This window comes from Streptomyces sp. NPDC008317, assembly GCF_042955955.1.
GTDB lineage: Bacteria > Actinomycetota > Actinomycetes > Streptomycetales > Streptomycetaceae > Actinacidiphila.
Genome location: NZ_JBIBFQ010000011.1, coordinates 68,472 through 126,142 on the forward strand (window position 1 = coordinate 68,472; position 57,671 = coordinate 126,142).

Consider the following 57,671-nt stretch of genomic DNA (forward strand, 5'->3'; position numbering starts at 1 on the left):
GGGGGGGGTCGGCGGCGTGGGGCGGGGGTGGGTAGGTCGTGTGTTTGTTCCGTCCCGCCGGGGCGGCGCCGTTTTTTTTTGTGGCGGGGGGGGGGGGGGCGCGCGGGCCCCCCCCCCCCCCACCGCCCTTTTCCGGCCCTTCCGGTCCCTCACGCGATTGCCTCCCCCGCACAGGGACGATCTCCGGCGTCAACGCCACTACGATGGCGCGGTGTTGGTGAAGTGGATGCGCTGCGGGGTTGTGGATCAGGCGGGGTTCGACCGGGGGCAGCGCAGGTGGGCGGCGCTCAAGGACCAGCCCGGCTTCCGAGGGCAGGGCGGCGGCTGGAGCCGTGCCCAGCCCGGAATGGCGCATCTCTTCGCCTTCTGGGACAGCCGGCGGTCCTACGACGCCTTCATGGCCGGGCCGCACGACGGGATCGCCGCGTCGCAGGGCGACACCTACGAGATGCTCGCGGTGAATCTCTTCGAGCACCGGCTGGACGTCAAGGTCGGCTTCGAACCGACCTTCGCCGACGTCGACGTCCTGCGCGTCGCCCTGTGCAAAGTGCGGCCGGACCGTGTCGACCACTTCACATCGATGCAGCAATGGGTGTGGAATCCCGCCATGGCGGGTTCTCCCGGCATGCTGCGCGGCGTCTTCGGCCAGGGTCCGGGAAACGACTTCCTGGTGCTGTCCATGTGGAATTCGGCGACGGAGCGCGGTAAATACCGCGAGGGAGCGGTGACGCGGCTGTCGGAGCGCGCCGAACTCGACACCGATGTGGTGTCCGTGGCGGGTGACGTGGTGGATGTGGTGCAGGCGTGGACGGTCTGAGAGCGGATGGCTCGGGTGACACGGGTGGTGCCGACCGCGCGCCGGATATAGGCGGCGCTGTCACGGGTGGGGTGGAAGCCACCGCTGTGACAGCAGTGGCGGCCGACGATACGCAAGCCCCTTCCCCGCACCAGGTGCGGCTTTTCGGGGCCGCTTATCGGATGCTCGGATCGGCGTGCGCGGCGGACGAGGTCGTACGGCACGCGCTCACCCGTACGGCCGACACCGGTGCGGGCGACGCGCTGCCCGAACTGGTCCGCGAGGTCTTCGGCGCGATACGGGCCGTGCCCGAGCAGGCGGCGCGGCACCGGCGTGAAGCGCACGCGGGCTCCTGGCTGCCGGAACCGGTGCTCACCGAGGGCGGCGCGATGGGCGCCCTGGGCGCTCTGGAGACGGTCGAGAGCCGGGAATCGGTGTCCATGGCGCGGCTGGTCGCGCTGGAACGCCTGTCGTCGGCCGAGCGGGCCGCGTACGTCCTGCGGGAGACCTTCGGCTACGGGTCGGCGGAAACCGCCGTCGTCCTCGGACTGCCCGAAGTGCAGTGCCGCGCCCTGCGGCGCCGGGCACGGCAACGGGTGCGGGAGTCCGCCACCGGCGTTGACCTGCCCTGGCCGCAGCGGCGGCAGCTGGCCGAGGACCTGATGCGGGCCGCTTCGCACGCGGACCAGCAGGCGCTGGCGGAACTGCTCGCCGACGACGTGGTGGCCTGGTCGGACGGCGGCGGTGTCCCCGGGGCGGCCCGGCGTCCCGCCCTTGGAGCCGCCAAAGTGGCCCGCTTTCTGGCCGGACTGATCAGCCAGGCACCGGCGGGAACGCGCGGCCGGGTCGTCGAGATCAACGGCGACGCGGCGGTGCTGGCGACGACCGGGGATGTCGTGGTGGCCGTCGTGGCGCCGGAGTTCGGGCCGCAGGGGCTGGTCGGCATCCGCACGGTGGCCGATCCGGGACGACTGGTGTTCCTCAACCGACAGTGGGTGCGGCGGGGGTTGCGGCGCTGACCGGTGCCTGCTCTTTCGCCTGCGCGCTCACCTGCTCGTTCGCCGATGAGGCCGCGCCTGTGCTCGCGTCTACGCTTGTGGTCGCCCGTGCCCCGGTGGGTCCGTCCGGCCTCAGCAGCTTCGCCAGGGCGCTGGTGATCTGTTCCCCCAGGCTCGCGTCCACCGGCGCGTGATGGCTGATCAGCCGGTACCACATGGCGCCGAAGGCGAAGTCGACCGCGAGGTCCAGCGTCCGGTCCTCCCCGGCCAGTTCACCGCGCTCCACCCCACGGGCCAGGAGCGCGCGGAGCGCCTGCCGCCGGGGCCCGATCACCGTGGACTGGAGCCGCTGTGAGAGGTCCGGGTCGTGCTGGGCATCGGCCATCAGTCCGACCAGGGCCTTGCCGGTGAGTTTGCGGGTGAGCACGAAGGTGGCGTCGAGCAGCGTACGGACGTCGCGCAGCGTGTCGCCGCTGTCGGGGTCCAGGTGCTCCGCCTTGCGCAGACCCAGGTCGCGCAGGGCGTCGAGCAGGACGTCCTGCTTGGCGGGCCACCAGCGGTACACGGTCTGGCGGCCGACCCCCGCGTTCTCCGCGATGCCCTTCATGGTCAGGGCCTGATAACCGCCGTCCTGGCAGAGCCGCAGGGCCGCGTCGAGCACGGCGCGGCGGGCGGTCTCACTGCGGGGTCTGCCCCGCGCGGGTGTCTCGTCCACGAATCCACTTTACAAGGCATGGTGTCTCGCATACTCTTAACGAGTCAGCATGTCTCGTAAATGGAGCTCGCAATGAACGAACGCGTTGTCGGCGGCCGGGGGGAGCACCCCGAGGGCAAGGCCGACTCCCGGCGGACGATCCTGATCACCGGTTCCACTGACGGCCTGGGTCGCTGGCTCGCCATACGCCTCGCGACCGACGGAGCCCGTGTGCTGATCCATGGCCGCGACGGCCGCCGGGCCGAGGAGGTTCGCGACGCCATACGGGAGGCGACGGGTGAGGACCGCGCGGAGGTGCTGCTCGCCGACGTCTCCGATCTCGGGCAGGTCGACCGGCTTGCCGACGAGGTGCTGGCCCGTGCCGACCGGCTGGACGTGCTGGTCAACAACGCGGGAATCGGGACCGCCTCGCCGGGCGGAGCGCGGGAGGCGGACGAGCACGGCGTGGAGCGGCGGTTCGCGGTGAACTACCTGGCGGGGTACCGGCTCACGCACCGGCTCCTGCCCTTGCTGACGGCGTCGGCGCCGTCCCGCATCGTCAACGTCGCCTCCGCGGGTCAGCAGGCGATCGACTTCGGCGACCCGATGCTGACCAAGGACTACGACGGCGGGCGGGCGTACACGCAGAGCAAGCTCGCACAGGTCATGTTCACCTTCGACCTGGCCGAGGCGTTGAAAGGCACCGGTGTGACGGTGAACGCGCTGCATCCGGCCACGTACATGGACACCACCATGGTCAGAGAGGGAGGCATAGCGCCGTGGAGCTCGGTGGAGGAGGGCGGGGAGGCGACCTTGCGGCTCATCGAAGGCACCGATGTCGGCACCGGCCGGTACTACAACGGCACCCGGGAAGCCAGGGCCGACCGGCAGGCGTACGACGGGGACGCCCGACGTCGGCTGCGGGAGCTGTCGGAGGAGCTGACGGCGCGACTGTGAGGCGGATGACCCCCGGATCAGCGCGCCGGAGCGACAGTCGCGCAATAGGCTGATCGTCATGGGACGCCCTCGCCGCATTGTGCTCATCCGGCACGGCGAGTCCCAGGGAAACAGGGACGACACCATTTACGAGCGGGTGCCGGACCACGCCCTGGAACTCACCGCCACCGGCCTTCAACAGGCGAGGGAGGCGGGAGCGGGCTTGCGTGAGCTGTTCGGCGAGGAACGGGTCCAGGCATTCGTCTCTCCGTACCGCCGCACCTGGCACACCTTCCGGGCACTGGGGCTCGACCCCCGGCTGACCCGGGCCAAGGAGGAGCCGCGCCTGCGGGAACAGGACTGGGGAAACTGGCAGGACGTCGAGGACATCCAGCGGCAGCGCAAAGCCCGCGACGCCTACGGCCACTTCTTCTACCGCTTCGCGATGGGGGAGAGCGGCGCGGACGTCTACGACCGGGTCGGGGCCTTCCTGGAGACGCTGTACCGCGCCTTCGACAAGGAGGACTTCCCGCCGAACGTGCTGGTGGTCACCCACGGGCTGACGATGCGGTTGTTCTGCATGCGCTGGTTCCACTGGACGGTGGAGGAGTTCGAGGCGCTGTCCAACCCCGACAACGCCGAGACCCGCACACTCCTGCTCGGCCCCTCCGGCGGTTATACCCTGGACCGGCCGTTCGCGAGGTGGCGGACGCCCGGCCCGCCTGGCGGCGGGGAGTGGTGAAGTCGGCCGGTGACTTTGGGCACACGGAGATTGACCGGGATTGAACACGATGTCAGAGTTTCCGACGCCATGACCCCTCACACCACTGAAACCGACCGCGCCGCGCGCGCCGTGGCCAGCCTCCGCGGGCTGGCCGTGGGCGACGCCCTGGGCTCCCAGTTCTTCGTCCCCGCCAACTACCCGGCACTTCAGAACGGCCAACTGCCACCCGGCACCTGGGGGTGGACGGACGACACGGAGATGGCCTGCTCGGTGGTCTCGGTGCTGATCAAGCACGGACGCGTCGACCAGGACGCCCTGGCCCACTCCTTCGCCGAGCACCACGACTTCGACCGCGGCTACGGCCCGGCTGTCAACCGGATGCTGCGGCTGATCCGCCAGGAAGGCGGCGACTGGCGGGAACTCGCGGCCGGCCTGTTCAACGGGCAGGGCTCGTGGGGCAATGGCGCCGCGATGCGGGTCGCGCCCCTTGGTGCCTGGTACGCGGGTGACGCCGTCCAGGCCACCCACCAGGCGGAGATCTCCGCCTACACGACGCATCAGCACCGTGAGGCGGTCGTCGGGGCCATGGCGGTCGCCGCCGCGGCGGCCCTCGTCGCCGACCCCACGGGACCCCAGGCCCCGTCCGATCTCCTCGGCGCGGTTCTCGACCTCGTACCGCGCAGCGCGGTGCACGCGGGCATCCGACGGGCCAGGGACATGCTCGACTACGCGGACGTCGCCACGGTGGCCGCCGTGCTGGGCTGCGGGCGGCGCACCAGCGCCCATGACACCGTGCCCTTCGCCCTGTGGGCGGCGGCCCGCCATCTCGACGACTACGAGCAGGCGTTCTGGACCACCGCCAGGGCCGGTGGAGACGTAGACACGACCTGCGCGATCGTCGGCGGCATCGTCGCGTCCCGGCCGGGCGGCCAACCGCCGGGCGACTGGCGGGAGCGGACCGAAGTCCTCCCGGACTGGGCGTTGTCCGACTGACCGACCGCCGTGGGACGGCGTGAAGCAGCGGGGTAGGCTTGGTACTGCCATGCCGTACGAACCACCCACCCACAGCGTCGAACGCTCCCTTCGTGCCACCCTCGGGGCGCGGACCGTGGCGGGTGTGGACGAAGTCGGCCGCGGCGCCTGGGCCGGACCCGTCACCGTGTGCGCCGCTGTCACCGGACTGCGTCGCGCGCCCGAGGGGTTGACCGACTCCAAGCTGATCACCCCCAAGCGCCGGGCCCGACTGGCCGCCGTCCTCGGCGACTGGGTCACCTCCTACGCCCTCGGGCACGCCTCACCCGAGGAGATCGACGACCTCGGGATGACGGCCGCGCTCCGGCTGGCGGCTGTACGGGCGTTGGAGGGACTGCCGGAACGGCCGGACGCGGTGATCCTCGACGGCAAGCACAATTACCTCGGCGGTTCCTGGAAGGTCAGGACCGTGATCAAGGGCGACCAGTCCTGCGTCGCGGTCGCCGCCGCGTCCGTCATCGCCAAAGTGCAGCGGGACACGGCGATGGCCGAACTCGGCGCGGACTACACGCCGTTCGCCTTCGCCGACAACGCCGGATATCCGTCGCCTGTTCACCGTGCGGCCCTGGAGGAGTTGGGGCCCACCGCGCAGCACCGGATGTCGTGGTCGTATCTGGACGCGCTGCCCCGCTGGCAGCACCTCAAGAAGGTCCGTCAGCCGGTCGAGTCAGGGGAACAACTCGGTTTCGATTTCTGATCCACACGCCACCCCCCGCTGCGCATTCGTGCGGCATTTGATAGACATCAACTCATGCCTCTCATCCCCGAGGAGCCTCAGATTCACGAGAGCGTCCCGGGTCCCCGTACAGCTCCGGCCACCGGCCGCAGTGCGTCGACCCCCCGTCCTGTCCCCGGTCCGCCGCGGCCCGCAGCGCCGCGTCCCGCGCCGCCGAGGGAAGCCGCCGCAGGCGTCGGTCCGGGCCGTCACGGCCCCGCCCGTCCCATCGGTACCCCTGGTCCCGCCGCACCCTCCGGCCCGGTGACCCCGGCCGCGACGGCGGTTCCTCCCACCGTGCCGCAGCAGCGCGCCCAAGAGCCCGCCGCCGCCCAGATCCAACTCATCCCCGCGCCGACCGACGGTGCGCTCGACGCCGCCGACGAGACGGTCGACCTGCTGCTTGACACGGGTCGGGCACCCGGCGAGATCCTGGTCTTCACCACCGGTGACCAGCACCCGTGGGCGGCGCACGAACTCACCTTCGGCGAAGCGTCCTACTGGGCGCAGTACGACGCGGCCGACGACGTCTTCTACGCAGACATCTCCGCCGAGCGCACCACCGGGCGACCGGTCGTGGTCGTCGCCGTCAACGGCGGCAGCGACGACACGCTGCCGAGGGCGCTGGCGGGCGCACTGGCCAACGCGGGCGTCCTGCTGATCGTCTGCGGCGACCCGGCCAGGGTCAATTCCCTGCTGGGCGCCAGCGCCTGACCGTCAGCGCGCGGCCGCGCGGCGAAGAGCCTGCGTCGTCCCACCGGGGATGCCGTGCGCCGCGTCGCCCGGCCGCCGCGACCACGAAGCGGCGTTCGGTGTGCGGCCGACGCGATTCTCGCCGATCACATTCCAGCCGTCGGCGGTCAGGGTGACGTACGACCCGGAGCGAAGGCCGTGCAGGGTGCAGGCGTCACGCAGCCCCCACATCCACGCCCCGTCCTCCTCGGTCCAGCCGGGACCACCGTCCCGGCAGACCATCAGGACAGCGGTGCGTACCGGTTTGCGCAGTCGCAGATCGTGCGGGATGACGCGGCGCAGGTGCGAGAGCAGCGCATTGCGCCGCTCCCAGCCGTCGACCACCCCGCTGCGGGCGGTGAAGGAGGCGCTGGCCCGGATCCGGCCGTCCGGGTCGTACACCGCGATCACCGCGGTTGACGGGGACGGCAGGTGCCGGGCGTGCAGGTCCTTGATCACGTCACGCGGATTGGCCAGCAAAGGTACGCCGATGCCTGCCCATTCGGCCGGCTCCAGAGTGCGCGACGCGAGGGAAGTTGCGGCGGAGGACGTCTCCGGAACGAAGCCGATGGTCACGGTCCTCCTTTCATGGATGCACCCGTAGACCGGGCGCGGGCGCACGCCGGTCAGATGGCTCGATGAGCCGATAGGGGATCCGGCATCAATTCTCGCTCCCGTATTGCCCCGCGGCAACGGGCAATTGAAGCCGCCGACCGGTATGGACCTGTCCGCCGCTTAGATCCTGTCCCGTCCGGCGCCTCGCCACGCACATTCACCCCTGAACGGCCAGGACCAGCGGGAAGACAGCCGTCGCACCGGCCCGCCGCAGCAGCCTGGCCAGGACCGCCAGTGTCCAGCCCGTGTCGGAGAGATCGTCGACCAGCAGCACGGGACCGGGATTCGCCTGAAGGGCCGCGGCCAACTCCTGCGGTACGACGAAAGCCCCGTGCAGGGCGCGTACCCGCTGTGCGCTGTTACTGCGCGGTACGCCGCCCGGGTCTCCCTGATCCGCGTACTCGACCCGGCCGAGCAGGGGCATTCTGCCGACCTCGGCGATACGGGTGCTGAGCGATTCCACCAGCACGCCGTGGCGGCGAGAGGCGACACCGACCACGCCGACCGGGCGTGCGGGGGCGTCCGGCGCGCCGCTGGCCCAACCGCCGGGCCCCTTGGCCCAGTCGGCGAGCACCTGGATCACGGCGTCCACCACTTCCGGCGAAACCGGCTGGTCGACGGCTCCTTCGGCGAACAGCGGCCGCAGCCGGTTGCCCCACCCGATGTCGGACAGACGGCCCAACGCCCGCCCGGTGGACGCCTGTTCCGTCGCCGGAATACGACCCTTGAGCGCGACCCCGATCGCCTCGAGACCGGTCGGCCACATCTTGCGTGCTTCCAGCTCGACTCCGGGGCGCCCGAGCGCCGCGCGTGCCGCGTCCAGCGCGGCGTTCGACACCTCCAGCGGGAAGCGCGCGCCCGCGCAGTTGTCGCAGCGTCCGCAGGGCGCGGCCTGCTCGTCGTCCAACTGCCGGCGCAGGAACTCCATCCGGCATCCGGTGGTGGTCGCGTAGTCCCGCATGGCCTGCTGCTCGGTCTCGCGCTGGCGGGCCACCCACGCGTACCGTTCGGTGTCGTACGCCCACGGCTGCCCGGTCGCGGTCCAGCCGCCGCGCACCCGGTGCACCGCGCCGTCGACGTCCAGCACCTTCAGCATGATCTCCAGGCGGGAGCGGCGCAGATCGACGCGTGTTTCCAGCGCGGGGATGGACACCGGGCGGTCGGAGGCCGCGAGCACTTCCAGGGTGCGGCGCACCTGCTCCTCGGGCGGGAAGGCGAGCGACGCGAAATAGCGCCAGATCGACTCGTCCTCGCGCCCGGGCAGGAGCAGGACCTCGGCGTGGTCGACGCCGCGTCCGGCGCGGCCCACCTGCTGGTAGTAGGCGATCGGCGACGAGGGCGATCCGACGTGCACGACGAATCCGAGATCGGGCTTGTCGAAGCCCATGCCCAGGGCCGAGGTGGCCACGAGTGCCTTGACACGGTTGGCGAGCAGATCCGCCTCGGCCGCCTGCCGGTCCGCGTTCTCCGTCTTCCCCGAGTAGGAGGCGACGGGGAAGCCGCGCTGCCGCAGGAACGCGGTGATCTCGTCGGCCGCCGCCACGGTGAGGGTGTAGATGATGCCGGAGCCCGGAAGCGTTTCGAGGTGGTCGGCGAGCCAGGCCAGCCGGTGGGCGGCGTCGGGCAGTCGCAGCACGCCGAGCGACAGGCTCTCGCGGTCCAGCGGCCCGCGCAGGATGAGGGCGCCTTCCTGATCGGCCCCGGTGGCGCCGGTGCCGAGCTGCTCCGCGACATCGGCGGTCACGCGGGCGTTGGCGGTGGCCGTGGTCGCCAGCACGGGTACGCCGGGCGGCAGATCGGCGAGCATCGTCCTCAGCCGTCGGTAGTCCGGGCGGAAGTCGTGACCCCAGTCCGAGATGCAGTGCGCCTCGTCGACGACGAGCAGGCCGGTGGTGGCGGCGAGCTTGGGCAGCACCTGATCGCGGAAGTCCGGGTTGTTGAGGCGTTCCGGGCTGACGAGCAGGACATCCACCTCGCCCGCCGCGACCTCCGCCTCGATCTCGCCCCATTCCTCGGTGTTGGACGAGTTGATCGTGCGGGCCCGGATGCCCGCGCGTGCGGCGGCTTCCACCTGGTTGCGCATGAGGGCCAGCAGCGGCGAGACGATGACCGTCGGGCCGCTGCCCCGCTCGCGCAGCAGAGCCGTGGCCACGAAGTACACGGCCGACTTCCCCCAGCCGGTGCGCTGGACGACCAGCGTTCTGCGGCCGTGCGCGACCAGCGACTCGACGGCGAGCCACTGGTCCTCGCGGAGCCGTGCGGTGCCCGGCTCGGCGCCGACGAGTCGGCTCAGTACGGTGTCGGCCGCGGAGCGCAGCGCGGTGGGGGTCTCGGTCATGCCCCCATGCAACCTGATCGCACCGACATCGCGCCAACCCCGCTCCGTGGCCTGTGGATAACTCCACCGAAAGTTATCCACAGGTTTTTGGGGGGTCTGGTGTGATTCGCGCGATTACGGCATCGTCGATCTCATGACACAGAGCAACGAGATTCAGCACGGAGAGTCATCATCCGAAGCGGCCGACGTCAAAGTCACCTTGCGCGGGCCCGCCGACCTGGCCGACGCATTGCCGTACTTGATGGGTTTTCATCCCAATGACTCCGTCGTGCTCGTCGCACTGCACGGCGAGCACGGCCGCTTCGGCGGCCGACTGCGACTGGGCCTGCCGGAGGACCCGAGTGAGTGGCCGGAGACCGCCGACCAACTCGCCGACTGCCTCGTGAGGAACAGCACCCGTCGCGGTGGGCGACCCGACGCCATCGTGCTGTTCCTGTGCCGGGACCCGCGTGAAGGAGAGCGCGCGTCGGCCGTGATGGAAAGGCTGAGGCCGCTCGCCCAGCGGATCCGGGTGGCCTGCGGGGCGCTGGACGTGCCCGTCGTCGAGGCGTTGTGCGTCTCGGCCGGCCGTTGGTGGTCCTACTGCCGCCCCGCGGAGACCGTCCCGGCGGAGGGAACGGTCCTGGCTCCGCCCGGCCGGTCCACGATGGCGGCGGCCAGCGCCTACGCGGGAATCCCGGCGCCGGGTTCGCTGCGGGACATGGAAGCCAGGCTGAAGCCGTCCGAGGCGCGGAATCGTGATCACGAGATCGCCCTCGACGCGGCCTGCGCCGAATTGGTGCCCCGCATGCTCGACGACGGTGACTGCGAGAGCGTCCGGCAGCGAACACTCGCCCTGGCCCGTGCGGCACTTGAGAAGTTCCGCTCCGCGCCCCGGATCGACGATCCCGCACGTGCGGACCGGCGGGACGACCGGCTCCTCGCCGACAACGAGGGTGCGGCGGTCATCCTCGGCCTCCAGGACCGCACGGCACGCGACCGCGCCGCCGAATGGATGGAGCCCGAGCGGGCGGACGCCGCCCTTCGACTGTGGCGGGCGCTCGCCCGGCGCTGCGCAGGACCGTACGCGGACCATGCCGCGGCCCCGCTCGCCCTGGCGGGCTGGGTCGCCTGGTCCTCGGGCGACGAGGCCGAGGCGCGGGTCGCCCTCGGCCTCGCGCTGGACCTCGAACCCCACTACACCTTCGCGCGGTTGCTCCACCACTCCGTCAACGAGGGTCTGGACCCTGAGCTGTTGCGGCGGAGCCTGCGGCAGGAGCGGCGGCAGCGCGTGATCGCCTCGACTACAGCTCGCCGCGGGCCAGTCGGATCAGCCGGTCGAGGACCCGGCCGCCACTCACCCGGAGACCGTCGTGTTCGAACTCGTCGGTGACCCAGGTCCGCAGCCCGCGCACCGCACGCGCGGTGGCCAGCGAGTGGGCGGTGTCGACGTACATGTCGTCGTGGTAGATCGCCGCCGCCACCGGAATCTCATTGGCCGCCAACTGGCGGGTGTCATAGAGGTCCGGCCACTTCTCGCGGCGCGCGACAAGCTCCGCCGTCTCGCGCAGTGGTGCGAGCGCCGGATCGGACGTGAACATCCACGGATGGATGCTCTCTCCCGTGAACAGCACGGGAGCGTCCCCTGCCAGCGCGCGCTCGGCGTCGAACCGCGGGAATTCACCACGGACGGCCTCGGCGGCCCAGCCGGTGCCGTGAGGAGAGACGGACCCCTGTCCGTAGACCGACTCGTGCAGCACCGCGTAAAGGGGATTCGCGGCGAAGGACAGATGCTGCTGGACCTGGGAGAGAAAGGAGTCGGAGAAGACGGGACCGGAGGGACCCGTCACGAACGCGTACTCCAGCAGGTAGTGCAGGGTGTGCGAACCGGTGCCGGTGCCGAGCATGAGACCGAGGGACTGGAACGCCTCAGGTGTGAGGCGGCCTCCGCCGGGCAGCGACACCGCCTCGTCGCGCAGGCGGCGGACGATGGTGCGCACCGTCTCGACGTCTTCGGGGTAACGGGCGTAGTGACCGGCGTTCTTGCGCTCGATGCGGGGATAGGCGGCGCGGTAGACGGCCTCGGCGGTCACATCAAGACCCGGCAGGCCGCCCGTGACGAACACCTCCCGCAGACCTTCGGGCGCCGACGACAGATAGGTGACCGCGCAGAAGCCGCCGAAACTCTGGCCCAGCACGCTCCAGCACGCGTCCTCTCCGAGGAGCTGACGCCTGATGAATTCGCAGTCCCGGACAATCGAGTCGGCCCTGAAGTACGACAGGTAGTGCGCCTGGGCGGCGGCGTCGCCACGGGTGGGCAGCGTCTGGCGGGTGGCGGGCGTGGAGCGCCCGGTGCCACGCTGGTCGAGCAGCAGCACCCGGAAGTCGTCGAGCGCGCGCGGCAGCCAGCCGTCCCGTCCCAGCGGGCGCGGCGAGCCGAAGCCCGGACCGCCCTGGAGATACAGCAGCCAAGGCAACGACTCGCGCTCCCGGCCCGCCGCCACGACCTCGCGGGCGTAGACCTCGATCCGCTCCCCGTCCGGGGAGGAGTGATCGAGCGGTACGGCAAACGTGTGGTCGGTGATGACGGTGCCTGGCTGGCGGTGGACGGTCATGGAGTCTCTTTTCGGGGGTGCGGGCCGTGCGGGGAGCCGGGCCTCCCGTTCAGGAACGGTAGACGGGCCGTGACCTGTGCGCTCGGCGGGGCGTTCACCCGGCGTGCAGCACTCTCCCGGAAGACGAATCCCGTACGAGCGGGCGGCGGCTCCGGCCGTCGCCCGGGCCGCACGCGCGGCGAAGGACGGAGCCCGGTGAGCACGCCGCCGGTCGTCGCACCGCGCCGGGCGGCACCCGGCCCGGTACCCGTCCACGACGCCGTCATCTGCGTGGCGGCGCCGGCCCTCGCGGTGTCCGCACAGCACGGGCAGATGCGCGGCGACGGTCTGGACGGCTTCTACCGCGACGGCAGGCGACTGCTGAGCCGCTGCGAGCTGACGGTCGCGGGAGCCGAACCGGTGACCGTGCAGGCCAGGCTGCTCGACGCGGGACGGGCACGTTTCCTGGCGGTCGTCCGGACACCCGGCGACCGTGGCCCCGACCCGGTCGTCACGGTGGAGCGCGTCAGGACCGCCGAGGGCGGTGAGCGGATCACGTTCGCCAACGCGGGGCCGGTACGGGTGGCGCTGCCCGTCGAGATCGCGTTCGGCACGGATCTCGCGGCGCTCTCCGCGGTGGCCGCAGGGCAGGCCGGGGCGGATCTGACGGCCGGCGTCAGCGGCTCGGGGCTGCGCTGGTCGAGCGGCGGGGAATCGGCGCGGGTCACCGCGACTCCCGCGCCGGACGCGGCGCTGGGCGCGTCGGGACTGCTGAGGTGGGACCTGGAGGTGGCGCCGGGAGCGGCACGGACGATCGAGCTGCGAGTGGAGCCGGCACCGGCGGCCACGGCGGCGGGCAGCGCGCGGGCACCGGTCGGCGACAGACCGCCGCCGATGTGGGCCGACGCGCGGCTGGAGGGCGACGACCCCAGAGCCGGTGTCCTGCTGGACGCCTCGCTCGGGGACGCACAGGCCCTGCTGCTCCGCGCGCCGGAACATCCCGCCGACCTCTACGTCGCGGCCGGGGCGCCCTGGCGGATGGGGCTGGCGCCCGTGGACGCGTTGTGGGCGGCGCGGATGCTGCTGCCGTTCGGCACGCGGCTGGCGGCGGGCACGCTCCGCATGCTGGCCAGGTTGCAGGACCCCGCGACGGGCCGTGTGCCCGGAGTGCCGCGGCACTCCGGACCGCACCTGCCGCCGTTGGACTCGGGCGTGGAGGCGACGCTGCTCTTCGTGACCGTGCTGGCCGAGGCCCGACGCTGGGGGCTTCCGGCTCGCGAGGTGGAGCCGTTGCTCCCGGCGGCGGAGCGGTGCCTCGGCTGGATGCGGGCGGCGACGACGGATTCCGGCCTGGTCGTGGACCCGTCGGCGGAGGGTCCGGTGCGGGCGGAGGTACAGGCGTACGCGTATCGCGCGGCGGTGCTGGGTGCGGATCTGCTCGACGCCCACGAACGGAGTGGGGCGGACGGCTGGCGGGAGTACGCGGCGGCGCTGCGGGCGGGCTTCCGGCGGGGATTCTGGCTGGAGGATCCGGGCGGTGGGCGGCCCGCGCTGGCGCTGGCCCCCGGGGGAAGACCGGTGCCAGTGCTGTCCTCGTCGCTCGCGCACCTCCTCGACACCGGGCTGCTCGGCGAAGGGGCGCTCGCTCCCGGGTTGTTGGACAAGGGGCAGACGGAACAGCTCGGCAAGCTGTTCGCCGCGCCGGACATGAACTCCGGGTGGGGTCTGCGGACGATGTCGGCGAAGACGCCCGGCTTCAGCCCCTTCGGCCACCGCGGAGGCGCGGTGCGCGTCCATGAGACGGCGCTCGCCGTGTCCGGACTCGCCGCGGCGGGGCTGGAGCAGGAGGCGTCCGCGTTGGTGGGCGGGGTGCTGGACGCTGCGGCGGAGTTCGGACTGCGGATGCCGGAGATATACGGGGGCGAGCAGCGTTCTGCGGGCGGTGCGCCGTGCCCGCACCCCATGGCGTGCCGTCCGGCGGCGGTCGCGGCGGCCGGGGCCGTCCATCTGCTGACGGCGCTCGCCGGGGTGCGGCCGGACGCGCCGGGCGGCACGGTGGCGGTCCGGCCGATCAGCGCCGCGCCGCTGGGAGCCGTGCATCTGACGGGGTTGCGGGTCGCGGAGCAGCCGTTCTCCATTCGGGTCAGCCGTCTGGGGATGGCCATGATCGAGGAGGCGGCGCCGGGACTGCGCCTCGGGACCTGACCATGGGCGGGGACCGAGCGGAGAGGGACGGGAAAACGTATCGATCCGATAGGGATCAGGCTCCCGATCCGGCTGATTATCGTCAGGCAGACGACTATGATCGCGCCATGTCGCCCTACGACCCGTCGGCTTTCCCGCCCTTCGCCGTCACCGTCGACCTGGTCGTGCTGACCGTGCGACATCACGCGCTGTGCGCACTGTCGGTAAGGCGCGGCGAGCCGCCCTTCCAGGGGCGGTGGGCGCTGCCCGGCGGATTCGTCCGCGAGGACGAGGATCTTTCCCAGGCCGCGGCGCGGGAACTGGCCGAGGAGACGGGGCTCCGGGCGCAGAGCGGCGCTCATCTGGAGCAGCTCGCCACCTACGGGGATCCGCAGCGCGATCCGCGGATGCGCGTGGTCAGCGTCGCCCATCTGGTGCTCGCGCCCGACCTGCCCGCGCCTCGGGCGGGCGGTGACGCCCGCAGCGCGCGCTGGGCGCCGGTCGGGACGTTGCTGGGCGAAGGGGGACAGGAGCACGCGGGGGAGACGGCGCCGCTCGCGTTCGACCATGCCCGGATCCTGGGGGACGGGGTCGAGCGCGCGCGGTCGAAGATCGAGTACTCGTCGCTGGCCACCGCCTTCTGCCCGCCCGAATTCACGGTGGGGGAGCTGCGGCGGGTGTACGAGGCGGTGTGGGGTGTCGCGCTCGACCCGCGCAATTTCCACCGCAAGGTGACCGGCACGGTCGGTTTCCTCGTGCCGACCGGGGGGACGACGACCCGTCAGGGCGGCCGTCCCGCGCAGTTGTTCAGGGCGGGCGGGGCCGCACTGCTCAATCCGCCGATGCTGCGGCCCGAGGTGTAGAACCGGCTCTTTCCGCAAAACGCCCATTTGCGGAGCTATGGTGCAAGGGTGATCCAGGCCATCGGGTTGACCAGCATGCCCCGCCGCAACGCCCCGCCCGCCGTCACCGACCTCACGTTCGACATCAGGGCCGGTGAAGTCACCGGCCTGCTCGGTCCCGCCGGATCGGGAAAGTCCACGGCGCTGCGCCTGCTGCTCGGGCTGGAGGGCGGACGCGGCGCCACCCTCGTCGACGGCCGGCCGCTGCGCGACCTCCCCCACCCCGCCCGCGTCGTCGGCGCCCTCCTGGGTGACGTGCCCGGACATCCCGGACGCACCGCCCGAAGCCACCTCCGCATGCTCTGCGCCGCCTTCGGACTGCCCGCCACCCGCGCCGACGAGGTGCTCGACCAGGTCGGCCTCGCCGAGGTCGCCGAACAGCGGCTCGGCACGTACTCGCTGGGCATGGACCGCCGTCTCGGTTTCGCCGCGGCCCTGCTCGCCGACCCCCGCGCGCTGATCCTGGACGACCCGGTGCGCGAACTCCCGGCCCGCGAAGCCGCCTGGGTGCACGCGCTCGTACGACGGCATGTCGCCGCCGGGGGCGCGGTCCTGCTCACCGGCCGTGATACCAAAGCCCTCGCCCGTACCGCCGACCACGTGATCGCGATCGACAAGGGGCGCCTGGTCGCGGACCAGTCGGCCGCGCACTTCGCCCGCACGAGGATGCGCCCGTACGTGGCCGTCCGCTCGCCCTACGCCGAGCGCCTGGCCACGCTGCTCACCGAGGACGGCGCCGAGGTGATCGCCGCGACCGGCAGCCGTATCGCCATCTACGGCACCAACTCTGCCGCGGTGGGGGAGACCGCCTACCGCCACGGCATCCTGCTGCACCACCTCGCCGACGAGAGCGGAAACGGCGTCACAACCCCGGACGTCACCCCCGAGGCAGAAGGCGGCGTGGCGGCCGCCGTACCGCCCGCCCTGCCGCAGCCGCGGCGGCGTCCGGCACGGCAGCACGGCCCGGTCCGGCCGCTGCGGTACGAACTGCGGCGCGCCTTCGGGGTCCTCACGCCGTGGCCGATCGCCGGAGCGGCGCTGGTCGGCTCGGTGCTCGGCACGGTCCTGATGGCACGCACCGGGGCTGTGTCCGTACCGCCGTTGCGGTTGATCTCCGGATGGGCGGTCCGGCTGCCGCTGCCCGCGGCGGCCGTGGGCGCGGGCGTGCTGGGCGCACTCGCCTACGGGCAGGAGTTCCGCTACCCCGCCCTCGCGCCGGGGTACGGCCCCGAGCCGCGGGTCCTGCGGCTGCTCGGCGCCAAACTCGCCGTGAGCGGAATCTGCGCGCTGCTGCTCGCCGCGTTCGCCGCCGTCGCCGACACCCTGGCGCTGCGGCTGACCCTCGGCCCGGGAAAGGCGCCGGATCTGACGACGCTTCCTGCCGCGCTCGGCGGGTGGGCGGCGCTCGCTGTCGGCTGCGCCTGGGCGGGGGTGCTCGCGGCGGGCGTGTTCCGTACCACCGCGCTCGGTGTGGCCGCCGTCCTCGCCGTACCGCTGCTGGTCGCTCCGGCCGTACGGGGACTGTTCGGTGGGCCGGTGGCACGACAACTCGCCGACGCGGGCGGAGCGTTGTGGTCGGTGGTCAGCGGGGTCTCGCAGGGCGGCGGCGGAACGGTCGAGGGACTGCTGCGCTTCGCCGCCCAACCGGTGGTCTCCGCGCTGTCGTTGTCACTCACCGTGCTGGTCTGCGCCTATCTGGCAACCGCGTTGCGCGGACGGCGACGCTGGCGCCGCCCAACTGCCCCACGCGTCAGCCGAACTGCGCCGCTTACCAGCAAGAAGGGATGATTCATCGCCATAAAACGTCAATTATGAGGTGATGAGCGCTCACCCTTTCGTGTGCTTTTCAGCAAAGCCCTCAAGGCGCGCATCGGCATCGCCGACAAAGGATGCGTGAGTACCCTTGCGCACACCATGATGACCGCGGCTCGTTCTGCCGACTCCGGAATCGCCGGATCGGGCGAGCTGGACCGCTATTCGTACGCCGAAGCCCCTGGCACCGACCGACCTGGACTGACGTCCTGGGAGGGCATGGAGCCGGATATGAACCGGATGGGCCGCCGGGCCGGCGGCAGCCGTGGCCGGGGACTGCACGGACAACTCGTCCAGCAGCTTGGGCAGATGATCGTCTCCGGCGATCTGGGCGCCGACCGCCCGCTGGTCCCCGAGGAGATCGGCCAGCGCTTCGAGGTCTCCCGCACCGTGGTGCGCGAGTCCCTGCGCGTGCTGGAGGCCAAGGGCCTGGTCAGCGCCCGGCCCAACGTCGGAACCCGGGTCCGCCCGGTGAGCGACTGGAATCTGCTCGACCCCGACATCATCGAATGGCGCGCCTTCGGGCCGCAGCGCGACGACCAGCGCCGCGAACTGCTCGAACTGCGCTGGACGATCGAGCCGCTGGCCGCCCGGCTCGCCGCGGGCCACGGCCGCGAGGACGTACAGCAGCGCCTCGCCGACATGGCGGAGATCATGGCGCACGCCGCCGCGCAGGGCGACGCGCTGACCTTCTCCAGGGCCGACGCCGAATTCCACGCCCTGCTCCTCCAGGTCGCGGGCAACCGGATGCTGGAGCACCTGTCGGGGATCGTCTCCTCCGCGCTGCACGTGTCCGGCGGCCCGGTGACCGGCTGCGACCGCCCCGGCGACACCTCGGTCGGCCTGCACCAGCGGATCGTCGAAGCGCTCGCCGAGAGCGACGGCGGCACGGCGGAGGCGGCGATGCGCCAGCTCCTCACCGTCCTGCCCGAGCAGCCCGAGTCCGCTCCCGCCGACCACGTCGTCCCCGGTCCGCGCGAGCAGCACTGACCGTGTCGCCCTCCGCCGCGGACCCCGGAACACCTGGGGTCGGCGGCGGTCCCATGTGGTCCCCCGTGGCTCTCCCGGCCGCTCTCCCGCGCCCTCGCACGGCCGGACGGGTCATGTGTCCGGATTTATGACCGATCTGCACGATTTAGGGTGTGACTCGGGCCACGTAGGGTGGGCGTAACGCTTGGCGAGGCAGCGCGATGACTTAAGAGGTGGCCACGGCACAAGGAATATTCAGCGACGATTTTGACGCTGAGTGGCTGTGCGGTTCCACCGAGTCGTTCCCATCGTTCCGAGAGGTTGTTCGTGTCGGCCAGCACATCCCGTACGCTCCCGTCCGAGATCGCCGAGTCCGAGTCTCTGATGGCGCTCATCGAGCAGGGTAAGGCCCAGGGGCAGATCGCCGGCGACGACGTGCGTCGGGCGTTCGAAGCGGACCAGATTCCGGCAACCCAGTGGAAGAACGTTCTGCGCAGCCTCAACCAGGTCCTCGACGAGGAGGGTGTGACGCTGATGGTGACTGCCGCTGAGGCGCCCAAGCGCACCCGTAAGAGCGTCGCAGCCAAGAGCCCGGCGAAGCGTACTGCCACCAAGACGGTCGCCTCCAGGGCGACCCCTGTCAAGAAGACCGCTGCGCCCAAGGCCGCCGCCCCGGAGGCGGAGGCCGAGGCCGAGACCACGGTGGAGCCATCGGTGGAGGCGGAGAGCCCAGCAAGGAAGGCGCCGGCGAAGAAGGCCGCCGTCAAGAAGACCGTTGCCAAGAAGGCCCCCGCCAAGAAGGTGGCGGCCAAGAAGACCGCCGCAGGCGAGGACGAGGCCGTCGACGCGGAGGAGACGGTCGAGGAGGCCGCCGCGGGCAAGGGCGGCGAGGAGGAGACCGAGAAGTCGGAGTCCGAGAGCTTCGTGCTCTCCGACGACGACGAGGACGACGCGCCCGCACAGCAGGTCGCCGTCGCCGGTGCCACCGCCGACCCGGTCAAGGACTACCTCAAGCAGATCGGCAAGGTCCCGCTACTCAACGCCGAGCAGGAGGTCGAGCTGGCCAAGCGCATCGAGGCCGGTCTCTTCGCCGAGGACAAGCTGGCCGCGGCCGACAAGCTCGCCCCCAAGCTCAAGCGCGAGCTGGAGATCATCGCCGAGGACGGCCGCTGGGCCAAGAACCACCTGCTGGAGGCCAACCTCCGCCTCGTGGTCTCGCTGGCCAAGCGCTACACCGGTCGCGGCATGCTCTTCCTGGACCTGATCCAGGAGGGCAACCTGGGTCTGATCCGCGCGGTCGAGAAGTTCGACTACACCAAGGGCTTCAAGTTCTCCACCTATGCCACCTGGTGGATCCGGCAGGCGATCACCCGCGCGATGGCCGACCAGGCCCGCACCATCCGTATCCCGGTGCACATGGTCGAGGTCATCAACAAGCTGGCCCGCGTACAGCGCCAGATGCTCCAGGACCTGGGCCGCGAGCCCACCCCGGAGGAGCTGGCCAAGGAACTCGACATGACCCCCGAGAAGGTCATCGAGGTCCAGAAGTACGGCCGCGAGCCGATCTCCCTGCACACCCCGCTGGGCGAGGACGGCGACAGCGAGTTCGGCGACCTCATCGAGGACTCCGAGGCGGTCGTGCCGGCCGACGCGGTCAGCTTCACGCTGCTGCAGGAACAGCTCCACTCGGTGCTCGACACCCTCTCCGAGCGGGAGGCGGGCGTGGTCTCCATGCGCTTCGGCCTCACGGACGGGCAGCCGAAGACGCTGGACGAGATCGGCAAGGTCTACGGGGTCACGCGCGAGCGGATCCGGCAGATCGAGTCCAAGACGATGTCCAAGCTGCGTCACCCGTCGCGGTCCCAGGTACTGCGCGACTACCTGGACTGACCCGGCCGGGCTGACCCGACGTCATTTCCGCGGAGTTCTCCGGAGTCCTTCGGGCCTCCGGAGAACTCCGCGGACGTCTTTCGGGCGACACGGCCTCTTTGCGGATGCGGCCTCCGGCCCTATCGATCACTCTGGGTGTCCAGAGTGCTCCACAGGGTCAGGAGGCCGCATGCGTTTCCCCTTCCGTGCCGTGACCGGTCGTCGTCGTGCTGTGATCGGCGGTTTCGCGGCGGCGCTGTTGCCGACGCTGGCCGTCCCGCTGGCCGCGCCCGCGACCCCGGCCGCCGCCAACGGCGTCGTGATCGGTGGCAACCCGGCCAGCACGGACAGCACGCCATGGGTGATGGCCCTGGCCAGCCGCAAGCGCTTCGGCTCCGGCAGGTCCGGCCAGTTCTGCGGCGCGGTGGCCGTCGGGCCTCGTACGGTGATCACCGCGGCCCACTGCTTCGGCCGTGAGGCGCTCGGAGCGAGCGACTGGCACCAACTGCCCGACCTGCGTGTGATCGCCGGTCGTACGGACCTCAGCGGCGGTCGTGGGCAGGAACTGGGCCTGTCGCAGGTGTGGGTCAACCCCGGCTTCGACTCGACGACGAACTCCGGCGACATCGCGGTCATCACGCTGGCGACAGCGCTGCCGAAGGGCGCGACGATCCCGATCGCGGACTCCTCCGACGAGCAGGACTACCGGGCGGGCACTCAGGCGCAGGTCTACGGGTGGGGTGACACGACCGGCCGCGGCACGTACTCGAACACGCTGCGTTCCGCGACGGTCACGGTTTTCGCGGACACGGTGTGCGCGCAGGCGTATCCGGGGAGTTTCGACGGCACTTATGTGCGCGCCTCGATGATGTGCGCGGGTGCCAAGGGCGGGGGCCGGGACGCCTGTCAGGGCGACAGCGGCGGCCCGCTGGTCGTGGGGGACCGGGTCGTCGGTCTGGTCTCGTGGGGCAGTGGCTGCGCGGAGGCGGCCTATCCAGGGGTCTACACGCGCGTCTCGGCGATGGCCTCACTGGTGGCGGCGCACAGTAGCTGAGCGCTGGCGCAGCGCGGTCGAAGGCTGGCAGAACCAGCTGAGCTGCGGCGGGCCGCGGTTGAACGGAAGACGGCGGGCGGACACCCCCTGGAGGGGTCTGTCCGCCCGCCGACTCGAATTCGTCGCTGATGCGAAGTGTCAGCGCTCGTCTTCTCCCGCCGTTGCCGGGGTGTCGGTCAGCCGTCCGGTCTCGTCCTGTATTTCCGAAGCGATCTTCTTGAGCTCCGGCTCGAACTTGCGTCCATGGTGTCCGCAGAAGAGCAGCTCACCACCGCTGATGAGGACAACGCGCAGGTATGCCTGAGCGCCGCAACGGTCGCAGCGGTCTGCCGCTGTCAGCGGACTCGCGGGGGTCAGAACAGTAGTCACGTCGCCTCTTCTCTAGCTCGACGAGCTGTCGTACCAGGGTCAACATCCAACCAGGCCGAAAACGTTCCCGCTCTCAGCTTTTCCTCGAAAACCGACCTCGGGGTGACTGGATGTTACCGATTGGCGGCGAATAGGAGTCAGTTGCGTCAGATGTCGCTTATGGAGCTGTTGTCCGGACTTGCTCCCGGCTGGCTTGCCGGTTGTTGCTGAGGACGTGCCCGGAGCCTAAATGGTTCATGCCTCTTTGGGAACGTGACATGTGTATCACTCGCGCGGGTTATCGAACACGTGCTCGAAGAGGGCTAGCATGGAAGCCGGGACGAGGGCCGTGTTGAGGCCCGGATACCGGGTCGCGGCGCTGTCACCCCTCCCGGCATCGGTACCCTCTCACCGACACGGCTGAAAAAAACTTCAGAACATTCCTGATCGAGGAGCTGCCCGCGTGACCGCCGAAACATCCGTGCCGTCCTCTGCGCTGCTGACGGGTGCAGATCGCGACGGCTCCAACTACACCGCGCGGCACCTGCTCGTCCTCGAAGGGCTGGAAGCGGTTCGCAAGCGGCCCGGTATGTACATCGGGTCAACAGACAGTCGCGGTCTGATGCACTGCGTCTGGGAGATCATCGACAACTCCGTCGACGAGGCGCTCGGCGGTCACGGCGACCGCATCGAGGTCATCCTGCACGAGGACGGCTCGGTCGAGGTCCGGGACAACGGCCGCGGCATCCCGGTGGACGTGGAGCCCAAGACGGGCCTGTCCGGCGTCGAGGTCGTCATGACCAAGCTGCACGCCGGCGGGAAGTTCGGCGGCGGCTCGTACGCGGCCTCCGGCGGTCTGCACGGCGTCGGCGCGTCCGTGGTGAACGCGCTGTCGGCCCGGCTGGACGTCGAGGTCGACCGCAACGGCGCCACGCACGCCATCAGCTTCCGTCGCGGGGTCCCCGGGATCTTCACCGAATCCGGCGCCGAGGCGCCCTTCGACCCCGCCAGCGGGCTCACCAAGGCCAAGCGGGTCCCCAAGACCCGCACCGGCACCCGCGTGCGTTACTGGGCCGACCGGCAGATCTTCCTCAAGGACGCCAAGCTCTCCCTGGACCACCTGCACCAGCGCGCCCGCCAGACCGCCTTCCTGGTGCCCGGCCTGACCATCGTGGTGCGCGACGAGCGCGGCATCGAGACCGACAAGCCCGTCGAGGAGGTCTTTCACTTCGACGGCGGCATCAGCGAATTCTGCGAGTTCCTCGCCCCCGACAAGCCGATCTGCGACGTCCTGCGCCTGTCCGGCAGCGGCACCTTCAAGGAGACCGTGCCCGTCCTCGACGACCGCGGCCACATGACCCCCACCGAGGTCACCCGCGAGCTGGGCGTCGACATCGCGCTGCGCTGGGGCACCGGCTACGAGACGACCGCCAGGTCCTTCGTGAACATCATCGCCACCCCCAAGGGCGGCACCCATGTGACCGGATTCGAGCGCTCCGTCACCAAGACGATGAACGAGGTGCTGCGCTCGGCCAAACTGCTGCGCGTCGCCGAGGACGACATCGTCAAGGACGACGCCATGGAGGGCCTGACGTCGGTGATCACCGTGCGTCTGGCCGAGCCGCAGTTCGAGGGCCAGACCAAGGAAGTGCTCGGCACCTCCGCCGCCAACCGCATCGTGGCCAATGTCGTCGCCACCGAACTGCGCGAGTTCCTGACCTCCACCAAGCGGGACGCCAAGGCCCAGGCGCGCGCCGTCCTGGAGAAGACCGTCGCCGCCGCCAGGACCCGCATCGCGGCCCGGCAGCACAAAGAGGCGCAGCGCAGGAAGACCGCGCTGGAGACCTCCTCGCTCCCCGCCAAGCTGGCCGACTGCCGCAGCGACGCCGTCGACCGCAGCGAACTGTTCATCGTCGAGGGCGACTCGGCACTCGGCACCGCCAAACTGGCCCGCAACTCCGAGTTCCAGGCGCTGCTGCCGATCCGCGGCAAGATCCTCAACGTCCAGAAGTCGTCCATCTCGGACATGCTCAAGAACGCCGAGTGCGGCGCGATCATCCAGGTCATAGGAGCCGGGTCCGGCCGCACCTTCGACATCGACCAGGCCCGCTACGGCAAGGTCATCTTCCTGGCCGACGCCGACGTCGACGGCGCCCACATCCGCTGCCTCCTGCTCACCCTTTTCCAGCGCTATATGCGCCCGATGGTCGAACAGGGCCGGGTCTTCTCCGCCGTCCCCCCGCTCCACCGCATCGAACTCGTCCAGCCCAAGAAGGGCCAGGACAAGTACGTCTACACCTACTCGGACAACGAGCTGCGCCAGACCCTCCTCGACCTCCAGCGCCGCAACGTCCGCTACAAGGACAGCATCCAGCGCTACAAGGGCCTCGGTGAGATGGACGCGAACCAGTTGGCCGAAACCACCATGGACCCCCGCCACCGCACCCTGCGCCGCATCAACATCAGCGACCTCGAATCCGCCGAGCAGGCCTTCGACCTCCTGATGGGCAACGAGGTCGCCCCCCGCAAGGAGTTCATCACCAACTCCGCCACGACCCTGGACCGGTCGCGGATCGACGTGTGAGGCACGGCGGAGCAGAGGGCGGGCGCAGGGCTCCCCTCCGCGTTCCGCACGTTGTCCGCAGGCGAACTGATGTCAGTTCGGGGGAGTGGTTACGCCGCCGTCTCGGCCTCTATGTGACCCCCGTCCAGGCGGTCCGCCTAGGCCTCGTCGACGGGAGCCTGTGCCCCGCTCGTCGAAGTCGGGCCACAAGTGGGTACGGGTGTTGGCCGTCATGGCCGCGTTGGCGTGGCCGAGGTGCTCGAAGAGTCTGAAAGCCCTGCTGGTCGCGCTCCACGTGCACCATGACTTTCGTGCGGTTGGCGTCGGCCCGTGGAAGGCGACGACGCCCGGCGCTGCGCCTCGCCTGCGACGGTCGTTTCGGTGACCCGCTCGTCGGATATCTGCGCGTCGAAGTCGCGCTTGACCCCACCACTCAAGCTGCCCGATGGCTGAGGGTGTGGCGCGCTACTCGATGCGCCCAACGCCGTCCATGAACTGCGGGAGCTCTTCGAAGCTGGGTCACTGGTCGTCCGCCACGCACACACGCAGGCACCTGGACCTCGACCGGTTCGTCCATGGTGTGCATCAAATTCGTGTTGCAACTAAAGCGCCTGAATTCGCGAATACTGAGCACTCGGCGCCCCGAACCTGGGCGTTCGTCGCGTGTCGGTTGGCGATCATCGCCTGGCCCTACCGCAAGGCCGGACCTCGGAGACTAGGGATCATGACCGACCGTCGACCGCTCTCGCTGCCCGCCTGTCCGAGCCCGCTTGCGACGCTCCCGTACCCGCCCAGGCGGGTGGGCGCCGGCTGATGCCGGTCGAGCAGCGCCGACTTCCGCCAGCCGCCCGGCGAGCCCGAGCCCGCACCCGCCCCCGGCCCGACGTCCGCTCGCCCCCGGCGGCCTCACCTTCTCAGACCCGGACCGCCGTATCTGAGCGCTACCACCACGGGTTGCGCCACGTCCAGGACCAGCTCACCACCTAGCCCCACCGCCCGGTGTGCCAGCGCCTCCACCTGGACAGTGGTCGTAGCCGGCCCGGCTCCCGCCTCGGATACCGTGTTCCTCTACGGGGTGCCATAACGGATGTGACGCCCCCTACCGGAGGTAGTCAGCGTATGAGTTCAAAGCGCAGCAAGAATCCAGCCCTGCCCGTACTTGACGACGCATTCCGACTCGCGTCGGTCAAGGACGCCGAAGAGTCCACCCGTGACTTGGCCGCGCGGCTGGTCACCACCGAGCTGCGCCGCGTTTCCCACCCGGGTCGGGTCACCTGGGAGCCCACTGATCAGGCCGAGCCCGTACCGGTCCCGCCGACTGTGGTCGACGGTGACGGGGACCTGTGGCTGAGGGACCGGGGCACTGGCACTTGGACCATGCCCGAGTTCAACCCGAAGGAGTTCCCGGCCCGCTGTGGCGAGGTTCTGACGTGGAACCGGCTTGCCCGCGAGTTCGGCCCGCTTACCGCATTGGCCGACGACCGCCGCATCGGCGGCGGCCGGCGCTGACCGCGCAGCCTTCTGGGATGACCGCGCGCCCCTGAAGCGCCCGTTACGGGTAGCTGGGAGCGCCAGCTCACCGCCGAGCTCGACGATGGCGGCGAGCAGGTGAGCGTGGTGGTCGGTCACGTTGTCTCCATGTTGCAGCCGGATACGTCGTCGCTGTCCGTGGGGTCTGGGTGGAAGAAGCGGGTGTAGCGGAGTCCGGTCTCCGGAGTGATGTTGAACACCGCGCATAGGTGCTGCGGATCAGCGGCGGTGACGGCGGCCTTTTCGGGGATTCGGTCCTCGCGAAGTTGCTGGGCGGTGACCGGGAGGCCGCGCAGCAGCGGTTGCATCCAGCCGGTTGTGACCGGTGCCCGGGTGTGCGCGGTCTGCGAGCTGCCTCGCGGGTGCGGACGAGAGGCTGGCGAAGGCCGAATCTCTGCGCCGCGTTGTGTGTGGCACCTATCCCCACCGAGGACGCGGCGTTCAGGCGATCAGTGCTTCGCGGATCTGTCGTTGTGTCACCTTGTCCCGGGTAAGAACGGACAGCCGCTCCAGTTCGGGGTGGCCTCGGCGCTGAGGGACGCGGGCCAAAGCTCGTATGGCTGTGCTCGTCAGCGGGGTTCGCGAGGATGGACCCTCGACGAGGGCACCTAGGGTGCGGATGGATGAGGGGTGCGAGGGCAGCAAGGAGAGCAGCCAGGTGAGCCCGGCGAGCGCGGGCAGGTTGTATCGGTCGTAGCCACCATCGCCGCGGCCCCCGCCGTCGGCGGCAAGATTTAGCCAGGCGGTCAGCGTGAGCCGGAGCAGCTCAGTGTCGATCGGAGCGGTAAGGGCCAGTGCCCGGCGGTCCCAGGTGAGTGTGGGGCGCGCTACAGGTGAGAGCAGGGCGTGGTCGATGAAGCCGGGCCAGAGGTCGCCGAGCGAAGGCAAGCTGGCGAGGACAGCGTCGGCCCACGGCTCACCGGGGTTGAGCACGGGCCCGCGAAGGCGGGTGAGCACGGGCGTCACGCATTCCGGGGGCCAGCCGTGGTCCAGCGCGGAGCGGCGGAGGAGGCCGACCACCGCGTCGGGCAGGCGCCTGTCGGCGTCCAGCAGAGCGTGGCTGCACGTCCAGAGCTCGTCCGAGATGCCGCAGGACCAGGTCTGATCCGCCATCTCCGTCAGGAGCGCTTCCCATGCCTCGCACCATGTGGCGTTGGCGATGTCACGCGAGACAGCGGCGAGCAGCACCAGACCGCGGTTGCCTGCCTCTGTGTCGGCCGACTCTGCTGCTGCGTTCTCGACGAAGGACTGGGCAAGCGCGAATCGGTCTGGCTTCGGGAGACTGCGCAGTACAGTCGTCACGCCGAAGCCCTCGTGCCATGGGTCTTTCGCGACGAGCAAAGCGCGCGACAACTCGGCGAGGTCGCCCTTGCCGGCCAGTTTCCGGACGAATTCCACCCGCTCAGCAGGCTCCCACGGGGACGTCACCAAATCCATGGCGGGAGAGTACGGGCTGCCACTGACAGCGCACGAGCATGTTCCTCGAAGGGCTCGCTTGCCGTACCGACCCGGCTCGTCGCGACGTGTGCCGGTCAGCCCGGTCAGCTGAGTCCTGGCCACTTGAAATTGCACGTCGGAGGAGGTCAGACCGGTCCGCAAACAGTCCGCAGCGCAGTCGAAAACGGCCGTCGGAGGCCAACGCCAGCAAACGCAAAATGCCTGCTCAGCGCACCGACGCGCTGCTCCGCCGCAGGTCAGAGCTGTGCCGGATTGGTTCATCACCAACTCCGCCACGACCCTGGACCGGTCGCGGATCGACGTCTGATCTGCTGCCGGGCCGGGGGTCAGGGGGTTGTTGGGTTCTGGAGGGTGCGGCGGAGGCGGGCGGCGGGGGCGGGGCGGTCGGCGGCGGTGAGGAGTTCTATGAGGCGGGAGCCGACGCGGTGGTGGAGGGCCGGGCCGCCCTGGGGGGAGATCGCGTAGAGGTCCATGATCTCGGTGGCCTCGTCGAAGAGGGTGAGGGCTTCGTCGAGGCGGGGGTCGGCCGGGGTGACGCGGACTTCCGCGGCGATGAGCAGGGCCCCCGCGAGGCGGTGGAGGGCCACGGGGTCCTTCTCGGTCATGCGGCGGCAGACCATGACGCACTCGTCGGCTGTGTCGGTGGCCTCGGCGAAGCGGCCCGTGACCATCAGCGCGCCGAGCAGGACGCCGAGAGCCTCGGCCAAGGTGTGCTGTTCGGCGATCGCCTCGCGGGCGCTGACGCGGCGGAGGATCGCGACGCTCTCGTAAGCCGCGGTCAGGCTCTCCTCCGGGCGTTGGGCGACGAGCAGGCGTACGGCGAGTCCGTTGAGCCCGTCGGCGAGTTCGCGCTCGTAGGCGGCGGGATTGACCCGGGCGAGGTCGCGGTAGAGCTCGACGGCCTCGTGGGCCAGCGGGACGCTGTCGGGATCGCCGACACGTTCGAGGGCGGCGGCCAGGTGATACAGAGCGTTGGCCAGGGACATGGCGTGGGCGGACGGGTCCTTCGCGTGGAGACGGCGGCGCAGGGCGACGCTCTCCCGGCCGTGTGAGACCGCCGACCGCGGACGGTCGGTACGCAGGTGGCACACGCCGAGGGCGGCCAGGGCGGCGGAGAGGTTCGACTCGTGCTTGCCGGGCTCTTCCGCGGCCAGCGCGCGCAGGAGCGTCACGGACTCCTCCAGGGCAGCCGTCGCGTCGTCCCAGCGCTGCGCGTACGACAGATCCCGTCCGATACCGAGCAGGCCGCTCGCCAGGTCGGGACGGTACTGCTCGTCGTACGCGGCCAGCCTGCGCTGTACGGCGACGGCTTCCTCGGTGGCGGCCAGGGCCTCTGCCCGGCGTCCGACCTCGCCCAGGCGGTCCGCGTACGCCTTGAGGGCGAACGCCAGATTGCCTTCGACCACGGGGACGAGCGAGGGATTGGGGACGCCGTCACGGGCGATGGCCCGGAACTGGGCCAGGACGGCCTCGGATTCGGCCAGCGCCTCCTCCAGCCGACCGGCGTGGTGGAGGCGGACGCCGTGCTCGTGCCGCTCCGCGGCCTGGTCGTTGGGGTTTCTGGCGCGCTCCAGGCGGTGCGGGAGCAGCCGGGTGCTGACGGCGGCGATTCCGGGGTCCAGGTCGGGACTGCGCCGGTTGAACGGCGGGAAGAACATCGCGACGGCTTCGAGGAGTTCGGGGCTGATGTCGTCAAGGGCGGCGAGCGTGGCCAGCGCGGCGCTGCCCCCGATGACGGCGAGTTGAGGGGCCGTGCCGAGCAGCGGGAACAGGTGGAGGGGGCCGACGTGGGGCCAGCGCTGGGCGGCGGCGGTCAGAAAGACCACGGCGCGCGGCATCCAGCTTCCGGTGACCGCGTCGCTCACCACGTCGGTGCCGCTGAGCATGGCGCTGACGGTGCGCCCGGCCCAGTCCTGGGCCGGGTAGTCGGCCCGGTGGCCGGGAAGGGTCAGCGCCAGGAAGTCCTCGGCGAGCCGGTCCGGGTACAGCGGTTCCAGGACGGTGTCGCGGTCGGCCTCGGCCGGTGGGTAGCAGACCGCGTGATCCGCGAGGATGCGATCGGCCGGCAGCCGGACCGCGAGGTCGCTGATGGCCACCCGCCCCTCCTCCGGGCTGACCGGCCCGGTGAGCGCCGCGGTGAACACGGTGCGGTTCATGAGCGCGGGCGAGGTGCGGAACGCCGGTGCGGACGGGGCGATCTCATGATCCGGGTCGCCGTACAGCCGCGCCCAGTGCAACTGCTCCCGGTCCAGCAGATAGCTGGACAGGCCCGCGAGGTCGGTGGGCGCGCGCAACCCGTGGGCGTCGGCGTCCACGGCGACCAGGGCGGCCATGTGCACGGCCAGGGTCAGGCCGAAGGCCGCGTCACCGAGCGGGGCCGGTGCCGCGATGCCGCCGGGGGAGACGCCGTAACGCGCGGCGAAGCTGTCGCGGGCCACGGCGAACATCTCGGACCGCGGGGACGCGGCGGCGCCGTCACCGCCGACCTCGTCGGACAGCGGCGCGAGCCGTTGCAGCGAGGTCCTGGCCTGCTGGTTCGTGAGAGCGGCGCGCACGCTCGGCCAGACCTCGTCGCCACGGGCGATCAGCAGCACCCGGGCGCCGCGCCCGCTGTCGCGGTGCACCAGCGCGTTGCCGAATAGCCACATGAGATGGGTCAGCGGCCAGCGGTCGGCGTAGTCGACGATCAGCAGCACACCCGCGTCGCCCCGGTCGCGGAGGTCCTGACTGCCAGGAGGCGGCAGCACGCTCCCCGGTCCGTGGGTGGCGGTGACGACCTGCCAGCCCTCGGCCAGCGACTCCTGCGCGAAGCGGTCGGCGAGACGGGTCTTGCCCTGTCCGCCCGGCGCGCACAGCCACTGCACGGCGAGCGGACCGCCGCCGTCGCGCCAGCGCCGTAACGAGGTCAACTCGGCGGTGCGTCCGGTGAACTCCACGACCCGGAAACGCGCGTTGAGCATCCGGCTCGGTACATTCAACAGAAAGCCGTCGTCCGGCAGAACCGGCGGCTGCCAGCGTTGCAGCAGGTAGACCGGGACGCCGTCGCCGAACACGTGGATGTCCGCGCCCACGACCCCGTAGGCGAAACCGCTCTCGGCGCGTACGGACTGGCTCACGCTCCCGCCTCCCCACCGCGCGGTGTCCGGCGCTCCACGTTCCGCTGGCCGAGATCCGACACGGTGCCCTCCCCGTTGTCCGACGATCCGATCGCCGGTCGCTGGTCGCTGGAAAAGCGTACGCAGCGCCGCCCCCCGGACGCAGGGGATCCGCTCACCGGGCGGGCGCTCGGACCGGCGCCGGACCGGCGCGTTCGCCCACAGCACGGGGGCGTTGGTGGAGGGGGCTCCACCCGGGGGTGGAGAGGGAGATTCAACCCCCGGTTTGATCCGCTGAGCTGGGGGTTTCCGTAGATTCTGAGATGTCGGCGAACCCGTCGGCCTCGTGGGAGTCGCTTTACGGAGGCGTCCGTCATGTCCGGTCTGATCGATGCGCTGGTGATCGTGGCGGTCATCGGTGTGGTGGTCACCCGCCAGCTGCGGCCGAGGAAGGTCACGGGCGGCCGGCGGTGGTGGCTGATACCGGCGGTGCTGGTGTTCATGGCGCTGCGGCAGCACGGGCTGATCGACCCGGAGCACCGGCAGACGGCGGTCGCGCTGCTGGCCGTTGAGTTGGTGGTCGCTGTGGGGATGGGGTTGGCATGGGCGTGGACCACGCGGTTGTGGACCGAGAGGGACGGGACAGTCTGGGCGCAGGGAGGGAAGCTCACCGTCGCGGTCTGGGCGGCCGGGGTCGCGGTGCGGATCGGGCTGTACGGGGTGGGCACGGCGATGGGGGTCCACCAGGACAGCGGCTCGTTCCTGATAGCGCTCGCGGCCACGCTGCTGATACGCGCCGGGGTGCTCGCCTGGCGGGCCCAGAGCGTGGCGCCGTCGTACCGTACGGCCTCATGAGCGGTTGGACGTCCTGGCCTTCGAAGGAGGCGCTGTCCCGCGAGAACCGGTCGTCCGCGCGGCGGGCGTTCGGCCGGGGAGTGCGGCTGCTCTTCGCCGCCGCGGCGCTCTGGGGGATCCTGGCCCGCACGGATCTCAACGGGTGGCTGACCGCGGCGTCCGTGCTGGGGCTGGCAGCGGTGGCTGTCGCGGTGTGGGCGTTCTTCCGGTTCACGCTCGAGCACCGGGCGGCGCCGTCCGTCGCACTGATCGCACTGATGCTGGGCGCCGCCTTCGGGCTGCACGCGGCGGGCGCTGATGTGCCCGCGACGCTGCTGTGGTGCGGCTGCGCGGTGCTCGGGATGGAGCGGCTGCCGCTGGCCGCGGCGGCGCCCCTCACCGGTACGGCGCTGGCCGCCTACGCACTGGTCGGCGACTCCGGCGGCTGGCTGGTCACGTCGCTGACGGTGGCGGGGCTGGGGCTGATCGGGTACGTCGTGCGGCTGGACGCCGAGGCGCGGGGGAACACGCAGCGGCTGCTGGTCCAGGAGCGGGCGGCGCGGGCGGCGGAGGCCGAGTCGGCGGCGTTGGCGGAGCGGGCCCGGATCGCACGGGAGATCCACGATGTGCTGGCGCACAGCCTGTCGGCGCAGACGGTGCACCTGGAGGCGACGCGGCTGCTGATCGAGCGGGGCGTCGAGCGGGACGTGGTGCTGGGACGGGTGATCGCGGCCCGGCAGATGGCGCGGGAGGGGCTGGCCGAGACCCGGCAGGCGCTGTCGGCGCTGCGCGGGGAGATGGCACCGGTGGAGGACTTCCTGCGGGAGCTGGTCGCCTCGGAGGGGGCGGACCTGGAAGTGGAAGGGGAGGCGCGGTATCTGCCCGCGGAGGCGGGGTTGGCGGTGCGGCGGGTGGCACAGGAGGCGATGACGAATGTGCGCAAGCACGCGCCGGGGGCGAAGGTCGCGCTGCGGCTGGAGTACCGGAGCGAGGAGGTGGAGCTGGAGTTCCGGGACTTCGGGAGCAGGACGCCTGTGGATAACTCTTTGAGGGCATCCGGATCGGGCTACGGTCTTCTGGGGATGCGGGAGCGCGCGGAGCTGCTGGGCGGCGCGCTCGACGCCGGACCGGCCGAGGAGGGCTTCGTGGTGCGCTTGCGGGTGCCCGCGTGACGCGGGTGGTGGTCGCGGACGACCAGACAGTGGTGCGTGAGGGAATTGTGATGCTGCTGGGGCTGCTGCCCGACATCGAGGTGGTGGGAGCGGCGGCCGACGGGGAGGAGGCGGTACGGCTGGTGGGGGAACACCGGCCGGAGGTGGTGCTGATGGACCTGCGGATGCCGCGCTGCGACGGGGTGGAGGCCACGCGGCGGATCAGGTCGCGGTATCCGGGGACGCAGGTGGTGGTGCTGACGACGTTCGCGGACGACGGCTCGCTCTTTCCCGCGCTGCGGGCGGGGGCGCGGGGATACCTGACCAAGGACGCGGGAGGGGAGGAGATCGCGCGGGCCATCGCGGAGGTGACGGCCGGGCGGGCGGGGCTGTCGCCCGCGGTGCAGGGCAGGATGCTGGACGCGCTGACCGGGGCGGGCCCCGAGCGGCGGCCGGAGGGACGGGGGAGCGGACCGGGCGGGGCGGGAGAGCCGGGCCAAGGGGCGGCGGGACGGGGGGAGTTGCCCGACGGGCTGACGGCCCGGGAGGCGGAAGTGCTGGCCCTGGTGGCCGAAGGGCTGTCCAACGCCGAGATCGTCGCGCGGCTGCACGTGAGCATGGCGACGGTGAAGACGCACATCAACAACCTGTTCGCCAAAACCGGGGCGCGGGACCGCGCACAGGCGGTCGGATATGCATACCGGCATGGCATCACCTGATGGGGTGAAGGTTTCTACTTGTTCGTTCTGGATCTTCCCGCTCTGTCCATGATTGGGCACATCGGCCGATCGGCCGATGGAACGAGGAGTGTTCGGTGGACAAGCACGACGGGGGCGACCCCGGGGCGCTGCGGGTGAACGACCCGTGGCAGGACGCGGCGGACGCCGGTCTCTGGGTCCCGGATCAGACGGCCCCCGACCCCGCGCCGGGGCGGACCCGGCCCGAGGGCACACCGCAGGCGGGCCAGGACGGACGGCCGGTGGACCGGTCGGCGGTGTATCTGGAGGTGCAGGGCAGCGCGGCGTTCCAGGAGGTGCGCGACCGGTACCGGAGCTTCACCTTCCCGGTGGTGGCGGGCTTCCTGGCCTGGTACCTGCTGTACGTGGTGGCGGCCACCACGGCACCGGGCCTGATGGGACATCAGGTCGCGGGTGACGTGAATGTGGGGATGGTGGCGGGGCTGGCGCAGTTCGCCACGACGTTCCTGCTGACGTGGGCCTACGCCCGGCACGCGCGGCTGCGCAGGGACCGGGCGGCGCTCGATCTGCGCTGGACGCTGGCGACCAGGACCGGGCAGGAGCGGGTGCGTTGAACAGCGGTCGGTTCAATGGCGGGTATCTGGCGGATTCGGCCGGGGAGCATCAGGGCCTCGCGATCGTGCTGTTCACGATCTTCGTGTCGGTAACGCTGGCGATCACGGCGTGGGCGGGACGGCGGCGGAGCTCGTCGGTGGAGTTCTTCGCCGGGGGACGGTTGTTCACCCCGATGGAGAACGGCCTGGCCATCGCGGGCGACTACATGTCGGCGGCGTCCTTCCTCGGCATCTCCGGGCTCATCGCGCTCTTCGGGTACGACGGCCTGCTGTACTCGGTCGGGTTCTTCGTCGCGTGGCTCGTGGTCCTCATGCTGGTCGCCGAGTTGGTGCGCAACTGCGGGCGGTACACGCTCGCCGACGTGCTCTCCGCGCGGATGAGACAGCGGCCGGTGCGGATCGCGGCGGGCACGTCGTCCGTGGTGGTGTCGATCCTGTACCTGGTGGCGCAGATGGTCGGCGCCGGGAGCCTGGTCGGGCTGCTGCTCGGCGGGCACGGCGCGGCGCGCACCTGGACGGTGGTCGGGGTCGGCGCGCTGATGGTGTTCTACGTGTCCTTCGGCGGGATGCGGGCGACGACGTGGATCCAGATCGTCAAGACGGTGCTGCTGATCGGCGGCACGGTGACGCTCACCGTGATGGTCCTGGTCCGCTTCCACGGCAATCCGGGGAGTCTGCTGCACGCCGCCGCGGCGGGCAGCGGGCACGGCAACGCCTTCCTGGCTCCCGGGCTGAAGTACGGCGGGAGTTGGGCGTCGAAGCTGGACTTCATCAGCCTCGGCCTGGCGCTGGTGCTCGGGACGGCGGGTCTGCCGCACATCCTGTCCCGCTTCTACACGGTGCCCACGGCACGCTCCGCGCGGCGGTCGGTGGTCTGGGCGATCGGGCTGATCGGCGCCTTCTACCTGATGACGATCGTGCTCGGTTTCGGAGCGGCGGCGGTCGTCGGCACCGACACCGTCCGCTCGTCCAACGCCGCGGGCAACACCGCGGTGCCGCTGCTCGCCGAGATCCTGGGCGGCGGGGAGGGGACGACAGGGGGCACCGTGCTGTTCGCTGTAGTCGGCGCGGTGGCCTTCGCGACGATCCTGGCCGTGGTCGCGGGCATCACCCTGGCGTCGTCGGCCTCGGTGGCCCACGACCTCTACGCCACGCTGCGCCGCCGCCCCGTCGCGGAAACGCAGGCACGGCAGAACAGGCGCGCCAAGCGCGAGGCCGCGGCCCCCGGCACCGCGCGGGTCACCGCCGACGCGGTGGAGGAAGGGGCGATGGAGGAGGACGAGGTGCGGGTGGCCAGATTCGCGGCCGTCGGGATCGGCGCCGTCGCGATCGGGCTCAGCCTCTTCGCGCAGGACCAGAACATCGCCTTCCTGGTCGGCCTCGCCTTCGCCGTCGCCGCGTCCGCGAATCTGCCCGCCCTGCTCTACTCCCTGTTCTGGCACCGGTTCACCACCCGCGGCGCGGTCTGGTCGATCTACGGCGGCCTCGTACCGGCCCTGCTCCTGGTGGTGTTCTCGCCCGTCATCTCCGGCAGGCCCGACGCGCTCTTCCCCGGCGTCGACTTCCACCTCTTCCCGCTGGAGAACCCGGGCCTGATCTCCATCCCGCTCGGCTTCCTCGCGGGCTGGCTCGGCACCCTGCTGTCGCCGGAGGAGGCGGACGCGGGGAAGTACGCGGAGACGGAGGTGCGTTCGCTCACCGGCGCCGGGGCCGCGTAACGGCGGTTCAGCCGGTGGCGGCCCAGGCGTAGCGGTGTTCGGGACGGCCCGTGTCGCCGTATTTGAGGGTGAGGCTCAACCGCCCCGCCTGCTCCAGGTACTTCAGGTAGCGCTGGGCGGTGGAGCGGCTGAGCCCGGCGCGTTCGGCGACCTCGTGGGCGGACAGCGGGCGGCCCGCCTCGTGCAGGACGCGGCGGATCAGGTCGGCGGTCGGCGCGGAGTGCCCCTTGGGCAGTTCGGCCGAGGACGCGCCCGCCGTACGCAGGGCGCCGAAGATCCGGTCGACCTGCTCCTGCCCGGCCTCGCCGCGCCCGCCCACCCCCTCCAGGGTGCGGCGCAGCGCCGCGTAACCGTCCAGCTTGGCCCGCAGACCGGCGAAGCTGAACGGCTTCACCAGGTACTGCAACGCGCCGAGCCGCATCGCCGCCTGCACGGTGGCGACATCACGCGCCGCCGTCACCATGATCACGTCCGCGTGGTGCCCGTGCTGCCGCATCCGGCGGACCAGCGTCAGACCCGTCTCGTCCGGCAGATAGTGGTCGAGCAGCACCAGGTCGATCCGGGTGCGCTCCAGCACCGACAGCGCGTGCGCCGCGGTGTGGGCCCGCCCGGCCACCCGGAAGCCCGGCACCTTGCCCACATAGGCCGAGTTGATCTCCGCCACCCGGAAGTCGTCGTCCACCACCAGTACGTCGATCATCGCGCCGCCTCCCCAGCCGCGGAAAGCACTCCTCCGGCCAGCGCCCCACCGGCCAGCACTCCTTCGGCCAGCGCCTCGGGCAGCACCACCGTGAACACCGCGCCACCGCCCGCCCGCGCTGTCACCCGCGCCAGACCCCCGTACCGCTCGGCGAGCCTGCGCACCAGCGCGAGGCCCAGGCCGCGCCCCCGGTGCGGCGGACGTTCCTTCGTCGACCAGCCCTCGGTGAAGATCAGTTCGCGCGCCTCCGGCGGCACTCCCGGCCCCGTGTCCGACACCCGCAGCAGCAGGGTCGTGTCGTCCTCGGCGCGCAGTTCGACCTCCACGAAAGGCGCGGCGGACATCGCCGGGGACACGCGGTGCCCGGCGGCGGCGTCCAGCGCGTTGTCGATGAGATTGCCCAGCACCGTCACCAGATCGCGCGGGTCCACCACCCGGTCGGGCAGCAGCGTGCTCTGCGCGACCCGCAGCGACACCCCGCGCTCCGCCGCGATGGCGGCCTTGCCGACCAGCAGCGCCGACACCAGCGGATCGTGCACCCGGTCCGCGATCACCTCGGCCGACGCCCGATGGGTGTCGGCGACCTCCGCGACATAGCCCACCGCCTCCTCGTGCAGGCCCAGTTCCAGCAGGCCCAGCACGGTGTGCAGCCGGTTGGCGTGCTCGTGGTCCTGGGCGCGCAGCGCGTCCAGCAGCCCGTGGGTGGAGTCCAGTTCGCGGCCGAGCAGCTCCAGCTCCGTACGGTCCCGCAGCGTCACCACGGCCCCGCCGTCACCGGTCGGCATGCGGTTGGCGACCAGTACCCGCCCGCCGCTGACCGTCAGCAGATCCGCGCCCTCGACCCGCCCCGCCAGCACGTCCGTCGTACGGCCAGGCGGCAGCAGCTCGTCCAGCAGCCGCCCGGTGGCCGCGCCGTCACCGGCGCCGTCGAGCCCGAGCAGCCGCTGCGCCTCGTCGTTGACCAGCCGCACCCGCCCCTGCCGGTCCAGTGCGACCACGCCCTCGCGGACGCCGTGCAGCATCGCCTCCCGCTCGTCGAGCAGCGCCGATATGTCGGCGAAGGCCAGCCCGTGCGTCGCCCGCTGCAACCGCCGCGAACCCCACACCGCCGCCAGCACGCCCACGCCCAGCGCCGCGCCCGCGTACATCAGCAGACCCGGCACCAGGCCGATCGCCCGGTTGAGGATGCCGTCGTACCTGATGCCCACCGACACCGCGCCCACGATCCGGTGGGAGGAGTCGTACAGCGGCACCTTGCCGCGGGTGCTGCGCCCCAGCGTGCCGCGGTCGATCTGCATGATCTCGTCACCGGCCAGCGCCACGCTGGGATCGGTCGAGACGGGTTCGCCGATCCGCTTGGGGTCGGTGTGCGACCACCGGATGCCGTGGGTGTCCATCACCACGATGTAGAGGGCCTTCGTGGCGATCCTGACCCGTTCCGCCTCCGCCTGCACCGGGCCGTCCGGCGTCGGCCGGGACGAGACCACGGCCCGCGCGACCTCGGGATCGACGGCCACGGTCTCCGCGATGGCCAGCGCCCTGTGCATCGCCTCTTCGTCGAGCTGGTGGCTGAGCGGCGCCAGGAAGAGTCCGGTGGCGAGCGCCGTGACGCCCGCCGTGATCGCCAGTTGCACCAACAGGACCTGCGCCGAGACACGGCGCGGCCATCCGATCCGCATCGTGGGGCTCCTCCGCATTCCAACCGGTCCGCTGACAGTCGCGGCGGCCGACCCGCGTCCCCACCCCACGCGTACGTCGACAGCCCTGTCGTCAACGCAAGGTAAACCCCGCGGAGCCGGATGGGCAGACTCCGTTTCGCTTTCGTTGTGCGCGGGCGAGCAAAACGAGCAGAAGACCGGCTTGCGCGCAGAAGGCTCCTTGCGCCCACAAGACTGCCGCCGCCGCGGTGGTCGCTCCTAGCCTCCACCGCCATGAGCAGCGAAACGAGCCCCGCCATCGAGCTGCGGGGGGCGAGCAAGGCGTTCAGGACCCCGTCCGGCGCCTTGCACACCGCCGTGAGAGACCTGGACCTGACCGTGGAACGCGGTGAGTTCGTCGCGGTCGTCGGACCGACCGGCTGCGGCAAATCGACGACGCTGACCCTGGTCAGCGGCCTGGAGGAGCCCACGGAAGGCGAGGTGCTGGTCTCGGGAGAGGCCGTGAACGGCATCAACCCCGGCGTCGGCTTCGTCTTCCAGCAGGACGCCGTCTTCCCCTGGCGGACCGTGCTGTCCAATGTCATGGCCGGGCCGCGCTTCCGCGGTGTCGGCAAGGCCGAGGCCAAGGAGCGGGCCCGCGACTGGCTGGCCCGCGTGGGCCTGACCGCCTTCGAGGACCGCTATCCGCACCAGCTCTCCGGCGGCCAGCGCAAGCGCGTCGCGCTCGCCGCGACCTTCGTCAACGACCCCGACATCCTGCTGATGGACGAGCCGTTCTCCGCGCTCGACGTGCAGACCAGGGCCCTGATGTCCGACGAACTCCTGGAGCTGTGGTCCGGTACCGGGTCCTCGGTGGTGTTCGTCACCCATGACCTGGAGGAGTCCATCGCACTGGCCGACAAGGTCGTCGTGATGACCGCGGGGCCCGCCACCGTCAAGGAGGTCTTCACGATCGACCTGCCGCGGCCCCGCAAGGTCGAGGAGGTCAGGCTCCAGCCGCGCTTCGTGGAGATCTACCGCGAGATCTGGTCGTCGCTGGGCGAAGAGGTCCGCATCACCCGCGAGAGGAGCGTCGGACATGCCGCCTGAGTCCGCAGCCCCGGCCACCCCTAGGACCGGGGCCACCCCCGAGGACGCCGTCCCGGCCGGGCCCGGCGCCGGCACCCTGCGCACCGAGGCCCGCGCCCGCGCCGTCCGCAACCGCACCCTCCTGGTGTACGCCAGCCGCCTCGCCGTCCTCGTCCTCGTGCTCGGCCTGTGGGAGTGGTCGGCCCGCACCGGGGTCATCGACCCGTTCAACTTCTCCATGCCGTCCAAGATCTGGGACCAGATCCGGCAGTGGACGATGCACGGCACACCGCAGGGCCCCCTGGGCGAGCAGATCTGGTACACGCTCTACGAGGCGCTGTACGGCTGGGTCATCGGCGTCGCCGGCGGTGTGGTGCTGGGCATCGCGCTCGGCCGGATCCCCTTCCTCTCGGACGTCTTCGGCCCGTACGTGAAGGTGCTCAACGCGATGCCGCGCATCGTGCTGGCGCCGATCTTCCTCATCTGGTTCGGCCTCGGCCCGGCCTCCAAGGTGGCCTCCGCCGTCGTCCTGGTCTTCTTCCCGGTGTTCTTCAACGCCTTCCAGGGCGCCCGCGAGGTCGACCGCAATCTGGTCGCCAACGCCCGCGTCCTCGGCGCGAGCAACCGCCGCGTCACCCTCCAGGTGGTGATCCCGGCCGCCACGTCGTGGATCTTCACCAGCCTGCACGTCAGCTTCGGCTTCGCCCTGATCGGCGCGATCGTCGGCGAGTACATCGGCGCGACCAAGGGCATCGGCCTGCTGGTCTCCGCCTCGCAGGGCACCTTCAACGCCGCCGGTGTCTACGCGGCCATGGTGATCCTCGCCGTCGTCGCCCTCATCGCCGAGGGCCTGCTGACCTACCTGGAGAAGCGGCTCTTCCGCTGGAAGCCCGCCCAGCCCGGCGCCGAACGCTGAGCCGCGGTCGCCCTCCCCGAAATCCCGCGCCCCCGCGCGCGCCCACCCTCCGCTCTCACAAGGACGTGACCATGCGCCAGTACGCCAAGCTCCCGGCATTCGCCCTCGCCGGAGCCCTCGCCCTCACCACACTCACCGCCTGTGCCAACGACGCCGCGTCCGGCTCCGGCTCGGATTCCACCGGGGACGCGGGCTCCACGGCCCCGGCGGCCAAGAACGCCGAGAAGGTCAAGATCATGGTCGGCGGCCTGGACAAGGTCATCTACATGCCCGCCATGCTCACCCAGAGACTCGGCTTCTTCCAGGCCGAGGGCCTCGACGTGACGCTGCTGAGCGAACCGGCCGGTGTGCAGGCCACCACGGCGCTGGTCTCCGGTGACGTGCAGGGCGCCGTCGGCTTCTACGACCACACCCTCGACCTCCAGACCAAGAACAAGATGATCGAGTCCGTCGTGCAGTTCGCACAGGCACCCGGTGAGGTCGAGGTGGTCTCCACCAAGGCCGCGGGCGACATCACCTCCGCCAAGGACTTCAAGGGCAAGAAGCTCGGCGTGACCGGTCTCGGCTCGTCCACCGACTTCCTCACCAAGTACCTCGCGGTGCACAACGGCCTCAAGGTCAGCGACTTCACGCCCGTCACCGTCGGCGCTGGCCAGACCTTCATCGCCGCCCTCCAACAGGGCTCCATCCAGGCCGGTATGACCACCGACCCGACCGTCGCGCAGATCCTCGACAAGGGCATCGGCAAGGTGCTGTACGACATGCGCACGCCCGAGGGCTCGCGGGAGGCGCTCGGCGGCCTCTACCCGTCCTCCAGCCTCTACATGAACACCGACTGGGTGAACGGCCACAAGGAGACCGTGCAGAAGCTGGCCAACGCCTTCGTGAAGACCCTCAAGTGGATGTCCACGCACACCCCCGAGGAGATCGCCGCGAAGATGCCCTCCGACTACGCGCAGGGCGGCGCCAAGCTGTACGCCGACTCCATCAAGGCCACGCTGCCGATGTTCACCACCGACGGCGTGATGCCCCCCGACGGCCCGGCCACCGTGGAGGCGGTCCTGAAGTCCTTCAACCCGAACCTCAAGGGCAAGAAGGTCGACCTGGAGAAGACCTACACCACGGAGTTCGTCAAGAACGTCAAGTAACGCCCGGTCATGTAGCGCCTGCTCACATAACGCCTGCTCACATAACGCCTGCTCATGTAGCGCCTGCTCACGCAGCGCCTCGCCATGAGCGCCCGGCGAAGAGCCCTACGACGCGCGGCCCCCGGCCACCCGCTCGATCCCCGTGACCTCCATCCGGGCGGGTGTGCCGAGGGCCGCGCCGCAGCTCTCCGGCCGCGGCGGCAGCGACGCGACCTGCGCCACCGCCACCTCCCAGACCCGCCCGTCGACGTGCGCCACCCGCACCGCCCAGGCGCCGTCGCCGTCGCCCGAGGGCGCCGGGTCCGTACGCTCCACGGCCTCCACGACCACGGCCGCCGTACGGTCCTCACCGGTCAGCTCCCGTACGGCCAGATCCGCCGCCTGTCCGGGACGGTCCCACGCCGAGCGGCCCCGGCAGCCGTCCAGCACCATTCGCCCGGAGCGCGCCGCCTCCAGTACGTCCTTCGCGTGGTGCGCGTCCACCCGGCCGTACGTGTAGCCGTAGGGCAGCACGAGCATGGTCGGCGCGAAACGGTGTCCGCCGAGGTGGGTGACCTCCCAGACCTCGCTGCCGCCCGAGGCGGTCAGCTCCGCGGCGAGGGGCCGGCCGCGCACCGCGCAGCAGCGGTCCCGCTTGCCGTTGGTGCACACCAGGGCGAGGGGCGCGCCGTCGTACGCGTCGCCGAATCCGTTGTGCGCGCCCGCGCCCAGCGCGGTGAAGTCCAGCGCGGTCAGCTCCGCCGGGTCGGCGACCTCGGCGGTACGGACCCAGGAGGCGCCCGGCGCGGTGTGCGCGAGGTAGACCCGGTGCCGACGCGGAAGGTGCAGGTCGGCGTGTCTGCCGGGGCGGCGGATCAGGGCGACGCGGGTGCCGGTGCCGTCGGCGAGCCGTTCCAGTTGGCGGCCGGTCGCCGGGTCCAGCCGGCTCGCCCCCAGCGCCTTCGCCCCCCACGGGCCCGGCTGCTCGATCAGCAGCCACGTCCGTGCGGTGGCCGCGGTGGCGGCCACCGGTTCGGCGAGGGACGCCGAGGCGCTGGTGCAGGTGCTCACCCGGCTGAGCCTATTGCCTCCCGGCGGCGCCCGATTCCCGGGGCGCGGCGGCCCCCGCCACCGCGCCCGTATCCAGCGACCTGTACGACAGCCTGTACGACTGGCCGTACGACAGCCCGTACGACCGGCCGTACGACACCCTGTGCGACAAGCCGCACGCGCCCGTACGACCGGCCCGCGTACGGCCTGGCGCTACACCGGTCCCGCCACCACCGCGACCGGCTTGACCAGCGGCACACCCGAGCCGTCGCGGCGCGGGTCCTTCGGCGGCAGCTCGGCGGGAGTGCCGGTGGGCGTGGCGGCGCGGGCGGGCGCGGGACCCGCCCAGGCCAGGGCGAGACCGACCTCGCCGCGCAGGAACCGCTGGCAGCGCACACCGCCGGTGGCGCGCCCCTTGCGCGGATACTGCTCGAACGGCGTCAGCTTCGCGGTGCCCTCGGTCGTGTCGTCCAGCGTGCCCTCGGCCCGCGCGACGGTGAACACCACCGCGTCCACGGCGGGATCGACGGCGGTGAAGGAGATCACCTTGGCGCCGTCGGCGAGCTTGACGCCCGCCATGCCGCCCGCGGGCCGCCCCTGCGGGCGTACCTGCGCGGCCGGGTAGCGCAGCAGTTGCGCGTCGTCGGTGATGAAGACCAGGTCCTCCTCGCCGGTGCGCAGCTCCATCGCGCCGACCACCCGGTCACCGTCCTTGAGGCCGATGACCTCCAAGTCGTCCTTGTTCGACGGATAGTCGGGCACGACGCGCTTGACGACGCCCTGTTCGGTGCCGAGCGCGAGGCCGGGCGAGGACTCGTCGAGCGTGGTCAGGCACAGCACCCGCTCGCCGTCCTCCAGGGTGAGGAACTCCGACAGCGCGGCGCCGCCCGCCAGCGACGGCGCCCCGGCCGTGTCCGGCAGCATCGGCAGGTCGATCACGGTCAGCCGCAGCAGCCGCCCGGCGGACGTCACCGCGCCGATGTCGGCGCGCGCCGTGGTCGGCACCGCCGAGACGATCACATCGTGCTTGGCGCGCTTGGCACCGCCGTCGCTGAAGTCCTCGCCGTTGGTCGTACGGGCCAGCAGCCCGGTCGAGGAGAGCAGCACACGGCACGGGTCGTCGGCCACTTCGAGCGGCACCGAGGACAGCGGCGCGCCCGCCGACTCCAGCAGGACCGTACGGCGCTCGGTGCCGTACTGCTTGGCGACCGCGGCCAGTTCGGCCGAGACCAGCTTGCGCAGCTCCGCGTCCGAGTCGAGGATCCGGGTCAGCTCGGCGATCTCCGCGTTCAGCCGGTCGCGCTCGGACTCCAGCTCGATCCGGTCGAAGCGGGTGAGGCGGCGCAGCGGGGTGTCCAGGATGTACTGCGTCTGGATCTCGGAGAGCCCGAAGCGCTCCATCAGGCTTTCCTTGGCCGCCGACGAGTTGTCGCTGGCCCGGATGATCGCGATGACCTCGTCGATGTCGATGAGGGCCACCAGCAGACCGTCCACCAGGTGCAGCCGGTCGCGGCGCTTGGTGCGGCGGAATTCGCTGCGGCGGCGGACGACCTCGAAGCGGTGGTCGACGTACACCTGGAGCAGTTCGCGCAGGCCCAGGGTGAGCGGCTGCCCGTCCACCAGGCACACGTTGTTGATGCCGAAGGAGTCCTCCATCGGCGTCAGCTTGTAGAGCTGCTCCAGGACGGCCTCGGGGTTGAAGCCGTTCTTGATCTCGATGACCAGCCGCAGGCCGTGCTCGCGGTCGGTGAGGTCCTTGACGTCCGCGATGCCCTGGAGCTTCTTCGCGTTGACCATGTCCTTGATCTTCGCGATCACCTTCTCCGGGCCGACCGTGAAGGGCAGTTCGGTGACGACCAGGCCCTTGCGGCGCGGCGTCACGTCGTCCACCGCGACCGTCGCGCGGATCTTGAAGGTGCCCCGGCCCGACTCGTACGCGTCCCGGATGCCCGTCAGTCCGATGATCCGGCCGCCGGTCGGCAGGTCGGGGCCGGGCACGAAGCGCATCAGTGTGTCGAGGTCGGCGTTCGGGTGCCTGATGAGGTGGCGCGCGGCGGCGATGACCTCGCCCAGATTGTGCGGCGGCATGTTGGTGGCCATGCCGACGGCGATCCCGGAGGCGCCGTTGACCAGCAGGTTGGGGTACGCGGACGGCAGGACCGCGGGCTCCTGCTCCTGGCCGTCGTAGTTGGGGGCGAAGTCGACGGTGTCCTCGTCGATCGACTCCACCATGAGCTGGGCCGGGCCGGACATCCGGGCCTCGGTGTAACGCATCGCCGCGGGCAGGTCGTCCAGCGAGCCGAAGTTGCCGTGTCCGTCGACCAGCGGGAGCCGCTGCGAGAACGGCTGGGCCATCCGCACCATGGCGTCGTAGATCGACGCGTCCCCGTGCGGGTGAAGCTTGCCCATCACCTCGCCGACCACGCGGGCACACTTGACGAAGCCGCGGTCGGGCCGCAGCCCCATCTCGTTCATCTGGTAGACGATGCGGCGGTGTACCGGCTTCATCCCGTCACGGGCGTCGGGAAGCGCCCGCGAGTAGATCACCGAGTAGGCGTACTCGAGGTAGGAGGCCTGCATCTCGTCCACGACGTCGATGTCGAGGATGCGCTCCTCGAAATCGTCGGGCGGCGGGGTCTTCGCGGTGCGGCGGGCCATCTCGGCGGCTGCTCCTTCATCTGGACGGGCGGACAGGCGATCGGTCGGGCGGTCGGGCGGTGGCCGGTCGGACGATCGGACGGGCGATCAGCCGAACGGTCGGACGATCAGTCGAGCGATCAGTCGAGCGATCAGTCGAGCGGTCGGACGGGCACAAGGCTCGGGTGGGACGCCGACCATTGTGGACCGCACTACCGACATCGCGGACCACCACCCGGTACGAGCGTGCCGTGGACGGCACGTTCACCCACGACGCGGCGGGCACGTTCACCCACGGCGTGACCGGGAACTTCGCGGACGGTCGGCTCCCTTGCCTAGAGTGGCAGCACTCTACGCAGTCACGCAGCAGCGACCGGAAGGACAGCTTGCCCATGGGTCACACGGCCACGCCGGAGGCACACTCCAGCGGCCTGACAGCCACCGAGCACCGCCTGGCGAACGGCCTGCGGGTGTTGCTCTCCGAGGACCACCTCACTCCGGTCGCGGCCGTCTGCCTCTGGTACGACGTCGGTTCCCGCCACGAGGTCAAGGGCCGTACCGGCCTCGCCCACCTCTTCGAGCACCTGATGTTCCAGGGCTCCGCCAGCGTCAAGGGCAACGGGCACTTCGAACTGGTGCAGGGCGCGGGCGGCTCGCTGAACGGCACCACCAGCTTCGAGCGCACCAATTACTTCGAGACCATGCCCGCCCACCAGGTCGAACTGGCCCTGTGGCTGGAGGCCGACCGGATGGGCAGCCTGCTCACCGCGCTCGACCTGGAGAGCCTGGACAACCAGCGCGACGTGGTGAAGAACGAGCGCCGCCAGCGGTACGACAACGTCCCCTACGGCACGGCCTTCGAGCGGCTGACCGCGCTGGCCTACCCCGAGGGGCACCCGTACCACCACACGCCGATCGGCTCGATGGCCGACCTGGACGCGGCGTCGCTGGAGGACGCGCAGGCGTTCTTCCGTACGTACTACGCGCCCGGCAACGCGGTGCTGGCCGTGGTCGGCGACATCGACCCCGAGCAGACGCTGGCGTGGGTCGAGAAGTACTTCGGCAGTATCCCCGCCCACGACGGCAAGCCCGCACCGCGCGACGGCTCGCTGCCCGAGGTGATGGGCGGCCAGCTCCGCGAGGTGATCGAGGAGGACGTGCCCTCGCGCGCGCTGATGGCGGCCTACCGGCTGCCGGAGGACGGCACCGCCGACGGCGACGCGGCCGACCTGGCGCTGACCATGCTCGGCGGCGGCGAGTCGTCCCGGCTGCACAACCGGCTGGTACGGCGTGACCGCAGCGCCGTCGCCGCGGGCTTCGGCCTGCTGCGCCTCGCGGGCGCGCCGTCGCTCGGCTGGCTGGACATCAAGGCGTCCAGCGGGGTCGAACTGAGCACCATCGAGGCCGCGGTGGACGAGGAGCTGGCCCGCTTCGCCCAGGAGGGCCCCAGCCCCGAGGAGATGGAGCGCGCCCAGGCGCAGATCGAGCGCGAGTGGCTCGACCGGCTCGCCACCGTGGGCGGCCGGGCCGACGAACTGTGCCGTTACGCGGTGCTGTTCGGCGACCCGCAGCTCGCCCTCACCGCCGTCCAGCGGGTGCTGGCCGTCACCCCCGAGCAGGTACGGGCCGTGGCCGCCGCGCGGCTGCGCCCCGACAACCGCGCGGTCCTCGTCTACGAGCCCACCGGCGGCGACGCGGCGGAGGACGCCACCGACGAAGCGACCGACGACGCCACTGACGAAGCGACCGACGAAGCCACCGAGCAGGAGGGCGAGCTGTGAGCGAGACCGCGGCCGTCATGACGTTCCACCCGCAGCCGCAGGCCGGGGAGCCCCGGCCGTGGGCGTTCCCCGCCCCCGACCGCGGCACCCTGGGCAACGGGCTGACGGTGCTGACCAGCCACCGCCCGGGACAGCAGGTCGTCGCCGTCGAGGTGCTGCTCGACGCGCCGCTGGACGCCGAGCCCGAGGGTCTGGACGGCGTCGGCACCATCATGGCCAGGGCGCTGTCGGAGGGCACGGAGCAGCACACCGCCGAGGAGTTCGCGGCCGAGCTGGAGCGCTGCGGCGCCACGCTGGACGCGCACGCCGACCACCCCGGTGTGCGGGTCTCCCTCGAAGTGCCCGCCTCCCGGCTCGACAAGGCGCTCGCCCTGCTCGCGGAGGCGCTGCTGACCCCGGCCTTCCCCGAGGACGAGATCAAGCGGCTGGTCGCCAACCGGCTCGACGAGATCCCGCACGAGCTGGCCAACCCCGCCCGCAGGGCCGCGATGGCGCTGTCCAAGGAGCTGTTCGCACCGGAGCTGCGCTGCTCCCGGCCGCGCCAGGGCACCGAGGAGACCGTCCGCAGGATCGACGCGGCGGCCGTACGCGCCTTCTACCGGGCCCACGTCCGCCCGTCCACCGCGACCGCCGTGGTGGTCGGCGACCTCACCGGCATCGACCTGCCGCGGCTGCTCGACGACACCCTGGGCGGCTGGAGCGGCTCGGCCGCCAAGCCCCGCCCGCGCCCGGCGATCACCTCGGACGACACCGCGCGCGTGGTCATCGTGGACCGGCCGGGCGCGGTGCAGACCCAGCTCCTCATCGGCCGTACCGGCGCCGACCGGCACGACCCGGTGTGGGCGGCCCGCGTGATCGGCACCTACTGCCTGGGCGGCACCCTGACCTCCCGCCTGGACCGCGTGCTGCGCGAGGAGAAGGGCTACACCTACGGCGTACGCGCCTTCGGACAGGTGCTGCTCGGCTCCGCCGACGGTACGGGCGCCGCGCTGCTGGGCATCAGCGGCTCGGTGGCCACCGAGGTCACCGGGCCCGCGCTCGCCGACACCTGGCAGGTCATCAGGACGCTCGGCGAGGGCGGCCTGACCGACGAGGAGCGGGACGTCGCCGTACAGAATCTGGTCGGTGTGGCGCCGCTGCGCTACGAGACGTCGGCGGCCGTCGCGGCCACGCTGACCGACCAGGTCGAGCAGCAGCTCCCGGACGACTACCAGGCCGAGCTCTACGCGCGGCTGGCGGCCACGGGCACGGTGGAGGCGACCGCCGCGGTCGTCAACGCCTTCCCGCTCGACCGGCTCGTGGTGGTGCTGGTCGGGGACGCGTCCGTCATCGCCGGGCCGGTGGGCGAGTTGGGCATCGGACCGGTGAACATCATCACGTAGTACCGGACGGTCGGACCCGCGTCACGCGGGTCACGCGCCACCCGGCGCGAGCGGTCGGCACCGCTCGCGCCATCCGTCCCCGGAACCCCGGCAGCCCCCTGCGGCGCCGGGGTTCCGGGCGTTTTCGACCGCCGCGCGGGCGTTTTCGAGCGCCGTGCGGGAGTTGGGGAGGACTTGCGGGGGAGTGTCAGCGAAGTGTGGCGTACGCAACAAATCAGCTGATCTGTTTGGCGGATGGGCGAAACCGCGGTTAGCGTCTTCGCTCGTTGCCCGTCAGCAGCAGCCGCGTCCGGCGGCACGCGGGCACACATCGCCGAGTCCCCGTCAGGGGAGCCGGGGACCCAGCCCTCTCGCGAGGGAGCAGTCCCTGGGGTGAATCGGGACCGACCGCCGAGCGGCGGCCGGACCCGTAGGAGACCTTCCTGCTCCGAACCCGTCAGCTAACCCGGTAGGCGAGAAGGAAGGAAAGGAGCGACGCCTCTTCATGGCGTTCACCGTTCTGCCCGCGCCCAGCGGGAAGCACCGCCGTCCCCGTCGCGGCGCCGCACGCACCGTCCGCGGTGGCGGCACGCTCGCCGGAGTCGCGGTGCTCACCGCGACCGGAGCGTTCGGGGCCACCTCGATGACCGCCACGGCCCACGCCGAGAGCGCGCACGACGCCGTCGCGAACACCGTCTTCGCCCGTACCGCCGATGTGACCGGCTCGCTCGCCGACTCCCTGGCCGCGCAGGCGGAGGCCCAGCGCAAGGCCGCCGAGGCCGCGAAGGCCACGGCGGAGGCCGACCGCAAGCAGGCGGAGGCCGCCGCCCGCGCCAAGGCGGCCAAGGCCAAGGCCGACGCGGCGGCCGCGAAGGCCAAGGCGGAGGCCGCGGCCAAGGTCCGGGCCGCCCGCGAGGCCAAGGCCCGCGCCGACCGCGCCGCCGCCGAGCGCAAGCGTCTCGGCTCCTTCGTCCTGCCGGTCGACAGCTCCTACGTCTCCACCGCCTACCACTCCTCCAGCGGCCTGTGGTCCTCTGGCTACCACACCGGCATCGACTTCCACGCGGCCAGCGGCACCACCGTGCACGCGGTCGGCTCCGGCACCGTGGTCGAGGCCGGCTGGGGCGGCTCGTACGGCAACAACATCGTGATCCGGATGTCCGACGGGATGTACACCCAGTACGGCCACCTGTCCTCGATCCAGGTCTCGGTCGGCCAGAGCGTCACGCCCGGCCAGCAGATCGCCCTGTCCGGCGCGACCGGCAACGTCACCGGGCCCCACCTGCACTTCGAGGCCCGTACCGGACCCGACTACGGCTCCGACGTCGACCCCATCGCCTACCTGCGCAAGCACGGCGTCTCGGTCTGACCCCAGGACCCCGCAGGGGTCCCGCCACCGCCCCCTGGAACCACCGCACCACCCCCCTCAGCACGAAGGCCCCGGCTCCCCCCGCCGGGGCCTTCGTCCGTCCCGTACCCGTGCCGTACCCGTCCCGCATCGGTCCCGCGCGCCAAAAGAAGTCCCATATTCGGGACTGTGATCGGAATCCCTGGTGTGCTGGAATAGGGTTACCGCAGAATGTGCGGAAAGAATGGGGTCCTGCGATGCGGAATCGGATGTGAACGGGACGGACGGCACGGGGCGGCGTATCTCCGCCCAGGTGGTGTGTACGGCCATCCGCGACGACATTGTCAGCGGTTTCTTCCCGCCGGGCGGCCGGCTGACGGAGGAACTGCTCGCGCAGCGGTACGGGGTGTCGCGCGTGCCGGTCCGCGAGGCGCTGCGCACCTTGGAGTCCGAGGGCTTCGTCCGCACCCGCAGGCACGCCGGCGCGTCGGTGGCCGAGCCCACCGAGCAGGAGGCGGCCGACCTTCTGGAACTGCGCGGCCTGTTGGAGCCGCTGGGCGCCGCGCGCGCCGCCCAGCGCCGTACCGACGCGCATCTGAAGGTGCTGCGCGGGCTCGTACGCCTAGGTCAGGAGCGCGCGGTCCAGGGCCAGTTGTCCGACCTGCCGTCGCTCGGCGGCTGGTTCCACGAGACGCTGGCGCAGGCGTCGGGCAGTCCCACGCTGGCCGCGCTGCTCACGCAGCTGCGCCACAAGATCGCCTGGGTGTACGGCGACGACGTGCCCACCCGCGCGGTGGAGTCGTGGGAGGAGCACGCGGCGCTCGTGGACGCGGTGGCGCGCGGTGACGCCGAGCGGGCCCGCAAACTGGCCGCGGGGCACGTGGAGCGGAGCGCCGCGGTGAGGATTCTGAAACATCCCGTAAACGCGGTGCGCCGCCGCCATTAACAATCGCACCGTATACAAGTGCGTAGAATTGCGGCACCCGTAAATGCAATAAAGCGGGGCCGGTGCAATCCGGGTGGATTGTCCGGCCCCGCTGAATTCCGCTGTCCGGTGGCGGGACAAAGATCCCCGGACGTGTTCCGGCCACGCGAAGGGCGCTTCGCGCGGCAGGGCGCACCGCCCGAAGGCCCGGTCGCGCGAAAGCGCGGCCGGGGAGGGCGGGCGCGCCCCGCCGCGTCTCAGACGGTCTCGGGAAGCTCTTCCAGGCCCTCGGCGACGAGCTTCGCCAGCCGGTCGAGCGCGGCGTCGGCGCCGTCGGCCTCCGAGGCGAGCACGATCTCCTCGCCGCCCTGCGCGCCGAGGCTGAGCACCGCCAGCATGGACGCGGCGTTGACCGGGCCGCCGTCGGCCTTCGCGATCGTCACGGGGACGCCCGCGGCCATGGCCGCGCGGACGAAGATGGACGCGGGACGGGCGTGCAGGCCCTCCGCCCAGCCGACGTTGACACGGCGCTCAACCATGGTGCTGCCCTTCGGGTCGTTCCAGTTGTCTAGACCAGTTTCGCACGGCCGGAGCGCTGCTCCGGCACGTCGGCACGATCGCGGCCCCCACCAGACTGCCCCCTGCGCGTCGGCTCCGCGAGTGTGACGCGCCCGCCGGGCCACCCGCTTACGCTGGGGCCATGAGCGAGCAGACGGCGCATCCGTACCCCGTCCACTGGGAGGCGGACGTCGTACTGCGGGACGGCGGGATCGCCCACATCCGGCCGATCGGGCCCGACGACGCGGGACGGCTCGTCGACTTCTACGAGCAGGTCTCCGACGAGTCGAAGTACTACCGCTTCTTCGCGCCTTACCCCCGGCTGTCCGACCGGGACGTGCACCGCTTCACGCACCACGACTACAACGACCGCGTCGGCCTGGCCGCCACCGTCGGCGGCGACTTCATCGCCACCGTCCGCTACGACCGCACCGACGACGCGGGCCGGGCCGTCTCCGCCGACAAGGGCACCACCGGCACCCGCGCCGAGGTCGCCTTCCTCGTCCAGGACGCGCACCAGGGCCGCGGCGTCGCCTCCGCGCTGCTCGAACACATCGCCGCCGTCGCCCGCGAGCGCGGCATCCTGCACTTCACCGCCGAAGTCCTGCCCACCAACCGCAAGATGGTCAAGGTCTTCACCGACGCGGGCTTCACCCAGCAGCGCAGCTTCACCGACGGCGTCGTCCACCTCGAACTCGACCTGGAACCCACCGAGCAGTCCGTCCAGGTCATGCGGGCCCGCGAGCACCGCGCCGAGGCCCGCTCCGTCCAGCGGCTGCTGCGCCCCGGCTCGGTCGCCGTCGTCGGCACCGGCCGCAGGCCGGGCGGCGTCGGCCGTACGCTGCTGCGCAACATCGTCGCGGGCGGCTTCACCGGCCACGTCTACGCCGTCAACCGCTCCTTCCCCGACGGCGGAACCGACATCGACGGCGTGCCCGGCCACCGCTCCGTCCTCGGCATCGGCGCGCCCGTCGACCTCGCCGTGATCGCCGTGCCCGCCGACCGGGTCCCCGAGGCCGTCGCCGACTGCGGCGCCGCGGGCGTCCAGGGCCTGGTGGTGGTCGCCGCCGGATACTCCGAGACCGGCGAGGAGGGCAGGGCGCGCCAGCGCGAACTGGTCCGGCAGGCCAGGAGCCACGGCATGCGGGTGATCGGCCCGAACGCCTTCGGCGTCCTCAACACCGCCGCCGGGGTCCGGCTCAACGCCTCCCTGTCGCCCGAGATGCCGCGCAGCGGACGCCTCGGCCTGTTCACCCAGTCCGGCTCGATCGGCATCGCCCTGCTCTCCGGACTGCACCGCCGCGGCGCGGGCCCCTCCTCCTTCGTCTCCGCGGGCAACCGCGCCGACGTCTCGGGCAACGACCTCCTCCAGTACTGGCAGGACGACCCCGACACCGACGCCGTCCTGATGTACCTCGAATCCTTCGGCAACCCGCGGAAGTTCACCCGGCTCGCCCGCCGCACCGCCGCCGCCAAACCGGTGGTCGTCGTCAAGGGCGCCCTGCACTCCGGCTCCGTCCCGGCAGGACACGCCGTGCCCGCCACCCGCATCCCCGACTCCACCGTCTCCGCGCTCTTCCGGCAGGCCGGGGTGATCCGCGTGGACACCGTCACCGAACTGCTGGACGCCGGACTCTTCCTGGCCCTCCAGCCGCTGCCCGCGGGCGACCGGATCGCCGTCCTCGGCAACTCCGAATCGCTCGGCCTGCTCACCTACGACGCCGCGCTCACCGCGGGCCTGCGGCCCGCCGCGCCCCTCGACCTCACCACCGCGGCCACCCCCGACGACTTCGCCGCCGCCCTCGGCGCCGCGCTCGCCGACCCCGGCAGCGACGCCGTCGTCGTCACCGCGATCCCGCGCGTCGGCTCCGAGGACGCCCCCGACCCCGAGTCCGGCGACGACCCGGCGCTCGCCGAGGCGCTGCGCCGTACGACCGCCGCCGCGGGCGGCGGCAAGCCGGTGGTGGTCGCCCACCTCGCCCTGGAGACCCTGGCCGACCGGCTCGGCGCGCCCGGCGACGAGGCCGCCTCCCGTATCCCCGCCTACTCCGCGCCCGACCGGGCCGTGCGCGCGCTCGCCGAGGCCGCCGCCTACGCGGCCTGGCGCGCCGGATCGGCGGACCCCGGCCGCATCCCGCAGTTCGACGACATCCAGGAGGCCGCGGCGGCCGACGACGTACGCCGCCTGCTGCCGCCCGGCGAGGCGCCCGAGGGCGGGATCGCGCTCGGCGACGCGGACACCGCGACGCTGCTCGGCCGGTACGGCATCCAGGTGCGCGGCGCGCTGCCCGCTCCCGACGCCGACACCGCCGTGGCCGCCGCCGCCCGGCTCGGCTACCCGGTCGCCCTCAAGACCACCGCCCCCCACCTGCGGCACCGCGCCGACCTCGGCGGCGTACGCCTGGACCTGGCGGACGAGGGCGACCTGCGGCGCGCCTACGACGAGCTGACCGCGCGGCTGGGCACCCCGCGGGAGCTGCTGCCCGTCGTGCAGGCGATGGCGCCGCGCGGGGTGGACACGGTGGTACGGGCGGGCGTCGACCCCGCCGCGGGCGCCGTCCTGTCCTTCGGCCTGGCGGGCGCGCCCTCGGAGCTGCTCGGCGACACCGCGCACCGGCTCGTCCCCGCCACCGACCGGGACGCGGCCGAACTGGTCCGCTCCATCAAGGCCGCGCCGCTGCTGTTCGGCTGGCGCGGCGCCGAGCCGGTCGACACCGACGCGCTGGAGGAGCTGCTGCTGCGCGTGTCGCTGCTGACCGCCGACCTCCCGGAGGTCGTCGCGGTCGACCTGGAACCGGTGGTGGTCTCCTCGCGCGGGCTGACCGTCCTCGGCGCGTCCGTCCGCCTGGCCAGGCCGCCCGCCCGCACCGATCTCGGGCCGCGGGCGCTGTCCTCGTTCTGACCCGGCGCCCGCTCCCGCGCCCGCCCGCACGCCGGGTCGCGCTCCGAGCACGTCGCGGTCGTACCTGGCCCTTAGGATGGTCGGCATGGCGAAGACCGGTACTACGACTCAGGGCCTGCGCACGGCCATCGAGCGCAGCGGCTACTACCCCACCCTCGTGGCCGAGGCCGTCGAGGCGGCGGTCGGACGCGAGCCGGTCTCCTCCTACCTGGTCCACCAGGAGACCAGCTTCGACGCCAACGAGGTCCGTCGTCATGTGACCGTGCTGGTGCTCACCGACAGCCGCTTCATCGTCAGCCACACCGACGAGCAGGCCGCCGACGACACCTCGCCGACGCCGTACGCCACCACGTCCACCGAATCGGTGAAGATCGGCCGGATCTCCTCGGTCGTGGTCAGCCGGGTGGTCGCGAACCCGGAGTCGTACACGCCCGGCACGCTGCCCCGCGAAGTGGTGCTCACCATCGGCTGGGGCGCGGTCTCGCGGCTCGACCTGGAGCCCGCCGCCTGCGGCGACCCCAACTGCGAGGCCGACCACGGCTACACCGGCTCCTCGACCGCCGACGACCTGTCGCTGCGGGTCAGCGAGGCGGGCGACGGCCCGGACACCGTCCGCCAGACCCTGGCCTTCGCGCAGGCGCTCTCCGAGGCGACAGCGGCCACTGACTGATGGTCCAGCCGCTGCACGGCGGGTACGGTTCCGCGCCGCTCGATCCGCGTACCGCTCCCGTACCCGACTACGGCACCGGCGCGCTCTGTGACGTGATCCCGGCCGCCGTCGCCGGATTCGCCGTCCCCGGCATGCCGGCCACCGGCCTGGAACTGGCGCCCGCCGACCGGGTCTGCGTCTTCCTCGTGGACGGCCTCGGCTGGGAGCTGATCCTCGCCCACCCCGACGAGGCGCCGTACCTCACCTCGTTGCTGCCGACCTCGCGCGGCGGCACCGGCCGCCCGCTGACCGCCGGATTCCCGGCGACGACCGCGACCTCGCTCGGCTCGGTCGGCACCGGGCTGCCGCCGTCCGCGCACGGCCTGGCGGGCTACACCACGCTCAATCCGGCCACCGGCGAGCTGATGAACCAGCTGCGCTGGCAGCCCTGGACCGCGCCGCACGTCTGGCAGCCGCACCCCACCGTCTTCCAGCTCGCCGACGCCGCCGGGATCGCCACCTGCCAGGTCTCCTCGCCGACCTTCGTCAACACCCCGCTGACCAAGGTCGCGCTGTCCGGCGGCACCTTCCACGGGCGCCTCACCGGCGAGGAGCGGATGGACCTGGCCGCCGACCGGCTCGGCGCCGCCGACCGCACGCTGGTCTACACGTACTACAGCGAGCTGGACGGCATGGGGCACCGGCACGGCGTCGACTCCGACGCCTGGCGCGGCCAGCTCATGATGGTCGACCGGCTGGCGCAGCGGCTCGCCGAGCAACTGCCGCCGCGCAGCGCCCTGTACGTCACCGCCGACCACGGCATGATCGACATCCCCTTCGACGAGCGGTCCCGGATCGACTTCGACGAGGACTGGGAACTGCGCGCCGGGGTCGCGGTGCTCGGCGGCGAGGCCCGCGCCCGGCACGTCTACGCGGTGCCCGGCGCCGCCGCCGACGTGCACGCGGTGTGGAGCGAGGTCCTCGGCGAGCAGATGTGGGTGGCGACCAGGGCCGAGGCGATCGAGGCGGGCTGGTTCGGACCGCCGCCCGACGAGCGGGTGTTCGGCCGGATCGGCGACGTCGTGGCCGTCGCCCGCGACGACATCGCGGTCGTCGCCCACCGCACGGAATCGGGGGAGTCGAAGATGGTCGGCCTGCACGGCTCGATGGCCGCCGCCGAGCAGCTCGTACCGCTGCTCGAAGTACGCTCCTGAGGCCCGCCCGCCCCCGCGCTCTCCCGCCCCGCGCTTTCCCGCCCCCGCGCTCTCCCGCCCCCCATCGAAAGGCCGTCGTCCTTCCCATGCCCGAGCTGGTCTTCTTCTCCGGAACGATGGACTGCGGCAAAAGCACCCTCGCCCTCCAGATCGTCCACAACCGCACCGCTCGCGGCCTCCAGTCGGTGATCTTCACCAGGGACGACCGCGCGGGCGAGGGCAAGCTCTCCTCGCGGCTCGGCCTGGTCACCGACGCCGTCGAGGTCGCGGACGGCATGGACCTGTACGGCCACGTGGTCGGCGTGCTCAGCCGCGGCGGCCGGGTGGACTACGTGATCGTGGACGAGGCGCAGTTCCTCGCGCCCGAGCAGATCGACCAGTTGGCGCGGGTGGTCGACGAACTCGACCTGGACGTCCACGCGTTCGGCATCACCACCGACTTCCGCACCCGGCTCTTCCCCGGCTCGCAGCGGCTGATCGAACTCGCCGACCGGGTCGAGGCCCTTCAGGTCGAGGCGCTGTGCTGGTGCGGCGAGCGCGCCACCCACAACGCCCGTACGGTCGACGGCGTGATGGTCGTCGAGGGCGCGCAGGTGGTGATCGGCGACGTCGACCGGTCCGGCGAGGTCGGCTACGAGGTGCTGTGCCGCCGTCACCACCGCCGCCGGATGACCAGCGCGACCGCGGGCGCGGGCACGCTCTCGCCCGACGTGCTGCCGGTCACCCACTCCTGACCGCGGCGGTCACCCGGTCATGACGACGGGCCCGGTCGGCCGCACGACGGCGGTCGACCGGGCCCGCCCGCCGGTCAGTTGACGCCGACCGGACCGAAACGCGCCACGACCGTGCGGTCCCCGGTCACCGGCACGGTGACCGTCGGCCCGCTGTCGGGCAGTTGGGCGCCGTCGAGCGTCCAGCCCAGCAGTTGGAAGCCGGCCGCCGGTACGGCCGTCACGGTCGCGGTGTCGCCGCGCTCGAAGCGGCCCGGCTCCGTCTGGTTCCCGCTGACGGTGACCTTCCCGCCGCTCGCGGGCTCGGCCGTGGCGGTCACCGACTGCTGCACCATGTTGATCGCCATGATGCCCAGCAGCTTCGCGGGACCGGTGGACGTCGCGCCGTTGTAGCGCAGCACGTTGACCGCCGTGACGTCGGCCGAGGCGCCCGCCTTCACGGTGTAACCGCCGTCGCCGAGGTTGTCCGTGCCCAGGTTGAAGGCGCGGACGTCACCGGAGGTGACCACCAGACCGTTGTGCATGCCGTAGCCGAAGACGTCCGAGACCGTCAGGCCGCGGGCGCCGTCGACATGCACCAGGTCGGTGTTCTTGCGGGTGAACCCGTCGATGGTCTGCGCGAACAGATCGCTGCCGAGGCCCCAGCCGGGAATGCCGAAGCCGGTGCGGTTCACCGCGTTGCCGTTGCTGAGCACACCGTCGACCAGACCGCCGCGGCCCGCGCGCGCCGTGACGCCCCGGTTGAGGAAGACCCCGGTCAGCTTGTGCACCACGAAGCCGTCGTTGCCCTCGTCCACGGCGTTCCACGCGTTGGTCAGACCGACGTCGACCACATACGTGCCGCGGCCGGTGCCCCGGATGTCGTACGGGTAGGGGACGTAGCCGGTCGCGGGGTTGTTCTCCGGGTGGAAGACCCGCAGACCGCGCACGCCCGAGCCGTTTCCGGCGAGCGTGACGAAGGCGGTGTCGGTGTCGGCGTTCGCGGTGTTCCGGCCCGCGTAGGCGAACAGCACGGTGCCGCCGCTGGCGCCGTCCTCGTCGCGGTTCGGCGAGGACGAGGCGCCCCGCAGTTCGACCCCGGCCGGTACCCGCAGCCGGCCCTCGACCCGGTACCAGCCCGCGGGCAGGTACACGGTGCCGCCGCCCCGCGCGCCCGCCCGGTCCAGCAGCCGCTGGATGCCCGCGGTGGCGTCGGCGGCGGGCTGATAGCCCACCCCGTGCGGGACGGCGCCCGCCGCGTACAGCGCGTGCCCGCGAGGCGCGGGCAGGTCGGGTGCGGCGGCCTGGACCGGTACGGGACCGGGCATCGTCACGACCGTGCCGGAGGTCGCGCCGTCCAGCGCCGTGCCGGTGACCTTCACAAATCCCTTGGTGGCGTTGCGGATCGACGCGACGCTGCCCTGGAGCGTGCCCCCGGCCACCGTCATGCCCCAACGGGTGTCGATGTCGTCCACCTGGAGGGCCACATCGGTGCGCACCACCCGGGTCTGCTGGAACGCGCCGACGAAAGCCGCCCGTTGGCCCTTCACGACCTGGATGCCGGTGCGGTAGTCGGACAGCGAGATCCGGGAGAACTGGTCCCACTCCAGGTCACCGAGGACGAGTCCCGTGCCGTTGGCCCGCGTCCACCGGTCGAGCGCCGACCGCGCGGGCGGGTCGTACGCCGAAGGCGCGTGCGCCCAGTAGGAGTTGGAGAAGGTGATGTCGCTCCAGGTGCCGACGTCCGAGCCGTTGTAACCGGTGGCCCCGGTGAACAGCACCGTCCCCTTGATGTCGGCGAGCGTCGCCGACTCGTGCACCTGGCCCTGCACCGCGGGCCTGCCGCGGTCGTCGGTCTTCGTGGAGACCCCGACACCCTTGTACGAGTTGAGCATCGTGACGTGCGCGACCGTGCTCATCATGAAATTCGCGTCGCTCTGCCAGGCCGAACCCGGAATCTCGAAGGTGTTGTTGTACGGCACCGGGTGGGCCGCGTTCTGCCGCGGGTAGTAGGTGGTCAGGCCCTGGACGGAGGCGCTGCCGCCGACCCGGAAGAGCACCGGCCCGTCGGCTCCCGGCGGCAGGTCGGCGCGGATCACCGTGCCGTAGCCGCCG

At 71.7% G+C, this 57,671-nt stretch carries 46 protein-coding genes and 1 riboswitch (1 of these 47 only partly in view); of the genes, 32 read left to right on the forward strand and 14 right to left on the reverse strand.

All coding sequences use genetic code 11. The annotated features are described in order from the left end of the window. Window positions 1–211 precede the first annotated feature (211 nt). On the forward strand, window positions 212–817 hold the full coding sequence (locus ACFY9V_RS30440; RefSeq protein ID WP_391163813.1) for a DUF4937 domain-containing protein: 606 nt from the start codon (window positions 212–214) through the stop codon (window positions 815–817). A 161-nt stretch (window positions 818–978) separates the two neighbouring features. Then, window positions 979–1,815, forward strand: coding sequence for a sigma factor-like helix-turn-helix DNA-binding protein (locus tag ACFY9V_RS30445; RefSeq protein WP_391163814.1), 837 nt, complete (start codon window positions 979–981; stop codon window positions 1,813–1,815). Here the strand turns inward: ACFY9V_RS30445 and ACFY9V_RS30450 are convergent. Continuing rightward, entirely contained in the window at window positions 1,778–2,509 is a 732-nt protein-coding gene (locus ACFY9V_RS30450) for a TetR/AcrR family transcriptional regulator C-terminal ligand-binding domain-containing protein (protein ID WP_391163816.1), read from the reverse strand. The two genes, ACFY9V_RS30445 and ACFY9V_RS30450, sit on opposite strands and share 38 nt — an antisense overlap. A gap of 72 nt (window positions 2,510–2,581) precedes the next feature. Here ACFY9V_RS30450 and ACFY9V_RS30455 point away from each other — a divergent pair, with 72 nt between their 5' ends. The 5 genes from ACFY9V_RS30455 to ACFY9V_RS30475 all read left to right on the forward strand — a co-directional run bounded on the left by ACFY9V_RS30455 (window position 2,582) and on the right by ACFY9V_RS30475 (window position 6,609). Continuing rightward, a complete protein-coding gene (locus ACFY9V_RS30455) occupies window positions 2,582–3,445 on the forward strand; it encodes an SDR family NAD(P)-dependent oxidoreductase (protein WP_391163817.1) in 864 nt (287 codons plus the stop codon). 58 nt (window positions 3,446–3,503) lie between these two features. Next, window positions 3,504–4,166, forward strand: a complete 663-nt coding sequence (locus ACFY9V_RS30460) for a histidine phosphatase family protein (protein ID WP_391049005.1) — start codon at window positions 3,504–3,506, stop codon at window positions 4,164–4,166. Between the two features lie 69 nt (window positions 4,167–4,235). Further along, entirely contained in the window at window positions 4,236–5,141 is a 906-nt protein-coding gene (locus ACFY9V_RS30465) for an ADP-ribosylglycohydrolase family protein (RefSeq protein WP_355338251.1), read from the forward strand. Window positions 5,142–5,190: 49 nt separating this feature from the next. After that, window positions 5,191–5,877, forward strand: a complete 687-nt coding sequence (locus ACFY9V_RS30470) for a ribonuclease HII (protein WP_355338254.1) — start codon at window positions 5,191–5,193, stop codon at window positions 5,875–5,877. A gap of 54 nt (window positions 5,878–5,931) precedes the next feature. Next, on the forward strand, window positions 5,932–6,609 hold the full coding sequence (locus tag ACFY9V_RS30475) for a hypothetical protein (RefSeq protein ID WP_391163818.1): 678 nt from the start codon (window positions 5,932–5,934) through the stop codon (window positions 6,607–6,609). A 3-nt stretch (window positions 6,610–6,612) separates the two neighbouring features. Here the strand turns inward: ACFY9V_RS30475 and ACFY9V_RS30480 are convergent, their stop codons facing one another. Then, window positions 6,613–7,203, reverse strand: a complete 591-nt coding sequence (locus ACFY9V_RS30480; RefSeq protein WP_355338259.1) for a hypothetical protein — start codon at window positions 7,201–7,203, stop codon at window positions 6,613–6,615. 196 nt (window positions 7,204–7,399) lie between these two features. After that, entirely contained in the window at window positions 7,400–9,580 is a 2,181-nt protein-coding gene (locus ACFY9V_RS30485; RefSeq protein ID WP_391163819.1) for a DEAD/DEAH box helicase, read from the reverse strand. Between the two features lie 133 nt (window positions 9,581–9,713). On the opposite strand from ACFY9V_RS30485, the gene ACFY9V_RS30490 reads away from it, so the two are divergent. Next, the gene (locus ACFY9V_RS30490) at window positions 9,714–10,952 is read left to right on the forward strand and encodes a DUF4192 family protein (protein ID WP_391163820.1); all 1,239 of its coding nucleotides are present in this window, start codon (window positions 9,714–9,716) and stop codon (window positions 10,950–10,952) included. On the opposite strand, the gene ACFY9V_RS30495 is transcribed toward ACFY9V_RS30490, so the two are convergent. Further along, a complete protein-coding gene (locus ACFY9V_RS30495) occupies window positions 10,864–12,174 on the reverse strand; it encodes an alpha/beta fold hydrolase (protein WP_391163821.1) in 1,311 nt (436 codons plus the stop codon). The genes ACFY9V_RS30490 and ACFY9V_RS30495 overlap by 89 nt on opposite strands. A gap of 195 nt (window positions 12,175–12,369) precedes the next feature. On the opposite strand from ACFY9V_RS30495, the gene ACFY9V_RS30500 reads away from it, so the two are divergent. The 6 genes from ACFY9V_RS30500 (at window position 12,370) to ACFY9V_RS30525 (ending at window position 20,943) form a co-directional block, all read left to right on the forward strand. Next, window positions 12,370–14,358 carry a glycogen debranching N-terminal domain-containing protein gene (locus ACFY9V_RS30500; RefSeq protein ID WP_391163822.1) on the forward strand — a complete coding sequence of 663 codons (1,989 nt, stop codon included), beginning with the start codon at window positions 12,370–12,372 and terminating at the stop codon, window positions 14,356–14,358. A 107-nt stretch (window positions 14,359–14,465) separates the two neighbouring features. Beyond that, window positions 14,466–15,200, forward strand: coding sequence for an NUDIX domain-containing protein (locus ACFY9V_RS30505; RefSeq protein ID WP_188286086.1), 735 nt, complete (start codon window positions 14,466–14,468; stop codon window positions 15,198–15,200). Window positions 15,201–15,248: 48 nt separating this feature from the next. After that, window positions 15,249–17,027, forward strand: a complete 1,779-nt coding sequence (locus tag ACFY9V_RS30510; RefSeq protein WP_391163823.1) for an ATP-binding cassette domain-containing protein — start codon at window positions 15,249–15,251, stop codon at window positions 17,025–17,027. Window positions 17,028–17,132: 105 nt separating this feature from the next. Then, complete coding sequence (locus ACFY9V_RS30515; protein ID WP_355338277.1) at window positions 17,133–18,041, forward strand: FadR/GntR family transcriptional regulator; 909 nt, start codon at window positions 17,133–17,135, stop codon at window positions 18,039–18,041. Window positions 18,042–18,347: 306 nt separating this feature from the next. Then, window positions 18,348–19,910, forward strand: a complete 1,563-nt coding sequence (locus ACFY9V_RS30520; RefSeq protein WP_391048985.1) for an RNA polymerase sigma factor — start codon at window positions 18,348–18,350, stop codon at window positions 19,908–19,910. A gap of 169 nt (window positions 19,911–20,079) precedes the next feature. Continuing rightward, window positions 20,080–20,943: a trypsin-like serine protease gene (locus ACFY9V_RS30525; protein WP_391163824.1), complete on the forward strand. Its 864-nt coding sequence runs from the start codon at window positions 20,080–20,082 to the stop codon at window positions 20,941–20,943. 138 nt (window positions 20,944–21,081) lie between these two features. On the opposite strand, the gene ACFY9V_RS30530 is transcribed toward ACFY9V_RS30525, so the two are convergent. Then, window positions 21,082–21,312, reverse strand: a complete 231-nt coding sequence (locus ACFY9V_RS30530; RefSeq protein ID WP_188286081.1) for a hypothetical protein — start codon at window positions 21,310–21,312, stop codon at window positions 21,082–21,084. Window positions 21,313–21,754: 442 nt separating this feature from the next. Here ACFY9V_RS30530 and ACFY9V_RS30535 point away from each other — a divergent pair, with 442 nt between their 5' ends. Both ACFY9V_RS30535 and ACFY9V_RS30540 read left to right on the forward strand, forming a co-directional pair. After that, a complete protein-coding gene (locus ACFY9V_RS30535) occupies window positions 21,755–23,875 on the forward strand; it encodes a DNA topoisomerase IV subunit B (RefSeq protein WP_355338286.1) in 2,121 nt (706 codons plus the stop codon). Between the two features lie 1,098 nt (window positions 23,876–24,973). Further along, window positions 24,974–25,363: a hypothetical protein gene (locus ACFY9V_RS30540; protein WP_391120076.1), complete on the forward strand. Its 390-nt coding sequence runs from the start codon at window positions 24,974–24,976 to the stop codon at window positions 25,361–25,363. A gap of 116 nt (window positions 25,364–25,479) precedes the next feature. On the opposite strand, the gene ACFY9V_RS30545 is transcribed toward ACFY9V_RS30540, so the two are convergent. The 3 genes from ACFY9V_RS30545 to ACFY9V_RS30555 all read right to left on the reverse strand — a co-directional run bounded on the left by ACFY9V_RS30545 (window position 25,480) and on the right by ACFY9V_RS30555 (window position 29,958). Beyond that, window positions 25,480–25,692 (reverse strand): hypothetical protein, encoded by a 213-nt coding sequence (locus tag ACFY9V_RS30545; RefSeq protein WP_391163825.1) that lies wholly within the window; start codon window positions 25,690–25,692, stop codon window positions 25,480–25,482. 133 nt (window positions 25,693–25,825) lie between these two features. After that, window positions 25,826–26,821: a hypothetical protein gene (locus tag ACFY9V_RS30550; protein ID WP_391163826.1), complete on the reverse strand. Its 996-nt coding sequence runs from the start codon at window positions 26,819–26,821 to the stop codon at window positions 25,826–25,828. A gap of 347 nt (window positions 26,822–27,168) precedes the next feature. Next, entirely contained in the window at window positions 27,169–29,958 is a 2,790-nt protein-coding gene (locus ACFY9V_RS30555; protein ID WP_391163827.1) for a hypothetical protein, read from the reverse strand. Window positions 29,959–30,312: 354 nt separating this feature from the next. On the opposite strand from ACFY9V_RS30555, the gene ACFY9V_RS30560 reads away from it, so the two are divergent. The 5 genes from ACFY9V_RS30560 (at window position 30,313) to ACFY9V_RS30580 (ending at window position 34,952) form a co-directional block, all read left to right on the forward strand. Continuing rightward, window positions 30,313–30,792 (forward strand): DUF1453 domain-containing protein, encoded by a 480-nt coding sequence (locus tag ACFY9V_RS30560; RefSeq protein WP_391163828.1) that lies wholly within the window; start codon window positions 30,313–30,315, stop codon window positions 30,790–30,792. Beyond that, the gene (locus ACFY9V_RS30565; RefSeq protein WP_391163829.1) at window positions 30,789–31,943 is read left to right on the forward strand and encodes a histidine kinase; all 1,155 of its coding nucleotides are present in this window, start codon (window positions 30,789–30,791) and stop codon (window positions 31,941–31,943) included. Before ACFY9V_RS30560 ends, ACFY9V_RS30565 begins: the two co-directional genes overlap by 4 nt. A 50-nt stretch (window positions 31,944–31,993) precedes the next feature. Next, window positions 31,994–32,641, forward strand: a complete 648-nt coding sequence (locus ACFY9V_RS30570) for a response regulator (protein WP_391163908.1) — start codon at window positions 31,994–31,996, stop codon at window positions 32,639–32,641. Window positions 32,642–32,736: 95 nt separating this feature from the next. Beyond that, window positions 32,737–33,234 (forward strand): DUF485 domain-containing protein, encoded by a 498-nt coding sequence (locus ACFY9V_RS30575; protein WP_391048972.1) that lies wholly within the window; start codon window positions 32,737–32,739, stop codon window positions 33,232–33,234. Further along, window positions 33,231–34,952 carry a cation acetate symporter gene (locus tag ACFY9V_RS30580; RefSeq protein WP_355338361.1) on the forward strand — a complete coding sequence of 574 codons (1,722 nt, stop codon included), beginning with the start codon at window positions 33,231–33,233 and terminating at the stop codon, window positions 34,950–34,952. The genes ACFY9V_RS30575 and ACFY9V_RS30580 overlap by 4 nt, the downstream gene beginning before the upstream one ends. A gap of 7 nt (window positions 34,953–34,959) precedes the next feature. Here the strand turns inward: ACFY9V_RS30580 and ACFY9V_RS30585 are convergent, their stop codons facing one another. Further along, a complete protein-coding gene (locus tag ACFY9V_RS30585) occupies window positions 34,960–35,652 on the reverse strand; it encodes a response regulator (RefSeq protein WP_355338364.1) in 693 nt (230 codons plus the stop codon). Continuing rightward, a complete protein-coding gene (locus ACFY9V_RS30590; RefSeq protein ID WP_391048966.1) occupies window positions 35,649–37,331 on the reverse strand; it encodes an ATP-binding protein in 1,683 nt (560 codons plus the stop codon). The genes ACFY9V_RS30585 and ACFY9V_RS30590 overlap by 4 nt, the downstream gene beginning before the upstream one ends. A 252-nt stretch (window positions 37,332–37,583) precedes the next feature. Here ACFY9V_RS30590 and ACFY9V_RS30595 point away from each other — a divergent pair, with 252 nt between their 5' ends. The 3 genes from ACFY9V_RS30595 (at window position 37,584) to ACFY9V_RS30605 (ending at window position 40,442) form a co-directional block, all read left to right on the forward strand. Further along, on the forward strand, window positions 37,584–38,399 hold the full coding sequence (locus tag ACFY9V_RS30595) for an ABC transporter ATP-binding protein (RefSeq protein WP_355338370.1): 816 nt from the start codon (window positions 37,584–37,586) through the stop codon (window positions 38,397–38,399). After that, window positions 38,389–39,294, forward strand: coding sequence for an ABC transporter permease subunit (locus tag ACFY9V_RS30600; RefSeq protein WP_391163830.1), 906 nt, complete (start codon window positions 38,389–38,391; stop codon window positions 39,292–39,294). The genes ACFY9V_RS30595 and ACFY9V_RS30600 overlap by 11 nt, the downstream gene beginning before the upstream one ends. Window positions 39,295–39,365: 71 nt before the next feature. Further along, the gene (locus ACFY9V_RS30605) at window positions 39,366–40,442 is read left to right on the forward strand and encodes an ABC transporter substrate-binding protein (RefSeq protein ID WP_391163831.1); all 1,077 of its coding nucleotides are present in this window, start codon (window positions 39,366–39,368) and stop codon (window positions 40,440–40,442) included. Window positions 40,443–40,547: 105 nt separating this feature from the next. Here the strand turns inward: ACFY9V_RS30605 and ACFY9V_RS30610 are convergent, their stop codons facing one another. Next, the gene (locus ACFY9V_RS30610; protein WP_391163832.1) at window positions 40,548–41,492 is read right to left on the reverse strand and encodes a sucrase ferredoxin; all 945 of its coding nucleotides are present in this window, start codon (window positions 41,490–41,492) and stop codon (window positions 40,548–40,550) included. A gap of 192 nt (window positions 41,493–41,684) precedes the next feature. Next, window positions 41,685–44,129, reverse strand: coding sequence for a DNA topoisomerase IV subunit A (locus ACFY9V_RS30615; RefSeq protein WP_355338381.1), 2,445 nt, complete (start codon window positions 44,127–44,129; stop codon window positions 41,685–41,687). Between the two features lie 371 nt (window positions 44,130–44,500). Here ACFY9V_RS30615 and ACFY9V_RS30620 point away from each other — a divergent pair, with 371 nt between their 5' ends. From ACFY9V_RS30620 to ACFY9V_RS30635, 4 genes are all read left to right on the forward strand, one after another. Next, window positions 44,501–45,889, forward strand: a complete 1,389-nt coding sequence (locus ACFY9V_RS30620; protein WP_391163833.1) for an insulinase family protein — start codon at window positions 44,501–44,503, stop codon at window positions 45,887–45,889. Beyond that, window positions 45,886–47,271, forward strand: coding sequence for a pitrilysin family protein (locus ACFY9V_RS30625; RefSeq protein WP_355338387.1), 1,386 nt, complete (start codon window positions 45,886–45,888; stop codon window positions 47,269–47,271). The genes ACFY9V_RS30620 and ACFY9V_RS30625 overlap by 4 nt, the downstream gene beginning before the upstream one ends. A 301-nt stretch (window positions 47,272–47,572) precedes the next feature. Continuing rightward, window positions 47,573–47,740: riboswitch (cyclic di-AMP (ydaO/yuaA leader) on the forward strand. A gap of 15 nt (window positions 47,741–47,755) precedes the next feature. Next, complete coding sequence (locus tag ACFY9V_RS30630) at window positions 47,756–48,619, forward strand: M23 family metallopeptidase (RefSeq protein ID WP_355338389.1); 864 nt, start codon at window positions 47,756–47,758, stop codon at window positions 48,617–48,619. Between the two features lie 223 nt (window positions 48,620–48,842). Continuing rightward, complete coding sequence (locus ACFY9V_RS30635; protein WP_355338392.1) at window positions 48,843–49,544, forward strand: GntR family transcriptional regulator; 702 nt, start codon at window positions 48,843–48,845, stop codon at window positions 49,542–49,544. Window positions 49,545–49,780: 236 nt separating this feature from the next. Here the strand turns inward: ACFY9V_RS30635 and ACFY9V_RS30640 are convergent, their stop codons facing one another. Next, a complete protein-coding gene (locus tag ACFY9V_RS30640; protein WP_355338395.1) occupies window positions 49,781–50,062 on the reverse strand; it encodes an HPr family phosphocarrier protein in 282 nt (93 codons plus the stop codon). A 161-nt stretch (window positions 50,063–50,223) separates the two neighbouring features. On the opposite strand from ACFY9V_RS30640, the gene ACFY9V_RS30645 reads away from it, so the two are divergent. The 4 genes from ACFY9V_RS30645 (at window position 50,224) to ACFY9V_RS30660 (ending at window position 55,580) form a co-directional block, all read left to right on the forward strand. Beyond that, entirely contained in the window at window positions 50,224–52,983 is a 2,760-nt protein-coding gene (locus ACFY9V_RS30645) for a GNAT family N-acetyltransferase (protein WP_391163834.1), read from the forward strand. 76 nt (window positions 52,984–53,059) lie between these two features. After that, complete coding sequence (locus tag ACFY9V_RS30650) at window positions 53,060–53,653, forward strand: DUF5998 family protein (RefSeq protein ID WP_188286046.1); 594 nt, start codon at window positions 53,060–53,062, stop codon at window positions 53,651–53,653. Beyond that, entirely contained in the window at window positions 53,653–54,846 is a 1,194-nt protein-coding gene (locus ACFY9V_RS30655; RefSeq protein ID WP_391048945.1) for an alkaline phosphatase family protein, read from the forward strand. Before ACFY9V_RS30650 ends, ACFY9V_RS30655 begins: the two co-directional genes overlap by 1 nt. Window positions 54,847–54,932: 86 nt before the next feature. Continuing rightward, a complete protein-coding gene (locus ACFY9V_RS30660; RefSeq protein WP_355338403.1) occupies window positions 54,933–55,580 on the forward strand; it encodes a thymidine kinase in 648 nt (215 codons plus the stop codon). 74 nt (window positions 55,581–55,654) lie between these two features. Here ACFY9V_RS30660 and ACFY9V_RS30665 read toward each other — a convergent pair whose 3' ends face one another. After that, window positions 55,655–57,671 carry the 3' portion of a discoidin domain-containing protein gene (locus tag ACFY9V_RS30665; protein ID WP_391163835.1) on the reverse strand. 1,904 nt of this gene lie beyond the right edge of the window, so 2,017 of the gene's 3,921 nt are visible here — the last part of the coding sequence; its start codon lies off the right edge, out of view — the gene reads right to left on this strand; the stop codon is at window positions 55,655–55,657.

Coding starts and splice junctions, on each gene's coding strand:
- ACFY9V_RS30560 (WP_391163828.1), top strand. CDS start 30,313: ATGTCCGGTCTGATCGATGCGCTGGTGATCGTGGCGGTCATCGGTGTG.
- ACFY9V_RS30645 (WP_391163834.1), top strand. CDS start 50,224: ATGAGCGAGCAGACGGCGCATCCGTACCCCGTCCACTGGGAGGCGGAC.
- ACFY9V_RS30445 (WP_391163814.1), top strand. CDS start 979: ATGCTCGGATCGGCGTGCGCGGCGGACGAGGTCGTACGGCACGCGCTC.
- ACFY9V_RS30495 (WP_391163821.1), bottom strand. CDS start 12,174: ATGACCGTCCACCGCCAGCCAGGCACCGTCATCACCGACCACACGTTT.
- ACFY9V_RS30570 (WP_391163908.1), top strand. CDS start 31,994: ATGCTGCTGGGGCTGCTGCCCGACATCGAGGTGGTGGGAGCGGCGGCC.
- ACFY9V_RS30600 (WP_391163830.1), top strand. CDS start 38,389: ATGCCGCCTGAGTCCGCAGCCCCGGCCACCCCTAGGACCGGGGCCACC.
- ACFY9V_RS30550 (WP_391163826.1), bottom strand. CDS start 26,821: ATGGATTTGGTGACGTCCCCGTGGGAGCCTGCTGAGCGGGTGGAATTC.
- ACFY9V_RS30565 (WP_391163829.1), top strand. CDS start 30,789: ATGAGCGGTTGGACGTCCTGGCCTTCGAAGGAGGCGCTGTCCCGCGAG.
- ACFY9V_RS30640 (WP_355338395.1), bottom strand. CDS start 50,062: ATGGTTGAGCGCCGTGTCAACGTCGGCTGGGCGGAGGGCCTGCACGCC.
- ACFY9V_RS30490 (WP_391163820.1), top strand. CDS start 9,714: ATGACACAGAGCAACGAGATTCAGCACGGAGAGTCATCATCCGAAGCG.
- ACFY9V_RS30630 (WP_355338389.1), top strand. CDS start 47,756: ATGGCGTTCACCGTTCTGCCCGCGCCCAGCGGGAAGCACCGCCGTCCC.
- ACFY9V_RS30635 (WP_355338392.1), top strand. CDS start 48,843: ATGGGGTCCTGCGATGCGGAATCGGATGTGAACGGGACGGACGGCACG.
- ACFY9V_RS30660 (WP_355338403.1), top strand. CDS start 54,933: ATGCCCGAGCTGGTCTTCTTCTCCGGAACGATGGACTGCGGCAAAAGC.
- ACFY9V_RS30470 (WP_355338254.1), top strand. CDS start 5,191: ATGCCGTACGAACCACCCACCCACAGCGTCGAACGCTCCCTTCGTGCC.
- ACFY9V_RS30590 (WP_391048966.1), bottom strand. CDS start 37,331: ATGCGGATCGGATGGCCGCGCCGTGTCTCGGCGCAGGTCCTGTTGGTG.
- ACFY9V_RS30485 (WP_391163819.1), bottom strand. CDS start 9,580: ATGACCGAGACCCCCACCGCGCTGCGCTCCGCGGCCGACACCGTACTG.
- ACFY9V_RS30545 (WP_391163825.1), bottom strand. CDS start 25,692: ATGCAACCGCTGCTGCGCGGCCTCCCGGTCACCGCCCAGCAACTTCGC.
- ACFY9V_RS30620 (WP_391163833.1), top strand. CDS start 44,501: ATGGGTCACACGGCCACGCCGGAGGCACACTCCAGCGGCCTGACAGCC.
- ACFY9V_RS30585 (WP_355338364.1), bottom strand. CDS start 35,652: ATGATCGACGTACTGGTGGTGGACGACGACTTCCGGGTGGCGGAGATC.
- ACFY9V_RS30595 (WP_355338370.1), top strand. CDS start 37,584: ATGAGCAGCGAAACGAGCCCCGCCATCGAGCTGCGGGGGGCGAGCAAG.
- ACFY9V_RS30540 (WP_391120076.1), top strand. CDS start 24,974: ATGAGTTCAAAGCGCAGCAAGAATCCAGCCCTGCCCGTACTTGACGAC.
- ACFY9V_RS30505 (WP_188286086.1), top strand. CDS start 14,466: ATGTCGCCCTACGACCCGTCGGCTTTCCCGCCCTTCGCCGTCACCGTC.
- ACFY9V_RS30465 (WP_355338251.1), top strand. CDS start 4,236: ATGACCCCTCACACCACTGAAACCGACCGCGCCGCGCGCGCCGTGGCC.
- ACFY9V_RS30650 (WP_188286046.1), top strand. CDS start 53,060: ATGGTCGGCATGGCGAAGACCGGTACTACGACTCAGGGCCTGCGCACG.
- ACFY9V_RS30525 (WP_391163824.1), top strand. CDS start 20,080: ATGCGTTTCCCCTTCCGTGCCGTGACCGGTCGTCGTCGTGCTGTGATC.
- ACFY9V_RS30655 (WP_391048945.1), top strand. CDS start 53,653: ATGGTCCAGCCGCTGCACGGCGGGTACGGTTCCGCGCCGCTCGATCCG.
- ACFY9V_RS30455 (WP_391163817.1), top strand. CDS start 2,582: ATGAACGAACGCGTTGTCGGCGGCCGGGGGGAGCACCCCGAGGGCAAG.
- ACFY9V_RS30475 (WP_391163818.1), top strand. CDS start 5,932: ATGCCTCTCATCCCCGAGGAGCCTCAGATTCACGAGAGCGTCCCGGGT.
- ACFY9V_RS30460 (WP_391049005.1), top strand. CDS start 3,504: ATGGGACGCCCTCGCCGCATTGTGCTCATCCGGCACGGCGAGTCCCAG.
- ACFY9V_RS30615 (WP_355338381.1), bottom strand. CDS start 44,129: ATGGCCCGCCGCACCGCGAAGACCCCGCCGCCCGACGATTTCGAGGAG.
- ACFY9V_RS30605 (WP_391163831.1), top strand. CDS start 39,366: ATGCGCCAGTACGCCAAGCTCCCGGCATTCGCCCTCGCCGGAGCCCTC.